Origin of the sequence: Deinococcus alpinitundrae (assembly GCF_009982895.1) — a bacterium.
Classification (GTDB): domain Bacteria; phylum Deinococcota; class Deinococci; order Deinococcales; family Deinococcaceae; genus Deinococcus; species Deinococcus alpinitundrae.
Map to the genome: position 1 here is coordinate 113,459 of NZ_WXZL01000010.1, position 56,702 is coordinate 170,160.

Annotated in this window: 51 protein-coding genes and 4 tRNA genes (2 of these 55 running past the window's edge); 30 read left to right on the top strand and 25 right to left on the bottom strand. The window is 65.5% G+C overall.

The window, feature by feature from the left end; translation table 11 throughout:
- Positions 1-32, bottom strand: the start of a protein-coding gene (locus GUI70_RS11325) for an alpha/beta fold hydrolase (protein ID WP_161882418.1). Its footprint begins 673 nt before the window's first position; 32 of the gene's 705 nt are visible here — the first part of the coding sequence; its start codon is at positions 30-32; the stop codon falls past the left edge of the window.
- Between the two features lie 234 nt (positions 33-266).
- Between GUI70_RS11325 and GUI70_RS11330 the strand changes: the two genes are divergently transcribed.
- From GUI70_RS11330 to GUI70_RS11345, 4 genes are all read left to right on the top strand, one after another.
- A complete protein-coding gene (locus GUI70_RS11330; RefSeq protein ID WP_161882419.1) occupies positions 267-956 on the top strand; it encodes a DUF4397 domain-containing protein in 690 nt (229 codons plus the stop codon).
- A 225-nt stretch (positions 957-1,181) separates the two neighbouring features.
- Positions 1,182-1,880, top strand: coding sequence for a DUF4397 domain-containing protein (locus GUI70_RS11335; protein ID WP_161882420.1), 699 nt, complete (start codon positions 1,182-1,184; stop codon positions 1,878-1,880).
- Between the two features lie 94 nt (positions 1,881-1,974).
- Positions 1,975-3,462 carry a molybdopterin-dependent oxidoreductase gene (locus tag GUI70_RS11340; protein ID WP_161882421.1) on the top strand — a complete coding sequence of 496 codons (1,488 nt, stop codon included), beginning with the start codon at positions 1,975-1,977 and terminating at the stop codon, positions 3,460-3,462.
- A gap of 198 nt (positions 3,463-3,660) precedes the next feature.
- The gene (locus GUI70_RS11345; protein WP_161882422.1) at positions 3,661-4,209 is read left to right on the top strand and encodes a hypothetical protein; all 549 of its coding nucleotides are present in this window, start codon (positions 3,661-3,663) and stop codon (positions 4,207-4,209) included.
- Between the two features lie 79 nt (positions 4,210-4,288).
- Here the strand turns inward: GUI70_RS11345 and GUI70_RS11350 are convergent, their stop codons facing one another.
- The 3 genes from GUI70_RS11350 to GUI70_RS11360 are packed head-to-tail and all read right to left on the bottom strand — an operon-like array spanning position 4,289 to position 7,038.
- Positions 4,289-5,326 carry a PIN/TRAM domain-containing protein gene (locus GUI70_RS11350; protein ID WP_161882423.1) on the bottom strand — a complete coding sequence of 346 codons (1,038 nt, stop codon included), beginning with the start codon at positions 5,324-5,326 and terminating at the stop codon, positions 4,289-4,291.
- Between the two features lie 12 nt (positions 5,327-5,338).
- Entirely contained in the window at positions 5,339-6,706 is a 1,368-nt protein-coding gene (gene radA / locus GUI70_RS11355; RefSeq protein ID WP_161882424.1) for a DNA repair protein RadA, read from the bottom strand.
- Complete coding sequence (locus GUI70_RS11360) at positions 6,706-7,038, bottom strand: DUF2087 domain-containing protein (RefSeq protein WP_161882425.1); 333 nt, start codon at positions 7,036-7,038, stop codon at positions 6,706-6,708. The genes radA and GUI70_RS11360 overlap by 1 nt, the downstream gene beginning before the upstream one ends.
- Before the next feature lie 475 nt (positions 7,039-7,513).
- Between GUI70_RS11360 and GUI70_RS11365 the strand changes: the two genes are divergently transcribed.
- Positions 7,514-9,043 carry a B12-binding domain-containing radical SAM protein gene (locus tag GUI70_RS11365; protein WP_161882426.1) on the top strand — a complete coding sequence of 510 codons (1,530 nt, stop codon included), beginning with the start codon at positions 7,514-7,516 and terminating at the stop codon, positions 9,041-9,043.
- Between the two features lie 61 nt (positions 9,044-9,104).
- Here GUI70_RS11365 and GUI70_RS11370 read toward each other — a convergent pair whose 3' ends face one another.
- Positions 9,105-9,776, bottom strand: coding sequence for a DUF1648 domain-containing protein (locus tag GUI70_RS11370; RefSeq protein WP_161882427.1), 672 nt, complete (start codon positions 9,774-9,776; stop codon positions 9,105-9,107).
- Positions 9,773-10,063 carry an autorepressor SdpR family transcription factor gene (locus GUI70_RS11375; RefSeq protein ID WP_161882428.1) on the bottom strand — a complete coding sequence of 97 codons (291 nt, stop codon included), beginning with the start codon at positions 10,061-10,063 and terminating at the stop codon, positions 9,773-9,775. Before GUI70_RS11375 ends, GUI70_RS11370 begins: the two co-directional genes overlap by 4 nt.
- Before the next feature lie 89 nt (positions 10,064-10,152).
- Here GUI70_RS11375 and GUI70_RS11380 point away from each other — a divergent pair, with 89 nt between their 5' ends.
- Positions 10,153-11,364, top strand: coding sequence for a cysteine desulfurase-like protein (locus GUI70_RS11380; RefSeq protein WP_161882429.1), 1,212 nt, complete (start codon positions 10,153-10,155; stop codon positions 11,362-11,364).
- Between the two features lie 68 nt (positions 11,365-11,432).
- Here the strand turns inward: GUI70_RS11380 and GUI70_RS11385 are convergent, their stop codons facing one another.
- A complete protein-coding gene (locus GUI70_RS11385) occupies positions 11,433-12,320 on the bottom strand; it encodes a transglutaminase-like domain-containing protein (RefSeq protein WP_161882430.1) in 888 nt (295 codons plus the stop codon).
- Between the two features lie 156 nt (positions 12,321-12,476).
- On the opposite strand from GUI70_RS11385, the gene GUI70_RS11390 reads away from it, so the two are divergent.
- From GUI70_RS11390 to GUI70_RS11400, 3 genes are all read left to right on the top strand, one after another.
- A complete protein-coding gene (locus GUI70_RS11390; RefSeq protein WP_161882431.1) occupies positions 12,477-14,510 on the top strand; it encodes a thioredoxin domain-containing protein in 2,034 nt (677 codons plus the stop codon).
- Positions 14,511-14,625: 115 nt separating this feature from the next.
- Positions 14,626-15,186, top strand: coding sequence for a hypothetical protein (locus GUI70_RS11395; protein WP_161882432.1), 561 nt, complete (start codon positions 14,626-14,628; stop codon positions 15,184-15,186).
- Positions 15,183-15,458 (top strand): hypothetical protein, encoded by a 276-nt coding sequence (locus GUI70_RS11400; protein WP_161882433.1) that lies wholly within the window; start codon positions 15,183-15,185, stop codon positions 15,456-15,458. The genes GUI70_RS11395 and GUI70_RS11400 overlap by 4 nt, the downstream gene beginning before the upstream one ends.
- A gap of 12 nt (positions 15,459-15,470) precedes the next feature.
- Here GUI70_RS11400 and GUI70_RS11405 read toward each other — a convergent pair whose 3' ends face one another.
- Genes GUI70_RS11405 through GUI70_RS11415 form a run of 3 tightly spaced genes read right to left on the bottom strand, consistent with a single transcriptional unit; the run spans position 15,471 to position 17,740 of the window.
- Positions 15,471-15,797: a Rieske 2Fe-2S domain-containing protein gene (locus GUI70_RS11405; protein WP_161882434.1), complete on the bottom strand. Its 327-nt coding sequence runs from the start codon at positions 15,795-15,797 to the stop codon at positions 15,471-15,473.
- Positions 15,798-15,846: 49 nt separating this feature from the next.
- Complete coding sequence (locus GUI70_RS11410; RefSeq protein WP_161882435.1) at positions 15,847-16,701, bottom strand: hypothetical protein; 855 nt, start codon at positions 16,699-16,701, stop codon at positions 15,847-15,849.
- 22 nt (positions 16,702-16,723) lie between these two features.
- Positions 16,724-17,740 carry a Gfo/Idh/MocA family protein gene (locus GUI70_RS11415; RefSeq protein WP_161882436.1) on the bottom strand — a complete coding sequence of 339 codons (1,017 nt, stop codon included), beginning with the start codon at positions 17,738-17,740 and terminating at the stop codon, positions 16,724-16,726.
- Between the two features lie 209 nt (positions 17,741-17,949).
- Between GUI70_RS11415 and GUI70_RS11420 the strand changes: the two genes are divergently transcribed.
- From GUI70_RS11420 to GUI70_RS11445, 6 genes are all read left to right on the top strand, one after another.
- Positions 17,950-18,789: a glycine-rich domain-containing protein gene (locus GUI70_RS11420; protein WP_161882437.1), complete on the top strand. Its 840-nt coding sequence runs from the start codon at positions 17,950-17,952 to the stop codon at positions 18,787-18,789.
- Between the two features lie 126 nt (positions 18,790-18,915).
- Positions 18,916-19,212: a YbaB/EbfC family nucleoid-associated protein gene (locus GUI70_RS11425; RefSeq protein ID WP_161882438.1), complete on the top strand. Its 297-nt coding sequence runs from the start codon at positions 18,916-18,918 to the stop codon at positions 19,210-19,212.
- A gap of 22 nt (positions 19,213-19,234) precedes the next feature.
- Entirely contained in the window at positions 19,235-19,831 is a 597-nt protein-coding gene (gene recR / locus GUI70_RS11430; protein ID WP_161882439.1) for a recombination mediator RecR, read from the top strand.
- Between the two features lie 103 nt (positions 19,832-19,934).
- Positions 19,935-20,282, top strand: a complete 348-nt coding sequence (locus GUI70_RS11435) for a roadblock/LC7 domain-containing protein (protein ID WP_161882440.1) — start codon at positions 19,935-19,937, stop codon at positions 20,280-20,282.
- Positions 20,279-20,626 (top strand): roadblock/LC7 domain-containing protein, encoded by a 348-nt coding sequence (locus GUI70_RS11440; protein ID WP_161882441.1) that lies wholly within the window; start codon positions 20,279-20,281, stop codon positions 20,624-20,626. Before GUI70_RS11435 ends, GUI70_RS11440 begins: the two co-directional genes overlap by 4 nt.
- Entirely contained in the window at positions 20,616-20,960 is a 345-nt protein-coding gene (locus tag GUI70_RS11445; RefSeq protein ID WP_161882442.1) for a roadblock/LC7 domain-containing protein, read from the top strand. The genes GUI70_RS11440 and GUI70_RS11445 overlap by 11 nt, the downstream gene beginning before the upstream one ends.
- Positions 20,961-21,039: 79 nt before the next feature.
- On the opposite strand, the gene GUI70_RS11450 is transcribed toward GUI70_RS11445, so the two are convergent.
- A complete protein-coding gene (locus GUI70_RS11450) occupies positions 21,040-22,926 on the bottom strand; it encodes an ABC transporter ATP-binding protein (protein WP_161882443.1) in 1,887 nt (628 codons plus the stop codon).
- A complete protein-coding gene (locus GUI70_RS11455) occupies positions 22,923-24,854 on the bottom strand; it encodes an ABC transporter ATP-binding protein (RefSeq protein ID WP_161882444.1) in 1,932 nt (643 codons plus the stop codon). Before GUI70_RS11455 ends, GUI70_RS11450 begins: the two co-directional genes overlap by 4 nt.
- Before the next feature lie 371 nt (positions 24,855-25,225).
- On the opposite strand from GUI70_RS11455, the gene GUI70_RS11460 reads away from it, so the two are divergent.
- The 7 genes from GUI70_RS11460 (at position 25,226) to rpoC (ending at position 35,684) form a co-directional block, all read left to right on the top strand.
- Positions 25,226-25,302 (top strand) — tRNA-Thr (locus tag GUI70_RS11460).
- A gap of 89 nt (positions 25,303-25,391) precedes the next feature.
- Positions 25,392-25,477, top strand: a tRNA-Tyr gene (locus GUI70_RS11465).
- Positions 25,478-25,480: 3 nt separating this feature from the next.
- Positions 25,481-25,553, top strand: a tRNA-Gly gene (locus GUI70_RS11470).
- A 5-nt stretch (positions 25,554-25,558) separates the two neighbouring features.
- Positions 25,559-25,633 (top strand) — tRNA-Thr (locus GUI70_RS11475).
- A 112-nt stretch (positions 25,634-25,745) separates the two neighbouring features.
- Positions 25,746-26,963: an elongation factor Tu gene (gene tuf, locus GUI70_RS11480; RefSeq protein WP_161882445.1), complete on the top strand. Its 1,218-nt coding sequence runs from the start codon at positions 25,746-25,748 to the stop codon at positions 26,961-26,963.
- A gap of 539 nt (positions 26,964-27,502) precedes the next feature.
- On the top strand, positions 27,503-30,946 hold the full coding sequence (gene rpoB, locus GUI70_RS11485; protein WP_161882446.1) for a DNA-directed RNA polymerase subunit beta: 3,444 nt from the start codon (positions 27,503-27,505) through the stop codon (positions 30,944-30,946).
- Positions 30,947-31,064: 118 nt separating this feature from the next.
- Positions 31,065-35,684: a DNA-directed RNA polymerase subunit beta' gene (gene rpoC, locus GUI70_RS11490; RefSeq protein WP_161882447.1), complete on the top strand. Its 4,620-nt coding sequence runs from the start codon at positions 31,065-31,067 to the stop codon at positions 35,682-35,684.
- A 76-nt stretch (positions 35,685-35,760) separates the two neighbouring features.
- Here rpoC and GUI70_RS11495 read toward each other — a convergent pair whose 3' ends face one another.
- Positions 35,761-36,273: a DUF2721 domain-containing protein gene (locus tag GUI70_RS11495; RefSeq protein WP_202630462.1), complete on the bottom strand. Its 513-nt coding sequence runs from the start codon at positions 36,271-36,273 to the stop codon at positions 35,761-35,763.
- 26 nt (positions 36,274-36,299) lie between these two features.
- Positions 36,300-37,445: an acyl-CoA dehydrogenase family protein gene (locus GUI70_RS11500; RefSeq protein WP_161882449.1), complete on the bottom strand. Its 1,146-nt coding sequence runs from the start codon at positions 37,443-37,445 to the stop codon at positions 36,300-36,302.
- Between the two features lie 286 nt (positions 37,446-37,731).
- On the opposite strand from GUI70_RS11500, the gene GUI70_RS11505 reads away from it, so the two are divergent.
- Entirely contained in the window at positions 37,732-38,208 is a 477-nt protein-coding gene (locus GUI70_RS11505; RefSeq protein WP_161882450.1) for a hypothetical protein, read from the top strand.
- Positions 38,205-39,830: a long-chain-fatty-acid--CoA ligase gene (locus tag GUI70_RS11510; protein ID WP_161882451.1), complete on the top strand. Its 1,626-nt coding sequence runs from the start codon at positions 38,205-38,207 to the stop codon at positions 39,828-39,830. Before GUI70_RS11505 ends, GUI70_RS11510 begins: the two co-directional genes overlap by 4 nt.
- A 7-nt stretch (positions 39,831-39,837) precedes the next feature.
- On the opposite strand, the gene GUI70_RS11515 is transcribed toward GUI70_RS11510, so the two are convergent.
- Positions 39,838-40,317 carry a hypothetical protein gene (locus tag GUI70_RS11515; protein ID WP_161882452.1) on the bottom strand — a complete coding sequence of 160 codons (480 nt, stop codon included), beginning with the start codon at positions 40,315-40,317 and terminating at the stop codon, positions 39,838-39,840.
- A 124-nt stretch (positions 40,318-40,441) separates the two neighbouring features.
- Here GUI70_RS11515 and GUI70_RS11520 point away from each other — a divergent pair, with 124 nt between their 5' ends.
- From GUI70_RS11520 to GUI70_RS11530, 3 genes are all read left to right on the top strand, one after another.
- Positions 40,442-41,893: an MBL fold metallo-hydrolase RNA specificity domain-containing protein gene (locus tag GUI70_RS11520; RefSeq protein ID WP_161882453.1), complete on the top strand. Its 1,452-nt coding sequence runs from the start codon at positions 40,442-40,444 to the stop codon at positions 41,891-41,893.
- Positions 41,894-41,942: 49 nt separating this feature from the next.
- The gene (locus tag GUI70_RS11525) at positions 41,943-42,248 is read left to right on the top strand and encodes a hypothetical protein (protein ID WP_161882454.1); all 306 of its coding nucleotides are present in this window, start codon (positions 41,943-41,945) and stop codon (positions 42,246-42,248) included.
- A 152-nt stretch (positions 42,249-42,400) separates the two neighbouring features.
- Complete coding sequence (locus GUI70_RS11530; protein WP_161882455.1) at positions 42,401-42,736, top strand: FKBP-type peptidyl-prolyl cis-trans isomerase; 336 nt, start codon at positions 42,401-42,403, stop codon at positions 42,734-42,736.
- A gap of 73 nt (positions 42,737-42,809) precedes the next feature.
- Here the strand turns inward: GUI70_RS11530 and GUI70_RS11535 are convergent, their stop codons facing one another.
- The 10 genes from GUI70_RS11535 to GUI70_RS11580 form a co-directional block, all read right to left on the bottom strand.
- Complete coding sequence (locus tag GUI70_RS11535) at positions 42,810-43,076, bottom strand: hypothetical protein (protein ID WP_202630463.1); 267 nt, start codon at positions 43,074-43,076, stop codon at positions 42,810-42,812.
- A gap of 52 nt (positions 43,077-43,128) precedes the next feature.
- Positions 43,129-44,400, bottom strand: coding sequence for a DUF4388 domain-containing protein (locus tag GUI70_RS11540; RefSeq protein WP_161882456.1), 1,272 nt, complete (start codon positions 44,398-44,400; stop codon positions 43,129-43,131).
- A 246-nt stretch (positions 44,401-44,646) separates the two neighbouring features.
- Positions 44,647-46,008, bottom strand: a complete 1,362-nt coding sequence (locus tag GUI70_RS11545) for a sensor histidine kinase (RefSeq protein ID WP_306468296.1) — start codon at positions 46,006-46,008, stop codon at positions 44,647-44,649.
- Positions 46,009-46,080: 72 nt separating this feature from the next.
- The gene (locus GUI70_RS11550; protein WP_161882457.1) at positions 46,081-46,740 is read right to left on the bottom strand and encodes a response regulator transcription factor; all 660 of its coding nucleotides are present in this window, start codon (positions 46,738-46,740) and stop codon (positions 46,081-46,083) included.
- Positions 46,741-46,758: 18 nt separating this feature from the next.
- Positions 46,759-47,178: a hypothetical protein gene (locus GUI70_RS11555; protein WP_161882458.1), complete on the bottom strand. Its 420-nt coding sequence runs from the start codon at positions 47,176-47,178 to the stop codon at positions 46,759-46,761.
- A gap of 229 nt (positions 47,179-47,407) precedes the next feature.
- Complete coding sequence (locus GUI70_RS11560; RefSeq protein WP_161882459.1) at positions 47,408-49,258, bottom strand: ABC transporter ATP-binding protein; 1,851 nt, start codon at positions 49,256-49,258, stop codon at positions 47,408-47,410.
- Positions 49,255-51,093 (bottom strand): ABC transporter ATP-binding protein, encoded by a 1,839-nt coding sequence (locus tag GUI70_RS11565; protein ID WP_202630464.1) that lies wholly within the window; start codon positions 51,091-51,093, stop codon positions 49,255-49,257. Before GUI70_RS11565 ends, GUI70_RS11560 begins: the two co-directional genes overlap by 4 nt.
- 70 nt (positions 51,094-51,163) lie before the next feature.
- Positions 51,164-51,586 (bottom strand): hypothetical protein, encoded by a 423-nt coding sequence (locus tag GUI70_RS11570; protein ID WP_161882460.1) that lies wholly within the window; start codon positions 51,584-51,586, stop codon positions 51,164-51,166.
- Positions 51,587-51,795: 209 nt separating this feature from the next.
- The gene (locus GUI70_RS11575) at positions 51,796-52,665 is read right to left on the bottom strand and encodes a metalloenzyme domain protein (RefSeq protein WP_161882461.1); all 870 of its coding nucleotides are present in this window, start codon (positions 52,663-52,665) and stop codon (positions 51,796-51,798) included.
- 16 nt (positions 52,666-52,681) lie between these two features.
- Complete coding sequence (locus GUI70_RS11580; RefSeq protein ID WP_161882462.1) at positions 52,682-52,867, bottom strand: hypothetical protein; 186 nt, start codon at positions 52,865-52,867, stop codon at positions 52,682-52,684.
- A gap of 117 nt (positions 52,868-52,984) precedes the next feature.
- Here GUI70_RS11580 and GUI70_RS11585 point away from each other — a divergent pair, with 117 nt between their 5' ends.
- The 3 genes in view from GUI70_RS11585 to GUI70_RS11595 are tightly spaced (each overlapping or abutting the next) and all read left to right on the top strand, a layout consistent with a single transcriptional unit that may run on beyond the window.
- Entirely contained in the window at positions 52,985-54,550 is a 1,566-nt protein-coding gene (locus GUI70_RS11585) for a phytoene desaturase family protein (RefSeq protein ID WP_161882463.1), read from the top strand.
- Positions 54,547-56,058 (top strand): carotenoid biosynthesis protein, encoded by a 1,512-nt coding sequence (locus GUI70_RS25000; RefSeq protein WP_161882464.1) that lies wholly within the window; start codon positions 54,547-54,549, stop codon positions 56,056-56,058. The genes GUI70_RS11585 and GUI70_RS25000 overlap by 4 nt, the downstream gene beginning before the upstream one ends.
- On the top strand, positions 56,042-56,702 hold the 5' portion of the coding sequence (locus tag GUI70_RS11595; protein WP_161882465.1) for a lysophospholipid acyltransferase family protein. It continues 20 nt past the right edge of the window; 661 of the gene's 681 nt are visible here — the first part of the coding sequence; the start codon lies at positions 56,042-56,044; the stop codon falls past the right edge of the window. Before GUI70_RS25000 ends, GUI70_RS11595 begins: the two co-directional genes overlap by 17 nt.

Here is a 56,702-nt window from a genome sequence, read left to right on the forward strand (position 1 = left end):
GCCAGCAGCCAGGGGCGATTTGAAGTGGTCATGCCCACAGCATGGTCTGCGGAGCGCCGCTCTACATGAAGCTTGCCTAAATATCAGACTGCATCAAGACAGACAACTGCAGTACATCACTTCAAAGTACAAAGAGTGCAGAGCGTTAAAAGACCGGGTGTTTCGACCAAACCGTAGGAAGAAGGTGGCTTTTCTATTCGTCCAGCCAGATTACATCTGACTGCCGGATTTTCTTTTGCTTCCATTCCCCAATTCAAGGAGAAATCATGACCAGCTTCAACAAGTCCGCACTGATCGCCGCTGCCCTGATGCTCAGCGTGTCGGCAGGTGCCCAGGCCAACGATGCCTACGTCCGCATCGTTCACGCCGTGGCCGACGCTCCCGCTGTGGACGTGTACGTGGACGGCACCAAGACCGTCTCGAACGCGCCCTTCAAGGCCGTGACCCCTTACGGCAACGTGCCTGCCGGAAGCCACGATGTCAAGATCACGGCGGCAGGCAGCGCCAGCACGGTGGTCTTCGAGGGTAAGGTCGACCTCAAGGCAGGCACCTACTACACTGTCGCGGCGGTGGGCTACCTCGCCAACCTCAAGCCCAAGATCTTCACGATGGACGCCCTCAACACCGATCCGGGCCAGGCCCAGGTCAACGTCTACCACCTCGCGCCCGACGGCCCCCGCGTGCAGGCCCTGGTGGTCGACATGAACAACACCGCGCTGCTGCCCAAGGGCCTGTCCTACGGCAACATGGGCACGCTGATGGTCGCGCCGATGGCCGTCAACCTCAACATCGTGCCGTTCGGCGCGACCACCCCGGTGGTCAAGAACGTCACGGGCCTGAGCATCGCGGGCGGCAAGACCTACAGCCTGTTCGCCCTGGGCACCCTGGCCGGCAAGAGCTTCGACGTCGTGGCCACCGAAGACAAGCTGGAGATGGGCAGCATGGGCAGCAAGTAAGCTTTCCGTAACAGCCTGAGCGCAGGCAAAAGCGGGACCCGGCAGACAGAGACTTGATTTCGGTACTGCCGGGTTCCGCTTTTGCCTGCACCGCTTCCCTTTCTAAAGTTTTGCTCAAGTTCCGCAACGGCCCGCCCAACATCCGAAGATCCCTTCTACGGCATACAACCCACTGAAGCCCGAGCAGCGCGGCCCACCTGCGCCCAACTCCAAAGGAGCACCACCATGATCAAGTCCAAGACGACCGCCCTGATCGCCGCCGCCCTCACCCTCAGCGTGTCCGCCTCCGCCCAGAGCATGAACATGAAAAGCGCCTATGTGCGCGTCGTTCATGCCGTTTCGGATGCGCCCGCCGTGGACGTCTACGTGGACGGCACCCGCACCGTCGCCAATGCGCCTTTCAAAGCTGTGACTCCTTACGGCGAGGTGCCTGCCGGGATGCACAAGGTCATGATCACGGCGGCAGGCAATATGAAGGCCGTCGTCTTCAGCGGCAGCGTGAACCTCAAGCCCGGCGTGTACTACACGGTGGCGGCCTCGGGCTACCTCAAGAAAGTCACCCCGATCATCTTCTACACCAGCGGCCTCAACAAGAACAAGGCCAAGGCCGAGATCACTGTCTACCACCTGGCTCCCGACGCTCCCCCAGTGCAGGCGCTGGCCGTCGACATGATGAAGGCCCCGCTGCTCAAGGGCGGCCTCAAGTACGGCTACGACCGCACCCTGCTGGTCAACCCCATGGGCGTCAACCTCGACATCGTGCCCTACGGCAAGATGGCCCCGGTGGTCAAGAACGTCTCGGGCATCAGCGTGGCAGGCGGCAAGACCTACAGCTTGTTCGCGGTGGGCACCCTCAAGAACAACAACTTCGATATCATCGTGACCGAGGACAAGCTGGAGATGGGCAGCATGGGCAAGAAGTAAGCCGACCCCATTTTCAACGGAAGCGGGCGCGCGGCTGGTGGGCTGCGCGCCCCTTCCCTGTTTCGTTTGACACGTTCCGTCAAGGAGAGGCCGCATGACAAGCACTGCCCGACCGTCCAGACCACCCCGGCACCCGGCAGGCCCATTCGGGTGGCGCTTGCTGCGGGCCTGGATCGCCGCCGTGCTGCTGAGCGCCACCGGCTACGCAGCGCTCGTCTGGGCCAGCTGGGCGTATCCTCCGATCACCCTTTACGGCACGCTGACGCAACTGCTGGGCACGCCTGCCATTTTCCAGCTCCTGCACCGGCTGCTGGGCCTGGGCCAGGACGCCAAACTGCTGGCCTTCAGCGGCGTGGCCGTGCTGTGGCTGGGCGGCCTGAGTCTGCTCGGCACGCTGGAGCGGCCCTTGATCGCCGGAATCTCGCTGGCGATCCTGTGCATCCTGGGGCTGGGGGCACTCGGCTGGTGGCTGCCCATCGTCTACGGCCTGGTGTTCTGGGCGCTGCTGGAAGGCGTCAACCGGCTGCTGGCCCCGGCACCTGCCGGTGCAAAGCCCGCGGCGACCCACCCCGACCCGACCCGGCGCACCACCACGCTGGGCCTGGCCACCGGAGGACTGCTGGCGGCAGGTGGCGGCCTCACCGCCCTGTTCAAATCGGGCAATGCCGCGACGACCACCGACGCCCTGCTGCCCGGCGACCCACTGCCGTTCGGCGTCACCCCGGTCGAGCAGTTTTACTACGTCTCCAAGAACCTCGAAGCCTTCGATCCGCGCCTGAGTGCCGAGAAGTGGACACTGACGGTGGGCGGCCTGGTCCAGCGCCCGCGCACCTTCAGCCTGAGTGACCTTCAGCAGTTCGCGCCCGTCACCAGCGAGCGCACCCTCTCGTGCATCTCCAACCCGGTGGGCGGCCCGCTGATCTCCAACGGCGTCTGGAGCGGCTTCCGGCTCTCGGCGTTGCTGGGCGAGGTCGGCATGCAAAAGGAGGCCCGCTTCGTGCTGTGGGAGGCGGCCGACGGCTACACCGAGTCGCTGCCGCTGGGCGAGGCGCTCGACCCCGAAATATTGATGGTGACGCAGCTCAACGGCTCTCCGCTCAACGCCAGGCACGGCTTTCCGCTGCGGGTCCTGATTCCGGGCCGCTACGGCATGAAGCAGCCGAGGTGGATCACCAAACTCACTCTCAGCGCCGAGGACCAGCCGGGCTACTGGGTCAAGCGCGACTGGTCGAGGACGGCGCGCGTCGAGCTGATGAGCCGTATCGATCAGCCGCCAGAGATCGATCCTGGTGTCAAGGCGGGCGTGCCCACCTTCATCCGGGGCGTGGCCTTCTACAGCCAGCTGATCACCAAAGTCGAGGTCAGCACCGACGGCGAGCAGACTTGGCGCGAGGCCGAGCTGGTGAGGCCCCGCAGCAGGTATGCCTGGACCCCCTGGCAGCTGGCCTGGACCCCGGCGGCAGGGAGCCACATGCTGTCGGTGCGGGCCTTCTCGGGCGAGGTCGGGCAGAAGACGGCCCAGAAGGATGCCCTGCCGGAGGGCGCGACAGGACACCATACATTCGAGGTCCAAGCCAGTTGAGCGGGTCGGTTCTCCCCACATGTTCAAGGCCGAATGAAGATCTACAGGAGTTTAAGTTGATTTCCATATGGCGTCGTCAGAAATAAATGGACTTCCATTCAACAACCAGGATTGATCATCACAACACATGCCAGTTCCGTAACCTCAGTTGATGTCTTTCTCATCTGTGCCTGACAGGCCCACCGCAAACTGTAATCCATGAAGCATCTTATATTTCCCACGGTGGCCCAGGCTGACGCCTTCGTTCAAGATTTGCAGTCGCAGAACCTGATTCAGCCCGACATGGGTCAGGCATCGTTCAACCGCCAGTCGAGCATGAGCACTTCGGCAACCGACACTACGCCTCTGCTCGGCACCACTGACCCCGGCTACACCGACGGTGGTACCGCCGAGGACGCCGGCGAGGGCGCGGTCAAGGGCACTGGCGTCGGTCTGGTTGCAGGCGCGATTGCCGGTGTGGTCGCCACGGCCACCACTGTCGCGACCGGTGGACTGGCCCTGCCAGTCATCCTAGGCATGGCGGCACTGGGTTCGGGCGTCGGCGCGGGTGTGGGAGCCATCGGCGGCGCGGCGGGCGTGGACGAGACTGGCGGCGCAGGCAGCAACTACAACCTCAACGATGAGCACTACGACCGCATCAATGAGACCGTCAACAACGGCGGGCGCGCCATCGCCGTCGAGGACTCGGTACCGATGGCCGCCGTGCAGGCAGCGGCGGAGCGCCACGGCGGGCAGATCGTCGGCTGAAGACAGCTGAATAGTCAAAGGGCGACTCCACTCCGGAGTCGCCCTTTGACTTGTCTTGCTCGTGCTGAAACGGGCGCGCTCAGGCCGAGGCCGACTCCTCGCTGCCGTCCTTGTCGGGCTTTGCAAAGATCATGCGGCCCACATTGGTCTGCACATTGTTGACGACCACCACGCGGGCGGGGCGACCCCTGAGTTTCTGGCCGTCCTCGACGACGATCATGGTGCCGTCGTCGAGGTACGCCACACCCTGCCCGGCCTGCTGACCGCCCTTGGTCACGGTGACGGTCAGCACGTCGCCCGGCTGAAGCTGCGGGCGCAGGGCCACCGCCGCCTCGTTCAGGCTCAGCACCGTCAGGCCGTGCAGCTTGGCAATTTTGCTGAGGTTGGAATCGTTGGTCATGAGTCTCGCCCCGGTTTCGCGGGCCAGGCGCACCAGTTTATCGTCCACGGTGCTCAGGTCGGCAGTGTCCCAGTCCTCGACGCGCAGGAGAGTCACCTGGCGCAGCTCTTCGAGCACGTTCAGGCCACGCTTGCCGCGCGTACGCTTCTGGGTGTCGCCGTGGTCGGCCAGCAGTTGCAACTCGCGCAGCACGAAGCCGGGCACGATCAGTTCGCCCTCGATAAACCCGGCGCGGGCCAGATCGACGATGCGACCGTCGATGATCACATTGCTGTCGAGCAGCTTGCCGCCCTGCTTCTTGCGCGGCGCGGGGCCGAACCCGCTAAAGGCGTCAGCGTTCCGCACCGCGAAGGTGACAAAAAAGGCCGCCAGCACTCCGGTGATGATCACATTCCACCACCATCGGTAGACCGGCACGCCACCGAGCAGATTGCTGAGCAGCACGCTGACCAACAGGGCGATGACCAGCCCAAAGGTCGCCGCCGTGACCGTGCGCGGCGAAACTCCGGCGTACCAGGCTTGGATCCGCTCAGCGGTGCCGACCCAGCGGCGCTCGATGCGGGAAGCGATCAGGAAGGCGGCCAGCATCCCGGCCAGCATCAGTGACAGGGTATTGGTGAGCTGGGCGCTGGGCGAGGCCGCCGGAGGCAGCCAACGGCCCAGCGCCCAGCCGAATAACAGCCCCACCAGCAGGGTCAACGTGCGAACAGCAGACATTCAATCTCCAGTCTACACGCCGCGCTGCGCTCCGGCGGTCTGCCACACCACGCCGAGTGCGTCCTCAACGCTGCGCACGCCGCCGCCCTTACGCTCACCTTCCAGACCCGGGGGCACCACCAGGCGGTCGTAGCCGGTGCGGCGGGCTTCCTCGGCGCGGCGCTGCTGGCCGGTCACGGCGCGCACCTCTCCGGCCAAGCCGACCTCGCCGAACACCGCCACATCGCCGGGCAGCGCCTTGCCGACGACTGCCGAATACACCGCGATGGCAATGGCCAGGTCCAGGCCTGGGTCGAGCACCTTGAGGCCGCCCGCCAGGTTGACGTAAATGTCCAGCCCGCCCAGGTTGAGGTCAAGGCGGCGCTCCAGCACAGCCAGGACCACATCCACCCGGCGCGGATCGAGGCCCACGACGACCCGGCGCGGGTTGGGGTAGGGCGTCTTGGCTGCCAGCGCCTGCACTTCCAGCAGCATCGGGCGGTGGCCGTCGAGGGTGGCAGCGACCACGCTGCCCGGCACGCCGACCGGGCGCTCGGCCAGAAACGCCGCCGAGGGGTTGTCCACCGCGATCAGCCCCTCGGCGCGCATCTCGAAGACGCCGAGTTCACCCGCCTGCCCGAAGCGGTTCTTGACCGACCGCAGCAGCCGGTACTGGCCCACCGATTCCAGAAACACGGTGGTGTCCACGATGTGCTCCATCACCTTCGGCCCGGCCACCGTGCCTTCCTTGGTGACGTGGCCGACCAGCACCGTGGCCGTGCCGGATTCCTTGGCCGCACGGGTCAGCAAGCTGGTGGCCTCGCGCACCTGGGCCACGCCGCCCGACGCGCCGTCCCCCTCGATCTGCACCGTCTGGATGCTGTCCACGATGCACAGCGCGGGTTTGTGTTCCTGCATCAGGGCCGCGATGTGCTCGGCGCGCGTGTCGCGGGTCAGCTGGATGTCGGAAGTGACGCCCAACCGGTCGGCGCGAAGGCGGATCTGTTCGAGCGATTCCTCGCCCGCCACATACAGCACGGTGCGGCCAGAGAGCGAGAGCTGATGCGCCACCTGAAGCAGCAAGGTGGATTTGCCGATGCCGGGTTCGCCGCCGATCAATGTGACGCCGCCCGCCACCAAGCCGCCGCCCAGCACCCGGTCGAGTTCGGGCATTCCGCTGGCGAGCCGGGGTTCCTCGCGGCGCCCGACGCTGATCAGACCGGTCAGCTTGCCGCCGGTGACGCCGCCGTAGGCCCCGCCGATGGCCTTGCCCTTGCTGCTCAGGGCGGGGGTCTCCTCCTCGAAGCTGTTCCAGGCCTGGCAGTTGGGGCAGCGGCCCAGCGGTCCCGACGCCTGGTAGCCGCACGACTGGCAAACGTACTTGGTCTGAACGCGGGCCATTATTTGAGCGGTGGCTTGTGCAGCGCCGCCTCGGCCTGCGGGGTGGGCAGGGTGGCCGAGCCGGTGGGACGGCTCCCGGCCTTCCAGAACTGCTCGCCGTCGGTCATCAGGTAATCGCCCTCGACCAGTTCGCGGCGCAGCACCGACACGTCTTCCAGGGTGGTGTGGTCGTGCAGGAAGGTGTCGAGATCGGCGGCGGTGTAGAGGTGGCCGCCGTCGAGCTGGGCGGAGAGGTGGCTGAGCACGGCGAGCTGATGGGCACGGCGGCGGTCGCTGGGCCAGGTGGTCACGCGCCCATGCTCGTCTTGAAAGGCGGCAATACTTTTCGTCATGCCCCGGATGCTAGCGGGTTTGGCCCCAGGAAACTGGAAGTTGGATGGCCGGAAAGAAAGCGGTGCGCTTCGCTTTCTGACCCAGTCCGCCACGCCCGCAACCCGTTGCACAGCACGGAGGCGAGAAAAAACAAAACGCACCCTGCCTTCCAACTCTCCTGGCCGGGCAGGTCTTCGCCGCAAAGGCCACGCCTTGACCGCCCCACACCACGCTCTGGAACGCCGCCGCAAGCAGCCAAATGAAATGCCGGAAGCTCCATCCCGAGCGGAGCGACCTCCTTCCACTCCCCACCGGGGAGGGGGCTGGGGGAGAGGGACGACCGCAAAAGCCTGAAAGCCGAAGCCACTTGACCTTTCCACCCAGCGCACAAAACAAAGCTGGCCCCCACTCTCCTAGGCCCGCAGCCGCTAAGATGCAAAGCTGCGGTGCGCGCGAGTGACTTAGATCTTCCGGCACCCTCACCCCGGAGGAGTTTTGAGCTACTGGCGTACCCAAATCAAACCGCTGCTGGACGCCGAGACCGGCACCATGTTCAAACAGGCCCCCATCCGCGTGTCGCTGGTGTTTCCTAACCGCTACTCGGTGGGCATGGCGAGCTTAGGCTTTCAGGTCATCTACCGGATGTTCAACAACGAGGAAGGCGTGGCCTGCGAGCGGGCCTTTTTGCCCGACGACGTGGAGCAGTTTGAGAAGCAAAATCAGTCACTGCCTACTGTGGAGAGCGGCAAAGACGCGGGCGACTGCGAACTGTTCGCCATGAGCGTGAGCTTCGAACTCGATCTGACCAACATCATCCGCACGCTCGATCTGGCCGGACTGCGGCCCCTGCGCAGCGAGCGTAACGACACCGACGCCATCGTGATGATCGGCGGCCCGCTGACGAGTTCCAACCCGTATCCGCTGACTCCCTTTGCCGATCTGATCGTGATCGGCGACGGCGAACAAATCGTGCCGATGGTGAGCGAGGCGCTACGGGCCTCTGATACCCGTGAGGATTTCTACGACCTCGTTGACGGCATGCCGGGCATCTTTCTTCCGGCAAGGCATACCGTCGAGCCGAACTGGGCCACCGCGCCCAAGGAGCTGCTGCCCGCCTACTCACAGATCGTGACCCCGCACAGCGAACTCTCCAACATGTTCCTGATCGAGGCGCAGCGCGGCTGCCCACGCCCCTGCACCTTCTGCCTGGCGCGCACCATGTACGGCCCCAACCGCAACAACGGCGGCGACGAGTTGCTCGCCCACATTCCCGACTGGGCGCAGAAGGTGGGGCTGGTGGGCGCGGCGCTCTCCGACTTTCCGCACACCAAGTATGTGGGGCGCACCCTCACCGAGCGCGGCGTCAAGCTGGGCGTCAGCAGCATTCGCGCCGATACGGTGGACGAGGAACTGGCCGAGATTCTGAAGGCAGGTGGCCTGCGCACCTTCACGGTGGCTTCCGACGCGCCGTCCGAGCGCCTGCGCCGCTGGTTGAAGAAGGGCATCACCACCGAGGACCTGCTCAAGACCGCCCAGATCAGCCGCGACCTGAAGTTCTCGGGCCTCAAGGTCTACATGATGATCGGGCTGGGGCCGGAGAACGACGAGGACATCTCCGAGCTGATCTCATTTACCAAGGAACTTGCCCAAGTCAACCGCATCGCGCTGGGTATCTCGCCATTCGTGCCCAAGCGGCACACACCGCACTTTCAGGACTCGTTCGCGGGCGTCAAGGTCATCGAGGCGCGGCTCAAGCGCATCCAGAAGGAACTGCGCACCACCGCCGAGCTTCGCAACGTGTCGGCCAAGTGGGCCTGGGTCGAATCCGTGATTGCACGCGGCGGGCCGGAGATCGGCATGGCGGCCTATCAGATCTACCGCAACGAGAGTATCGGGGCCTGGAAAAAGGCGCTGGAAGAGGTGGGTTGGAGCGACGAGTTCGAGGCCAACGAGAGCCGCATCGAGCTTCCGGCAGGCCAGATCGTGCGCGGCGCAAGCGGACAACACGAGGGGCTGGCGGTCTAGCCTTCAGCAAAAGGAAAAGGCGCGGCGTTCCATTAGAGGAGCCGCGCCCTTTGCTGACCGCCTACCCTCGAACGCTGCGAACCGGCTCCGGGGCGGGATCTTGCCGATAATCCAGATAAGACAGGTAGGTCAGCCAGCCGATGCCGCCGAAGAGGGTCAGCACAAACCCCAGCGGCATCAGCCACGGAAGCAGCCACGCGCTGGGAACGAGCAGGCCGACGATCAGACTCAGCAGCCCGAAGCACACCAGAAACACCCCGCCCCGGCGCTGGCTTTTGTGCCAGGCCCGCTTGCTCAGAAAGGTCCAGGGGGTGCGGAAGCCCACCCATGGACTCGGCTGCACTTTACCCATCACATTGCCGAGCAGCACAAAGACTAGGCCCATTCCCAGCAAGACAGCGCGTTCAGGGGTCCAGTCCAGCGCGTACTGGGCGGTGATACATAGGCCCAGCAGGCTCAGGCCCAGCCGCACCACCCGCATGATCTCCGTGTTTTTTGGCATGCGGGACTGCAAGGCGATCAGCAGCAGCGAGACCGCCAGCAAGATCAGCGGTACCAGCGCCAGCGCCTCGAAGCGCCCGCCATACCGGTCTATTTCGCCCTGAACGTTCCAGTGGACCGGCAGGGTTTCGGGAATGCGGTTCCAGGTCCAGACGATCAACGCGGCGTTGACGGCCAGCACCAGCAAAGTCGACCCTTCCTGTTTGACCGAGATGATGGCATGTTCATTCATGGTCTGCTCTCCCCTTTCAAGTGAGTGTCCGGCTCGCCGAACAGGCCCAGCAGTCCTATCAGCACGTCCTGAAACACGGTGGTATTGAGCCGGTAGAGCACCGTCGTGCCGCGCTTCTCGGTCTGCACCAGATCGGCGGCCTTCAGCACCGCGAAGTGGCCGCTGAGGGTACTTTTGGTGAGCGGAAACAGCTCGGCCAGCTCGCCCGCCGTGCGCTCGCCGCCGCGCAACTCGCGCAGAATCTCGCGGCGGGTGGGGTCGGCCAGCGCTTTGAAGACTTCATTCACTGTGTCTCCTATTTTGTTATTTCGCCAACTAACGAAATAATAAACATTCATCCAACACCTGTCAAGCCCAGGAGGACTATCCTGAAGGCATGACCCTGACTTCTCCGCTCAGCCTGGAGCAAATCCGCCAGCAGTTTCCGCCGCTCCAGCACGGCTTGATCTACTTCGACAACGCGGCGGGCGGCCTGCTGCCCACGCGCAGCATCACGGCCATCACCGACCACCTGATGCGCTACGGCGCGACCAACTCCACGCCTGGGCACGCCGCCGGAGCCGAGATCATGGCGCTGAAAGTGCGGGCGCGGGAAGCCACCGCCGCCTTCATCAACGCCGCACCGGGCGAGGTGGCGCTGGCGCAGAGCAGCACCGCGCTGAACTTCCGGCTGGCCGCCGCCTTCGCGCGGCTGTGGGGCGAGGGCGACGAGATCGTTATTTCCGAATTGGAGCACGAGGCCAACGCCAGCCCCTGGCGCGAGCTGGAACGGGTGGGCGTGAAGGTGAACATCTGGCGCACGCAGGGCGACATGACGCTGGCAGTCAGCGACCTGGAAGCGCTCCTGACCCCGCGCACCCGGCTGGTAGCAGTGACGGCGGCCAGCAACGCGCTGGGTATCACGGTGGACATTCCCGCCGTCAGCCGGGCCGTTCACGCCGCAGGCGGCTGGCTGATGGTGGACGCCGTTCACGCCGCGCCGCACACCCTGATCGACGTGCAGGCCTGGGGCTGCGACTTCCTGTGTTTCAGCCCCTACAAAGTCTGGGCACCGCACCTGGGGGCGCTGTACGTGCGCGGCGAGCTGCTGGCGGGCCTGCCGGTGCCCAAGCTGGAATTCGTGGCCGAGGACGATATCACCAAGTTGGAGCACGGCACGCCGCAGTACGAACTGCTGGCCGGATGGCTGGGCACGCTCGAGTATCTGGCCGAGCTGGGCGGTCAGCAGACGTTCAGCCGCGCCGCGCTGGAGGCCGCTTATGAGCGCATTCACGCGCTGGAAGCACCTTTGCTCGCGCAGATGCTTAGCGGCTTGCAGGGCACCGATGGTGTCAGCGTCTACGGCCCCGAGACCACCGAACAGCGGGTCGGCACGCTGGGCTTCCGGGTGGCGGGCGAGTCGCCGCTGACAACCGCCGAGCGCCTGATGCGCTCGGGCGTCAGCGTGGCGGCGGGGCACTTCTACGCCGTGATGCCGGTCAAGCGCCTGAATCTCTATCCCGACGGCGTGGTGCGGGTCAGCCTGGCGCATTACACCTCGGCGGCGGACGTGGACGCCCTGCTGGCGGCGGTGAAGTCAGGCCGCTGACTCTCGGTGAAGGGCAATGGGGACCAGGCCGTTCGGTTGCCTGGTCCCCATTGCCCTTCCGCTCCGCGCTATTCCCAGGCCTCGCCCAGCACCTCGTCGGGCAACCGCTCGTCCAGCGGTACCTGATCGGCCCAGACCTTCATATCGGTGAGGCGGGCCGCGCCGAAGGTGGTGGTGAAGGCCACGTCGGCGGCGTCGCGCCCGGTGGCGATCAGGATGCGGCCGATCCGGGGGTGGTTGTGGCGGGCGTCGAAGTTGCGCCACTCGCCGCCCAAGTAGGCCTGAAACCAGGCGTGGAAGTCCATCGGCACGCCGTCGGGCGGAATGCCGATGTCGCCCAGATAGCCGCAGACGTAGCGCGCCGGAATGTTGAGCGCCCGGCAAAACGCCACACCCATGTGCGCAAAATCGCGGCAGACCGCCTTGCCCGAGGCGTAGGCCTGCTGGGCGGTAGTGGTGGAGTTGCTGCCCACCCCGTAGATGCACGAGCCGTAGAGGTGATCGCTGATGGCCTGCACCTGTGCCCAGCCGCCCTGAATGTGCCCGAAGCGCTCCCAGGCCTCGGCGGCCAGCAAATCGGAATCGACGTAGCGGCTGGGCAAGAGGAAGCGCAGCGTGTCGTCGGGCAATTCTTCGACCGGGGTCTTGGGCAGCTCGGGAGACTGCGGATCGGGCAGGCCCGACACGTCCACCAGCAAGTCGTGGCTGACCACCAGATTGCCGGGCTGGGCCAGCATGCGCCACACCACGTTGCCGTGGGCATCGTCGTAGCGGTACAGATGGGTCACGCCGCTGCGCGGGGTCACGGCGCGGCGGGCCTCGATGATGTGCTGGCTGGGGCGCTCGGTGGGTTCGACGACAAACAGCATCGGGGTCGGAAACGGCACTTCGAAGGTGAGCGAGAAGCCTACGCGGACGCGGATCAGGTCGGTCATGGACAAAGCGGGCGCAGACATGACTTATCTTTTCACAGATTGCCCAGATCGCAAGGCGCAGCGGCCTGGGACCCTGCCGTGAGGCGCAACCTGGGCCGCCGTCGCCGAACAATTCGCAGCAGCCCCCGACTTCGGTTTCCGTGTGGCCCGCCCCGCGTGTTTGATTTACCCTGAGGCATGAACCGACTTGCCCACGAATCCAGCCCGTACCTGCGCCAGCACCAGGACAACCCGGTGGACTGGTATCCCTGGGGCGAGGAAGCCTTCGCCGCCGCCCGTGAGCGGGATGTGCCGCTGCTGCTGAGCGTGGGCTACTCGACTTGCCACTGGTGCCACGTGATGGCGCACGAGAGCTTCGAGAACGCGCAGGTGGCCGGGTTCATGAACGCCCATTTCGTGAACGTCAAGATTGACCGTGAGGAGCGCCCCGACGTGGACGGCGTGTACATGAGCGCGGTGCAGGCCATGACCGGGTCGGGCGGCTGGCCGATGACGGTGTTCGCCCTGCCCAACGGCGAGCCGTTTTATGCCGGCACCTACTTTCCGCCGACCGACCGCCAGGGCCTGCCAAGCTTTGCCCGGGTGCTGAGTAGCCTGGCCCAGACCTGGCAGACCGAGCGCGAGAAGGTGCTGGGCAATGCGGAGGCCATCACCGCGCACCTCAGAGAGCAGACGCCGCAGGAAAGCGAGTCCGACCCGCTGCCGCAGGACTTTCTGGAGCGCGGCGTCGAGAACCTCAGCCGCGTCTACGATGCCCGCTTCGGCGGCTTCGGTCACGCACCCAAATTCCCGGCCCCCACCACCCTCAGCTTTCTGCTGACCCAGCCGCAGGGACAGCAGATGGCGCTCACGACCCTGCACAAGATGGGCCGGGGCGGCATTTACGACCAGCTCGGCGGCGGCTGGCACCGCTACAGCGTGGACGAGAGATGGCTGGTGCCGCACTTCGAGAAGATGCTCTACGACAACGCCCAGCTCGCCCGGACGCTGCTGGGGGCATATCAGATCAGCCAGGACACCGATCTGCTGCGGCTGGCCCGCGAGACGCTGGCTTACCTAGAGCGCGAGATGCTCAGCCCGGAAGGCGGCTTCTACAGCGCCCAGGACGCCGACCAGGAAGGCATCGAGGGCAAGTTCTTCGTGTGGACGCTGCAGGAACTGGCGCTGCTGGGTGAGGACGCCGAACTGGCGCAGCAGGCTTTCGGCGTGACGCCTGAGGGCAACTTCATGGACCCCCACCACCCCGAGTTCGGGCGGCGCAGCGTGCTGAGCATGCCGCAGCCGCGGCCCGATCTGGCTGCCGGGTTGGACCTGGAGGAAGACGAACTGCGCGGGCGGCTGGAGCGGGCCAGAACCCTCCTGTTCGAGGAGCGCCGGAAGCGCACACATCCCGGCACCGACGACAAGGTGCTGACCTCCTGGAACGGGCTGGCGCTGGCCGCCTTCGCCGACGCCGCCCGCATCACCGGCGAGCCGCACTACCTCGACATCGCCAATCGCAATGCCGACTTCGTGCGGGCCAGCCTGAGCGACCCGGACGGCGGGCTATTGCACACCTTCCACGGCGGCGTGGCCAGGGTGCGCGGTTTAATCGAAGACCAGGCGCTCTACGGGCTGGGGCTGGTTGCTCTGTATCAGGCGGGCGGCGATCTGGCGCACCTGCACTGGGCGCGTGAACTGTGGCAGCGCTGCGCCGGGCAGTACTGGAACGAGGAGGCAGGCCTCTTCTACTCGACGGGTGGCCCCGCCGAGGTGCTGCTGACCCGCCAGGCCCAGGCCTTCGACTCTGCCGTGCTGAGTGACAACGCCGCCGCCGCGCTGCTGGGGCTGTGGATGTCGCGCTACTTCCTGGAAGAGAGGGAAGGCGAGCGGCTGGCCCGGCGCACGGTGCAGACCTTCCAGCGCGAGATGCTCTCGGCCGCCTCCGGCTTCGGCGGGCTGTGGCAGGTGGCCGCCTTCCTGGCCGCCCCACACACCGAGGTCGCCCTGCTGGGCACGCCGCCGCAGCGCGCTGAGCTGGCTGCCGAACTCGCCCGCCACTTCCTGCCGTTCACGGCGATCGCCCCCGCCGAGGTGGGCGGCGGGCTGGACGTGCTGGAGCAGCGCGGCGGCGCGGGCGTGGCCTATGTGTGCGTGAACCGGGCCTGCGAACTGCCCACCCTGGACCCGGCGGTGCTGGCCGGGCAACTCGAGCGCCTCGGTCTGGGTTAATCGGTCGGGGCTGACCTGGCCGGGCGGGCCATCCTCAAGGAAGCCAGAAGCGCTCCTCAGCCGCCGTCCACGCCCGAAGCCCAGACTGAACTCATCTCACGCCAGGAGGCTCCCCATGACCAAGCAGGGCGATCCGCACAACGATCTGAGCACGCCGCACGATCCCAAGGACGACCACGAGTCGCACTACACCACCGCGCCTGCCGAGGACCGGGTGGGCACCCAGGACCGGGGCATCGGCGGCATCCAGAACCAGGACGACCACCTCTCCGGTGAGGGCGCGCAGACCTTCAAGGGCCTCAATGCCCTGGTGACGCGCGATCCCGACGCCTTCGAGCACGCGCCGCAGGACCCGGCCTACGCGGGCGCGGACACCCCAGTAGGCAGTCTGGGCGGAATGCCGCCTGCCGTGAGCATGCCCGGTGAGCTGTCTGGCGGTGTGGCCAGCGTCGCCACCACCGGACTGCTGCCGGGCGGCAACACCGGCGGGGTCATGCTACCCGATCCCTTCCTGGCCCGCGACATCGACCCCAACCCGGCCTACACCCCGCCCAGCGAGCAGCGCAGCACCCATCCCAACGAGGGCACAGCAGATTTACCCGCAGGTGCACCCAGCGAGGGGTACCTCAAGGGCAACCTCAACGACACCGTCAGCACCGACAAGGACGGGTCGTGACCGACCCCGCAGACCTGAATGGCAGCGCTCTACCGACGCCGGACAATGCAGGGGACGTCCCGGCCAACAGCGGCAGCGACCTGCCCACCAACGAGGCGATGGGCGGTCTCAGCAGCAGCGTGGGGGGCATGAGCCGGGCACCGAGGGTCAACGATGCCATCGTGGACGAGACCGGCGGTACGGGCGCAGCAGGCCTCAGCCGCGACCCCGGCGACGCGGCAGGCGCGCCAGTCCATCAGGTGTCGGGCAAGAAGACAGACGAAGTGCCGTAGCCATCTAGTTAATTAGAGCGGGAGCACGTACACCTGCCCGCCGTCCACTTCGGTCCTGAACATCTTGACCGGCTTGACGGCGGGCAGCGTCTTGGCCTTGCCGGTGGCGAGTTCGAACTTGGCTCCGTGCTTCTCGCAGGTGATCCGGCCGTTGTCCACGTCACCGCCGAGCAGCGGGAAGTCCTTGTGGGTGCAGTTGTTCTTGAGGGCGTGATACTGCCCCTCATAGTTGACGACCACCACCGACTGACCACCCACACTCACCTCGGTCTGGCTGCCTTCGGGAAGTTCCGCCGCCGCGCCCACCAGGACGCGCTCAAGTTGCGCTTGCTCACTCATGCCCGGCAGTCTAGCGAACCGGGGGCGCTACCACCGGAGGCCCGCAGCATCAGACGCCGCAGCCGGTTTCCAGCACTTTCTTGAGACCTCTCGCGGGCATCCAGGTCCAGGCGTCGAGCGTCACGCCCTCGTAGTACGAATCGGATGTGACGATTTCCATCTGGCCGTCGCCGTTGAGGTCGGCCACGCCTTCCAGGCTGTAGCGGAGGTTGAGGCGCGGCGCATCGATGTCGGTGGACGCCTTGAGCACCACATCCGCGCCGAGCACGGTCGTCTTGACCTGACCGCTGACGACCGACCTCAGCAGCAGCAGCGAGAAGTCGCCCGCCGAGGCGTTGACCGCCGGCACTGGGCGCGGCAGGGCCGACCCCACCGATTCCGCGAAGTGGCTCGCCTCGATGATCACCTCGTCCTTACCGTCGCCGTCCAGATCGGCGCGCACGATCCGCTGAAGCTCGACCGCCGGGTTCTTCAGGCCGCGCCGCTGCAACTCGGCCCTGACGACAGCCCGGTAGGTTGGGTTGCTGTTTGGCAACAGAACCACCGGGCGCGGGCGGGCCTGAAGGTCGGCGCGGGTGGCGATCAGGGTCTGCTGGGCCACCCGGCGGGGCGCGAGGGCCACGCCGAAGTAATCGGGACAGGGCGAGTCGTACGACACCGGGGAGCCGCCCACCGCGCCCACGCCCGGGCCGCTCAACCCCCGAACCGTGTAGGGGGTGTCGGCCTTGACCTTCGGCACCGCATCCGGCGGCGAGAGCCAGCGCGGGTTGTCCCAGACGCCCAGCAGGGCCGCGCCATCGTCTTGATCGAAGATCACCAGCACCGGAGCGGTGCCCGTAGCGGCGGCCTGGGCAGCGGGTGTCAGAAGGCTGAAGGCGGCCAGCAGCAGACCCTTGAAATTCACGGCTCAGCCTGGCTTGCGCGCGTCACAGCGCCACCCGCTTGCCTTCCCGCGCCGAGGCGAACAGGGCGTCGAGCACGCGGGCCTGCTTCACGGCGTCGCCCGGTGGGTAGCGCAGCGCCTCCTCGCCGCGCGCCGCGCGCTGGAAGTGCGTCACCATCCGGGCGTAGCCGTTGCTGGGCGCAAACTGCTCCTCCTGTCCGTTGAGGCGCAGGGTCAGGGTCAGCTGCCTGAATGCGCTGTTGGACTCGAACGGCTGCTCCATTTCCAGGCTGCCCGCCGTGCCGTGAAGCACCACGCGCGGCGTACCCACCCAGTCGAAGGCGCAGTTCACGCTCGCCAGCGCGCCACTGTCATTCGGGCCCGGGTAGTCCAGCGCTGCCGAGAAGCCCACGTCCACCCCACGCTCTGGGCCGCCTGCCGACCAGCGGGCCTGGGCCTGCACCCCCTGCGGTTCACCCAGCAGCAGCCGCATCAGGTTGATGGGATAGCAGCCCACGTCGAACAGCGCGCCGCCGCCCATCTCGGGCAGCCAGCGAAAGTCGTCAGGATTGCTGAGCGCAAAGCCGTAGCTGCCCTGGTAACTGCGGATGGTGCCGAGTTCGCCACCCTGCACGATCTGGCGCAACCGCTCCACATGCGGCTGAAAGCGGTAAGCGAAGGCTTCCAGCGACACCCGCCCCGTCTCGGCGGCCACGTCCGCGAACTGCTGGGCCTCGCGGGCGTCGAGGCTCAGCGGCTTCTCGGTCAGGACATGCTTGCCCGCCCGCATGGCGGCGGCGCTCCAGGGCAGGTGCAGGTGGTTGGGCAGCGGGTTGTACACCGCGTCGATATCGGCGTCCACCACATCCTGATAGCGGCCGACTTCGGGAATCTGCCACTCTTCGGCAAAGCGGCGGGCGTGTTCGGAAGCGGGGTCGCGCACCCCGACAATGGCCACCGTGCCACCGCTCTCACGAATTGCCGGGATCAGGGCGCGGGCGATGCGGGCCGCGCCGAACAGGCCCCAGCGCAGGCTGGGGGCAGAAGCTGAATCGGTCATGGGCTGAGTCTAGAGGAATGAAACGAGCGCAGGCGACTTGACTCGCGGCGGCTCAACTTCTTGAGTCTAGCAACCCAGCGACCTGACGGTGCTGTGACCAAGCCCAAGGCAGGCTTGGGGCTCAGCTGACAGAGCGCTGAAGCGGCGGGCCGACCATCAGGTCAGGAACGAACTTCGCCCACACGACCACCCACCGCCGGAGGCCCCGCATGACCGCGTTCAGCATTCAGACCGCCGCTCAGCTGCAAACGACTCAGCCGGAACCCACCTTCCCGAGCATTCCCAGCGTCGAGACCCTCACCGAGCGGCTGCTGGCCTACGACTTCCCGAGTGGATTCGCCGATCGCCTGGCTGGGGAGGAAGGCTGGACGCTGGCCTTTGCCCTGGCGGTGCTGCGCGAGTACCGCCGCTTCGTGGTGCTGGCCGCCACCGCCGGTCAGAGCGTGACGCCGAGCCGGGCCGTGGACGCCGCCTGGCACCTGCACCTGACCTACACCCGCGATTACTGGCTGCGCCTGACACCGCTTCTGCCCGCCACACTGCACCACGACCCTTCTGCTGGGCTGGCCGACGACTCTGCCCACTTTGCCCGGCAGTACCAGGAGACACTCACGCTCTACCGCGCCCGCTTCGGTGAGCCGGATTCACTGATCTGGCCCGCTGCAGCCAGCCCTGAGCCGCAGCACACCCGCACCAGCCGTCGCCACTTTCCAGCTTGGCTGACGCTGCTGACCCTCTGGATTCTGGGCGGCGCGGCCCTCTTCAGGTTCGGCAGTTGGGCGGTGCTGGGCCTGATCGGGCTGGGTTTCGTCCTGCTGCTCGCCCGGCGCGCCCGTCAGTCGGCTGGGCGGCCCAGGTCCACTTCATCTTCTTCCGGCGACGACAGCGGCTTTCTCAGCTTCTCAGGCTTTCTGGCCGGCTTCGACGGCGGCAGCAGTTGTGACTCCGGCAGCAGTGACAGCAGCAGCGGTTGCAGCAGTGATGGCGGCGGGGGCGACGGGGGCGGCTCGGGGTGTGGCTCGGGCTGCGGGGGCGGTTGCGGCAGCTGAGGGGCAAACCCGGTCTCCAACCGTGAACGGCAGCGCCAAAGCGGTGAGCGCGGCGGGGTAAACTGAGCGCAACGGTGGGCAGGTCAGCGCACTTGGTCCCACGCCCTTCTAAGGAGACAGACAACCATGGACATGCGAAAGCTGATGAAGCAGATGCAGCAGGCCCAGAGCGCCGCCAGCAAGATTCAGGACGAACTCGCCGCCCAGACGGTGGAGGGCAGCGCCAGCGGACTGGTCACGGTGACGGCCAACGGTCACGGTAAGGTGCAGAGCCTCAAGATCAAACCCGAAGCGGTTGATCCGGACGATGTGGAAGCGCTCGAAGACCTGATTCTGGTGGCGATTCAGGAAGCGACCAATAAGGCCGACGAGTTGCAGCGGCAGGCGACCCAGGCCCTGGGCTTGCCGGGCGGCATGTTCTGAGCTGCTCGCCGCCGGAGACGCCGTGAAATACCCGCCCAGCTTGATCGCCCTGATCCGCGAACTCTCGCGCCTGCCGGGCATCGGTCCCAAGAGCGCCCAGCGCCTGGCCTTCCACCTCTTCGAACAGCCCAGAGAAGATGTCGAGCGCCTGGCCGGGGTGCTGCTCGACGCCAAACGCGAGCTGCACACCTGCCCGATCTGCTTTAACATCACCGACGCCGACGTGTGCGACGTGTGCGCCGATCCGGCCAGGATGCAGAACCTGATCTGCGTGGTGGAAGAACCCGGCGACGTGATCGCCATTGAAAAGAGCGGCGAGTACAACGGCCTCTACCACGTGCTGCACGGCGTCATCAGCCCAATGAACGGCGTGGGGCCGGACAAGTTGCAGCTCAAACCCCTGCTGCCCCGGCTCCAGGACGGCATGGAAGTGATTTTGGCCACCGGCACCACCGTCGAGGGGGAGGCCACCGCCATGTATATCCAGCGCCTCATCGAGCCGCTGGGCGTCATGGTGTCGCGCATCGCCTACGGCCTGCCGGTGGGCGGCGCACTCGAATACGCCGACGAGGTCACACTGGGCCGGGCACTCAGCGGACGCCAGCGCGTCACTAGGTAGCCGTGATTGCGGTGCAGTCCACCCCCCGACGGGCCGGTTTTTTCACACCAAGAGCCGGTTCGGTGACGTTCAGGTGAGAGAGAAACGAGTATGATGAGACACGATGCTTGCTGCCCTTAAACAATTGGTCACGGATGTGGACGGTGCCTGGGCCGCCGCCCTCGGCGGTCTCGACGGCCTGCTGGTCGACGGTCACAGCGAGGCCGACGTCGACCTGACCCTGCTGGTCGCCGAACACGCCGGACTGCTGCGCGCCGCCAAACAAGCCTATGAGCAGACCTTGTCCGGCGGTACGCCGAGCGAGTGGTTCCTGCGCGGCGAAACCCTCAGCGCCTACCTGCTGCCGATTCAGGACTTCTTCCTGCTGCTGATTCTCGACGGCCACGGCAATCTGGGTCAGGCGCGGGTCTACGGTGAGCAGACCCTCAGGCAACTGGAGACCTACTTATGAGCGCGCATCTGGGCGAGGTCATCGATCTGCCGGGCGTGGAAGGCGCGGTGCTCAGCAGCGCCGACGGCCTGAACCTGGAGAGCTACGGCCACTACACCGAGCTGCTGGCCGCCGAACTGGCCGCGCTGCGGGCCACCTTCGAGCGGGCCGCGCGTCAGAGCGGTCTGGGGCAGATGTCGCGGGTGTCGATCACCGCCGAGACGCTGGAAATCGTGGCCGTCACGGCAGGGCCTTACCTGGCGGCGGCGGCGCTGACGCGCGGCATCGACACCCGCGCCGCCCAGCAGGCGCTGGCCCGCCTGGCGCTGAACCTGTCGCTGCCGGGAGCCAACAATGCCCGCTGAGCCGCCGCGCCCCGAAGAGCTGATGGACCGCATTCTGGATACCAAGGGCGTGCGCTTTGCCGCCCTGATCGGTGCCGACGGCCAGGTGCTCACCAGCGCGGGCAGCGCTCCACCCGACGCCGGGTTCGTGCAGGCAGCGCGCGCCGTGGCCCAGAGCCTGAGCGCCACCGCAGGCGGCTCACCCCTCAAGGACCTGCTAATGGACTTTGCCGACGGCCCGGTGCTGCTGACCCCCACCGCTCAGCCGGATCATCTGCTAGTGGTGGGATTCAGCGATGTCGGCGATCTAGGCCGGGTGCGTTTCGCGGTCAAGCGGGACATCGGGAAACTCTAGTCACGCTGACCCAAAACAGAACGTGAGCGGGGGCCACAAGATGGGCCCCCGCTCATGTTTTTTTCGTGCAGCTCCCGGCTCAGTCCGCCGCGTCGCCCTGGGCATACTGAAGGCGGTGTAGCCGGGCATAGTAGCCGTTTTGCACCAGCAATTCGCGGTGGCTGCCTTCCTCGACGACCTGCCCCCGGCGCATCACGATGATGCGGTCACAGTGCTCGATGGTGCTCAGGCGGTGGGCGATGATGATACTGGTCCGCCCGTGCATGACTTTTTCCAGCGCATCCTGAATCCGCATCTCGGTTTCGGTGTCCACGCTGGCGGTGGCTTCATCGAGCACCAGCAGAATGTCGGGGTTCTGAATCAGGGCGCGCGCGAAAGCCAGCAACTGCTTTTGCCCGGTCGAAAGGGTCGCGCCGCGCTCCCTGACCTCGGTGTTGTAGCCCTCCGGCAGCTCCATGATGAACTCGTGGACGCCCACGTACTTGCACGCTTGAATGACCCGCTCATGGGGAATGTTGGGGTCACCGAGGGTCAGGTTGGTTTCCATCGTTCCGGCAAACAGAAAGACGTCCTGCAACACCACGCCGATGTGGCGGCGCAGATCGTACTGGGCCAGATCTTTCACATCAACGCCGTCCACGTCCACCGAACCGCGCTGCACGTCGTAGAAGCGGCTGACCAGCGAGGTGATGCTGGTCTTGCCCGCACCCGTCGCGCCGACCAGGGCCACGCTCTCGCCGGGGCGGATATGCAGATCGATGCCGCGCAGGGTCCAGCGCGGGTCGTCGTCGGGGGTGTCGGCAGTCACGGCGGGGTCGTAGGAAAACCAGACCTTGTTGAGATCGACGCGGCCCTCGAACGGCGAGAGGGTCTTCGCGCCCGGCTTGTCCTGAATGGTGACCGGCTCGTCGAGCACCCCGAAGATGCGCTCGGCGGAGGCCATCGCTGCCTGCAGGTTGTTCATCACGTCGGCCAGGTCCTGAATCGGCTGAAACAATTGGCCCACGAAGCTGTTGAAGGCGACCAGCGTGCCCAGGGTGACGCCGCTGGCGGCCAGGAAGGCGTCGGGGTTGCCCACGCCCGCCTTGATCAGGATGCTGCGCCCGGCAAACCACAAAACCAGGGCGCTCGCCACCGCACCCAGCACGCTGACGGTCGGCTGAAACAGCGAAAACCAGCTCACCGAGTTGATGGTGGCGTCGAGCAGCCGCCGGTTGGAGCGGTCAAAATCCTGGGCGTTGTGGTTCTCGCGGCCAAACAACTGCACCGTCAGCATCCCGGTGATGTTCTCGTTGAGCTTGGTGTTGACGATGGCCTGCTGAATACGGGTGTTGCGAAAGGCGTAGCGGATCTTGGTCCGGAAGAAGGCCGAGGCGTAGAACAAAATCGGCAGCACCAGAAAGCTGATGATCGCCAGCGGCCACGACACGCTGAGCATGATGACCACGTAGGCGATGATCAGGAACGTACTGGTGATCAAGCTGACCAGCCCTGCCGTAATGAACTGGTTGATGGCGTCCACGTCCGAGGTGACGCGGGTAATCAGGCGGCCCACCGGGTTGGCGTCGAAGAAAGCCAGCGGCAAGCGCTGCAACTTGGTGAAGATGTCGCTGCGGATGTCGTAGAGGACCTTCTGGCCCAGCAAGCTGATGACGTAGGTGGCCAGGTAGCGCAGCAGGAAATCGAGCACCCGCAGGCCCAGAAACAGCAGGGCCGCTCTGAGCAGCACCTGATACAGGGCTTGCCGTGTGGCGAGATCGCTGCCCGCCGTCAGGACGTTCGGCCCCAGCGCGTGATCGATGGCGTAGCGCTGAATCAGGCCGTAGAGCGGCGCGGCCACCGAGAACAGCAAGGTGGCGATCAGGCCCAGCACCGCCAGGGTGCGGTAGGGCCGCAGGTAATTCAGAATCCGGCGGGTCAGCCCCGCGTCGAACTCTTTGAGAAAGGCCTCGTCGGGCTGGGTCATGCGTTCACCTTGGTCTTGGCGGGGCCAGTTGGATCAGGGTTCTCTGTGGGCACGGCCTTGGTGAGCTGAGCCTCGTCCTCGCCGCTGAGGTCGCCTTCCAGACGCTGCTGGCGGTCGAGTTCGGCGTAGCGGCCGTCCAGGGCCAGCAACTCGTCGTGGCTGCCTTGTTCGACGATGGTGCCGCGCTCCATCACGATGATGTGGTCGGCGTGGCGCAACGTACTCACCCGGTGGCCGATCAGGAGCACGGTGCGGCCTTCTTGCACCTGACGCAGCCCGCTGAGAATGCGGCTTTCTGTCTCGGTGTCCACCGCACTCATGGCGTCGTCGAGCACCAGAATGCGCGGCTCACGGGCCACAGCGCGGGCCAGGGCGGTGCGCTGGCGCTGGCCGCCCGACAGGGTCACGCCGCGCTCGCCCAGCGTGGTGTCGTAGCCCTGCGCAAAGCGTTCGATCTCCCCGGCCAGGCCCGCGATCTCGGCGGCGGCGCGTACCCGGTTCATATCGGGCTGGCGATCATCCGGCGGCGGGGCCTTGGACTTCAGCACACTGATGCGGGTCGCGGTGGGCGCGTAGGTGGCGTTGTCCAACCCAAAGGCCACGTTGGCGGCAATCGTGTCGGAGAAGAGGAACGGCTCCTGCGGCACCACCGCCACGTTCTCGCGCAGCACCTTCAGCGGCATCCGGCGCACATCGTAGCCGTCGACCCGCACCGTACCGGAACTGGCGTCCATCAAGCGGGTCACCAGGTTGCCCAGCACCGTCTTTCCGCTGCCAGTCGGCCCGGTGATGCCCAGCGTCTGACCAGCGGGAATCTTCAGCGAGACGTCTCTGAGCACCTGCTGACCGTCGAAATTGAGGCTGACCTTGTCGAACTCGATCTCACCGCGCAGCGTCTTGATGCTGACGTCGGTGCGCCCGTCGTCCTTGATCATCGGCTGGGCCACGAACAGCTCCTGCAAGCGTCCCCACGATGCCGAGCCGCGCTGAAGCATGTTGGTGATCATGCCGATGCTGAGCATGGGCCAGGCCAGCCGGTCGAGCACCAGCGCGAACTGGGTGAACTGTCCCAGTGTCAGCGGGCTGTTCGGCACCAGACCGAGGATCATCCGCCCGCCGTAGATCAGCACCGTCACGTAAGCCAGGCCCATCAGCAGGCTCATCGAGGCCTGCAGCGGGCCTTCCACGGTGGTCAGACGCAGTGCCCGGCGAATCAGTTCGGCGTTCATGGTCTTGTACTCGCCGATCTCGCGGTCCTCGATCGCGTAACCCTTGACCACCCGCGCGCCCGAAAAGTTCTCCTGGGCCTTGGCGGCGATCACGCTGTTTTGCTCCTGCATCGCCACGTAACGGGCGCTGATCAGCCGCGCCAGCACGAACAGGGTACCGATGATCACCGGGAAGATCAGCAGCACGGCCAGGGTCAGTTGCCACGACAAGCTGAAAAACCAGAAGAAGCTGACCACGAAGCTGGCGACCACGCTGGCGACCTGCCAGCTGCCGAAGCCGATCATCTCGCGGACTGCCGAGAGGTCGCCGGTGAGGCGGTTCATCAAATCGCCGGTGCGGGCGCGGTCGAAATAGTACTTGTCGAGGGTCGAGAGGTGGCCGAACAGGTCGCGCCGCACCTCGTATTCGATCTGGCGGCTGGCGTAGACGATCTGGCGGCGCACCATCACCATCAGCGCGCCGGAGAACACCACCGAGACGACTGCCAGCAGCGCGTAGAGTGCCACCTGCCCCGCCGAGATGCCCTGGCCGGGCAGCGCGCCCGTCGCCGTGGCGCGGGTCAGGCCGTCGATAATCAGGCGGGTGAAGTAGGCGGGGAGCGTCACGGCCCAGCTCGCGCCGAACACCGCCAGGGTGCCGACGAAAAACTGGCGCTGGTGCAATTTGAGGTAGGGCCACAGGGTAGACAGGGTATTCAAGAGCGACCTCAGCAGATGAAAAGTCAGAAGACGAGAGCGTGCCTGAAATGGCACATTCTCAGCGCCACAGCGGGCGGGAAGCAGGCAAAGAGCCTAGCAAGCGGCTCAGTCTACGCCCGCAGCCCACCGGGCAACTAAGCCATTTAGCGCAGTTGGCTTGAGTCGACGTTCAGACTTCAGCATGCGCCGGGCAATCTCCTTTCTGCTCCAGATTTCCCCAGCCGCCCCGAATTCGCCGCCCGCGCGGCTTGACACTCCTTTACAGGCGGTGCTAGTATCTCCAACCGGAAGTGAGACGGGCGGCACCCTTGCTGCTGCGGACGAGCAACCGCGCTCAGCGGACCTCTTGACTGAAGGAAAGCGAAAGAGGTGCCACCCTAGCTCAATCTGGTAGAGCACCCGATTTGTAATCGGAAGGTTAGGAGTTCGATTCTCCTGGGTGGCTCCAAGCCCGATTCAAAAGACCGGGAAGTGAGGCCAGCGTGCCGAGAGGCGAAGTGCTGACCGAAGCGAAGAACGCATCTGGGAAACGTGTTTGGGTAGGTGGCCGAGTGGTTAAAGGCGACAGACTGTAAATCTGTTCACGTACGTGTACGGTGGTTCGAATCCACCCCTGCCCACCACCTGCGGGAGTAGCTCAGCTGGTAGAGCGTCAGCTTCCCAAGCTGAATGTCGCGAGTTCGAGTCTCGTTTCCCGCTTTTGTGCTCTTGTAGCTCAGTGGTAGAGCACTCCCTTGGTAAGGGAGAGGTCGTCAGTTCAATCCTGACCAAGAGCTCCAACATGAATGACACGGCCCGCCACTTCACTCGAAAGAGCTTAGCTGCGGGCCGCATTCACATGAACCCCGCCCGGTCCGCACAGCGGCCAGCGGCAGCACGGAGGAAACGATTATGGCAAAAGGAACGTTCGAGCGCACCAAGCCCCACGTCAACATCGGCACCATCGGTCACGTTGATCACGGCAAAACCACCCTGACCGCCGCCATCACTTACACCGCCGCCTCGATCGACGCCAGCATCGAGACCATGCGTTACGACCAGATCGACAAGGCCCCCGAGGAAAAGGCGCGCGGTATCACCATCAACACCGCCCACGTCGAGTACTCCACCGCCGCCCGGCACTACTCGCACGTCGATTGCCCCGGCCACGCCGACTACGTCAAGAACATGATCACCGGTGCGGCCCAGATGGACGGCGCGATTCTGGTCGTGTCGAGTGCGGACGGCCCGATGCCCCAGACCCGCGAGCACATCCTGCTCGCCAAGCAGGTCGGCGTCCCGCACATCGTCGTGTTCATGAACAAGGTCGACATGGTCGACGACGAAGAGCTCCTCGAGCTCGTCGAGATGGAAGTCCGCGAGTTGCTGGGCCGCTACGATTTCCCCGGTGACGACGTACCGGTGGTCAAGGGGAGCGCCTTGCGTGCGCTGGAGGCCCTGACCACCACGCCCAAGATGGCGCGCGGCACCGACAAGTGGGTCGACAATGTCTGGGAGCTGCTCGACGCCGTCGATGCCTACATCCCCACCCCTGAGCGCGACACCGACAAGGCCTTCCTGATGCCCGTCGAGGACGTCTTCACCATCACCGGACGCGGCACCGTCGCCACTGGGCGTGTCGAGCGCGGCATCGTCAAGGTCCAAGATGACGTCGAGATCATCGGTCTGCGCGACCTGCGCAAGACCACCGTCACCGGCATCGAAATGCACCGCAAGCTGCTCGACTCCGGCATGGCCGGTGACAACGTGGGCGTGCTGCTGCGCGGCGTCGCTCGCGACGACGTGGAGCGTGGCCAGGTGCTGGCCAAGCCCGGCAGCATCAAGCCGCACACCAAGTTCGAGGCCAGCGTCTACGTGCTGTCCAAGGACGAGGGTGGCCGTCACAGCGCGTTCTTCGGTGGCTACCGTCCCCAGTTCTACTTCCGCACAACGGACGTGACCGGCGTGGTGGAGTTGTCCGAGGGCGTGGAAATGGTGATGCCCGGCGACAACGTGACCTTTACCGTCGACCTGATCAAGCCCATCGCCATGGAAGAGGGTCTGCGCTTCGCCATCCGCGAGGGTGGCCGCACTGTCGGCGCGGGCGTCGTCACCAAGATCGTGGAGTAAAGCGCGTTCAACCTCTCTTGAATGCCCACAGGCAGGCCACTGGTCCTGCCTGTTTTCTTGTCGTGCCGGAATCTTCGCTGCGTTCTGGCACGATTCTTGCAGAGAACCGCTGCCCCGTCGCTGCTGACCTGCCTTTAAACAAGGCGGCGCGACAACAGGTGCGACCCGGGCAGCTCGGTCCAGCAGGAAAAATTCGCTGAACATCAACAGCTTTTCTACTGGCCTGCCGCACTCGCCTCAATTTGAACTGAGCTTACATATTGACCGAGCTTAGACTGACGGCATCTGGCCGACTCGGCAGTCCTTGACATTTCTAGCTCTCTAGCGTAGACTTTGAGGTCGCTGGCCATGATGGGCTGGTTTGAGGAGTCGTTTGCGTCAGCCCGTACTCCACAACTGAGCAGGTCGATGAACCGGAGAGGGGCGCTTGCCCGTCTCCCCTGCGCCGTGTCTGGACTTGGCACAAGTCAGGCCGCGCGGGACGCCACTGCACCTGGGACCGTAGATCCGCAGCGCAGCATTCAAGACATGAGGTCGGCATGACAGCACGCATCGAGCGGTTCGGCGAGATTCAAGAAGTGATTAAGTTGCCTGCCTTGACGGAAGTGCAGGTTAATTCGTTCAAAACGTTTTTGCAAGACGGCACCCCCATCGGTGAGCGCGCCAACGCAGGCCTTCAGGGCGCATTCCGCGAGGTGTTCCCGATTGACGAGACCGAGAAGGGCCGCTCGACCGGCCTGGTGCTCGATTACCTGGAATACCGCCTCGGCGACCCGGTGTACACGCCCGAAGAGTGCCGCGAGAAAGACCTGACCTATCAAGCGCCCCTGTATGCCAAGCTGCAACTCATCCATAAGGACAGCGGCCTGATCAAGGAAGACCAGGTGTTCCTGGGCGATTTGCCCCTGATGACCGGCGACGGCTCATTCGTCATCAACGGCGCGGATCGCGTGGTCATCTCGCAGATTCACCGCAGCCCTGGCGTGTACTTCACGACCAACTACAAGGGCCTCAAGAAGTACTACACGGCGGCCATCATCCCGATGCCCAAGCGCGGTCCCTGGATCGAGCTGGAATTCGCGGGCGGCGTCCTGGAAATGAAGGTCAACAAGCGCAAGTTCCCGGTGGCGATGCTGCTGCGCGTGCTCGGTTACGACGACGCCAGCTTGAAGGCGCTGTTTACCGAGTTCGAGCCGAACCTGGAACTGCCCGAAGACAAGACCGCTGGCATGGGCGCAGACGAGGCCCTGCTGCGCCTGTTCACCGTGCTGCGTCCCGGCGACCCACCCAAGCGCGACAAGGCCACCCAGTACCTCTACGGCCTGCTGGCCGATCCCAAGCGCTACGACCTGGGCGAGCCGGGCCGCTTCAAGATGAACACCAAGCTGGGCATTCACCGCGACGACCGCACGCTGCTCAACTTCGTGGACGGCAAGTTCACCGACGCGGGCCTGATCGACACCATCCGCTACCTGATGGCGCTGACCAATGGTCTGTCCGACACCACCGTGGGCGCGGACGCCGACGGCGTGGCGATTACCGTACCCGTTGGTCCCGACGACATCGACCACCTGGGCAACCGCCGGGTGCGCACCGTGGGCGAACTGCTGGCCGACCAGCTGCGGGTCGGTCTGGGCCGCATGGCGCGCGGTGTGCGCGAGCGCATGCTGCTCGGCAACCCCGACGCGGCGACCCCCACCAAGCTGGTCAACAACCGCCCCATCGTGGCGGCCATGCGCGAGTTCTTCGGCCGCAGCCAGCTCAGCCAGTTCAAGGACCAGACCAATCCCTTGTCGGACTTGCGCCACAAGCGCCGCATCTCCGCGCTGGGGCCGGGCGGGCTGACCCGCGAGCGCGCCGGTTTCGACGTGCGCGACGTGCACCGCACCCACTACGGGCGCATCTGCCCGATCGAGACGCCGGAAGGGGCCAACATCGGCCTGATCTCCAGCTTGTCGAGCTACGCCAAGGTCAATCCGCTGGGCTTTATCGAAGCGCCTTACCGCCGCGTCGAGAAGGGCCGCGTCACCGACGACGTGCAGTACATGACAGCCGACATTGAGGACCGCTACGCGATTGCCCAGGCCAACACGCGCCTGAACGCCGACGGCACCTTCGCCGAGGAGCGGGTGCTGTGCCGCAAGAAGGGTGATCCGAACTTCTACGAGCACGAAGACGTGCAGTACATGGACGTTTCGCCCAAGCAGATCGTCTCTATCAACACCTCGCTGATTCCCTTCCTGGAGCACGACGACGCCAACCGCGCCTTGATGGGATCGAACATGCAGTCGCAGGCCGTGCCGCTGATCCGCGCCGAAAGTCCCGCCGTGGGTACCGGCGTCGAAGAGCGCGTCATCACCGATTCCGGCACCAGCGTCGTGAGCGACGTGACCGGCAAGGTGACCTATGTAGACGCCCGCAACATTCAGATCACGCTGTCTGAAGATGCTCCGGCCATCGGGTACGTGACCGGCAACGTCCGCACCTTCGAGCTGGTCCGCTTTACCCGCAGCAACCAGGGCACCAACCTCGACCAGCACCCCACCGTGGCCACTGGCGACGCTGTGGTGGCCGGACAGGTCATCGCCGACGGCCCTGCTTCCGAAATGGGAAGACTGGCACTAGGCCAGAACATCACCATCGCCATCATGCCCTTTGACGGCTTCAACTTCGAGGACGCCATCTGTATCTCCGAGGGCCTGATCCGCAAGGACTTCTACACCTCGGTGCACATCGAGAAAGACGAAGTGGAAGCCCGCGACACCAAGCTGGGGCCGGAGAAGATCACCCGCGACATTCCCGGCCTGAGTGAGGCCGCCCTGCGCGACCTCGACGAGGACGGCATCGTGCGCGTCGGCGCGGAGGTCAAGCCTGGCGACATCCTGGTCGGCAAGACCTCGTTCAAGGGCGAATCGGAACCCACCCCGGAAGAGCGGCTCCTGCGTTCGATCTTCGGCGAGAAGGCCCGTGAAGTGAAGGACACCTCGCTGCGCGTGCAGTCGGGCCAGGGCGGCGTGGTCGTCAAGACCGTGCGCTTCCGCAGAGGCGACGAGGGCGTGGACCTCAAGCCGGGCGTGCGCGAAGTGGTACGCGTCTACGTGGCCCAGAAGCGTCAGCTGCAGGTAGGCGATAAGGTCGCCAACCGCCACGGCAACAAGGGCGTCGTCAGTAAGATTCTGCCCCCCGAGGACATGCCTTACCTGGAAGACGGCACCCCCGTCGATCTGGTGTTCAATCCTCTCGGCGTGCCCTCGCGCATGAACCTGGGCCAGATTCTGGAAACCCACCTGGGCGAAGTGGCCCGCCTCACCAACCAGAAGTTCGTGACCCCGGTATTCGACTCGGCCACCGAGATCGCCATCAAGGAAATGCTGGAAGTCGCCGCTGCCGAGCGCTTGCAGGACCGCAAGGACGACGGCTTCGACTTCGACAAGCGCGAGCAGGAAGTGCTGGACCGCGCCGGGAAGCTCGGCGTGATCGCCCAGCCCTCGGGCGACTACCAGCAGGCCCAGATGCAGCTCGCCCGCACCGGCAAGAGCATCCTGTTCGACGGGCGCAGCGGCGAGGCCATTAGCGGCCCCGTCGTGGTCGGCACCATGTACGTGATGAAGCTCTACCACATGGTGGAAGACAAGCTGCACGCCCGCTCGACCGGCCCCTACAGCCTGATCACCCAGCAGCCGCTGGGCGGCAAGGCGCAGTTCGGCGGCCAGCGCTTCGGCGAGATGGAAGTCTGGGCGCTGGAAGCCTACGGTGCGGCGCATACCCTCCAGGAAATGCTGACCATCAAGTCCGACGACATCGACGGACGCGACGCCGCCTACCAGAGCATCGTCAAGGGCGACGAAGTGTCGGGCAGCACCATCCCCGAGTCGTTCAAGGTGCTGGTCAAGGAGCTTCACTCGCTGGGTCTGGACGTGGAAGTACTTGACAGCTACGACAAGAACGTGGACATCTTCGAAGGCATGCTGCCCAAGCGGTAGTCATAGTTCCCGCTGCCGCTGACTGGGCCTCTCCCCTCTTCGGGAAATCAGTCGGCGGTGGCGAGTGCCTCCCGGTGTTCCAGCTCCACCAAGCCCCTTTTCTCAAGGAGCCACTGCTTTGAAAGATTTCAGCAAAGTCAAGATTGCCATCGCCAGCCCCGCCAAGATTCGCGAGTGGAGCTTCGGCGAGGTCGAAAAACCCGAAACCATCAACTACCGCACCCTCAAGCCCGAGCGTGAGGGGCTGTTCGACGAGCGCATCTTCGGGCCGATCAAGGACTACGAGTGCGCCTGCGGCAAGTACAAGCGCCAGCGCTACGAGGGTAAGGTCTGCGAGCGCTGCGGCGTGGAAGTCACCTCCAGCAAGGTGCGGCGCTACCGCATGGGTCACATCGACCTGGCCACGCCCGCCGCGCACATCTGGTATGTCAAGGACAGCCCCAGCAAGATCGGCACCCTGCTCGATCTGACGGCGGCGCAGCTCGAAAAGGTGCTGTACTTTTCCAGCTACCTGGTTACCGACGCCCGCAACGCCCAGAAAGATGGTCGCCCCCTCAAGCGCGGCGAGCTGCTGAGTGACGACGAGTACCGCGAGCTTCGCAACGGCCGCCAGGAAACCTACACCCTCCAGGGCGGCATCGACGCGGCCATCCGCGACGGCGAGTATGTGACGCGCGGGCAGACGCTGGGCGGCAATGTGGTCGCCAAGATGGACGGCCTGGCGCAGTACCGCTTCCCGCGCCGCGCCGAGATCGCCTACTCGGAAGTGGCCGAGGCCGCGCTGCCGATTGCCAGTGAGATGCTGGTCGATCAGGAAACCTTCCGGGCCGGTGAAATCCTGGGCGAACTCGAACAGGACGTTCAGATCGTCTCCCCGGTGAACGCCACCGCCTTCCTGCTCGATCTGGGCGAGGACTCGGTCATGGTCGAGCTGCGCGAGGCCGCCGAGGTGAGCGAGGCCAGCGAGGACGAGAGCGAAACCCAGACCCTCAAGCCCGGCGCGCTGATCTCGCGCATCTACATTCCGCAGGGCATGGACGTGCAGGTGGCCCACGGCGAGATCGTGGAAACCGGAGCCGTGCTGGCCCGCGCCGAGACGGGCGCGAGGCTGCGCGTCAGCCGCGACAGCAAGCTGAGCGCCGTGTCGCTGCCCAAGAAGGGCGACGCCAAGGTCACGGTCCACTGGACCCGCACCGCCGAGTATCCGGTCAACCCCACCATGCACGTGCTGGTCGGCGACGGCAGCCCGGTCAAGAAGGGCCAGAAGGTCGTCGGCGCGATCGACAAGGAAGAGGAGATCATCGCCGAGGCCGACGGCGTCATCACCCTGCACGCTCCGGCCAGCATCATCGTCAGCAAGGCCAAGGTCTACACCTACACCGACGAGCCGTTGGTTGTTAACCTCGACCGCGTCGAACCCGGTGACGAACTGGCCGACTCGGGCAACCTCAAGAGCGAGATTTCCGGGCGCATCGAGATTGATCTGGTGCGCAAGCAGGTGAGGGTCATCGAGTCCTACGATTTCGAGGCCAAGATGGGCGCGGAGTCGGTCAAGGAACTGCTCGACGACCTCGATTTGCCGGTCCTGGAAGCCGAACTCGGCGAGATGATGAAGGACAACAGCCGCCACAAGCGTGCCAAGGCCCGCAAACGTCTGGAAGTGACCCGCAGCTTCATTGCCAGCGGCAACCACCCCTCGTGGATGATCATGGCCACCGTGCCGGTGATGCCGCCCGATCTGCGCCCGATGGTGCAGGTGGACGGCGGACGCTTCGCCACGTCTGATCTCAACGACCTCTACCGCCGCCTGATCAACCGCAACAACCGCCTCAAGAAGCTGATGGGCCAGGGCGCGCCCGACATGATCATCCGCAACGAGAAGCGCATGCTTCAGGAAGCGGTGGACGCGCTGATCGACAACGGACGGCGCGGTAGCCCCGTCACCAACCCCGGCTCCGACCGGGCGCTGCGCTCGCTGACCGATCTGCTCGGCGGCAAGCAGGGACGCTTCCGCCAGAACCTGCTCGGCAAGCGCGTGGACTACTCGGGCCGCTCGGTCATCGTGGTCGGCCCGCAGCTCAAGCTGCACCAGTGCGGGGTGCCCAAGCGCATGGCGCTCGAACTCTTCAAGCCCTTCTTGTTCAAGGTGCTGGAAGAAAAGGGGGAAGTCACCAACATCAAGCAGGCCCGCAAGATGCTGGAGCGCTACCGCGACACCCGCGATTCGGTCTGGGACGCCCTGGAAGAGGTCATCGAGGACAAGGTTGTGCTGCTCAACCGCGCCCCGACCCTGCACCGACTGGGCATTCAGGCCTTCGAGCCAATCCTGGTGGAAGGCCAGAGCATTCAGCTTCACCCGCTGGTCTGCGAGGCGTTCAACGCCGACTTCGACGGCGACCAGATGGCGATTCACGTCCCGCTGTCGGCCCAGGCCCAGGCCGAAGCCCGCATCCAGATGCTCTCGTCGCACAACCTGCTCTCGCCCGCCAACGGTGAGCCGAACGTCAAGCCCAGCCGCGACATGATCCTCGGCATCTTCACCCTGACCCAGCTGCGCAAGGACAACCTCGGCATGGGGACGGCCTTCAGCAGCGAGCAGGACGTGTTGGACGCACTAGACAGCGGCAAGGTGGCCCTCAACAGCCACGTGACCCTGAACGGCGCACCCATCACGCCCGGCCTGGTCAAGTACCAGTTCTCCAGCCCCGACGAGGCGATTCTGGCCGTCGAGCGCGGCGGCATCGACTACCAGGACCACGTGCGCATTCAGCTCAACGGCGTCTTGTACGACACCTCCGCCGGACGCGTGATGTTCCGCCGGATCGTGCAGGAGGCGCTGGGCACCCAGGGCCACCTGATCGATCAGCTGGTCAACCTGCATACCGCCTACGAGAAAGACTCGCTACGCGACATGATCATGACCTGCTTTAAGCAGCTCGGCGTGGAAGCCACCGCCAAACTGCTCGACGCCCTCAAGGACAGCGGCTTCAAGCTCTCGACGACCTCGGGCATCACCATCGGCATCGACGACATCGTGATTCCCCCGGCCAAGGACGCCATCCTGGCCGACGCCGATCTCAAGCTGCGCGAAATCGAGCAGAACTACGAGTTCGGCTTCATGACCGAAGAAGAGCGCTACAAGCAGGTCGTCACGCTCTGGAACGACACCACCGACGAAGTCAAGAACGAGGTCTTCAAGAACTTCGAGGCCAACTACCCGTTCAACCCGTTGTGGATCATGTCGCAATCGGGCGCGCGCGGCAATCCGCAGCAGATTCGTCAGCTCGCCGGAATGCGCGGCCTGATGGCCCGCCCCGACGGCAGCACCATCGAGGTGCCGATCAAGGCCAGCTTCCGCGAGGGCCTGACGGTGCTGGAATACTTCATCAGCACCCACGGCGCGCGTAAGGGCGGCGCGGACACAGCGCTCAGAACCGCCGACTCCGGCTACCTGACCCGCAAGCTGGTCGATGTGGCGCACGAAGTCGTGGTGCGCGACGTGGACTGCGGTTCGTCCGACTACACCCACATCCCGCTGGGCCACGTCGACGAGCGCAGCGGCGAGTGGCGCGCGCGCAAGGCCTCGGAAATCGAGACCAGCATCTACGGGCGCACCCTGACGGCGGACGTGGACGTGGACGGCACCGTCATTGCCGAGGGCCACATGCTCAGCCTCGAAGACGTCAAGCTGATCACCAAGCACGCCAAGGCCGTGGGCGAGGTCTACGTCCGCACGCCGCTGAACTGCAAGGTCAAGGCGGGCGTGTGCCAGAAGTGCTACGGCTACGACCTGTCACAGGCCAAGCCGGTCAGCATGGGCGAAGCGGTGGGCGTGGTGGCGGCCGAGAGCATCGGCGAACCCGGCACGCAGCTCACCATGCGCACCTTCCACACCGGCGGTGTGGCGGGGGGCGGCGACATCACCATGGGTCTGCCGCGCGTGATCGAGCTGTTCGAGGGCCGCAAGCCCAAGTCACAGGCCGTGGTCGCCGACCGCGACGGCGTCATCCGCATCGAGGAAGAAGAAGAGCGCTACCTGATCCGCATCGACGCCGACGACGAGCAGTACAGCTCCAAGACGGCCACCAAGATCGGCAAGGCGCTGCGCATGATTGTCAAGGACGGCGACCGGGTGGAAGCCGGGCAGCCGATCACGCGCGGAGCCATCAACCCGCACGATCTGCTGATGTACAAGGACACCGACGCTGCCCAGCGTTACCTGGTGGAAGAAGTGCAGCGCGTCTACCGCTCGCAGGGCGTGAAGGTTCACGACAAGCACATCGAGGTGATCGTGCGCCAGATGCTGCGCTACGTCGAGATCGTGGACGGCGGCGACACCACCTTGCTCGAAGGCCAGACCGTCGAGCGCTGGGAAGTCGACGCGGCCAACGCGGCGCTGGCCGACGACAAGACCCAGAGCTCCTGGAAGCCCGTGCTCCTGGGCATCACCAAGAGCAGCCTGACCACCAAGTCGTGGCTCTCGGCGGCCAGCTTCCAGCACACCACCCACGTGCTGACCGAGGCCAGCATGAAGGGCCAGGTCGATGAGCTGATCGGCCTCAAGGAAAACGTCATCCTGGGCAAGCTGATTCCGGCAGGCACGGGTCTGGACATCGTCCGCAACATGCAGGTGGCCGACGACCGCACGCTGGAGAAGTACGGCGAGGACGTGGAGCCGGTGTCTTCTCCGCGCCCCGAGTCGTTCAACTACCCGGTGCAGCCCGGCGCGACCGACTGAACCTAAACTGAGCTGTGAATTGCCCCCGCCCTGAGAATGGGTGGGGGTTTTTTCATGGCTCTTTTTAATCGAGGGTTCAGCGGCTGGAAGGTTCGTCGCCCAGCAGTCCCGCGTAATACTTTCCCAGCGCTTCCAGAAAGCGCATCTCCTCGCGGGTGGTCAGGGCCGACAACCCGGATTCGATGCTGAGCAGCACCGCGCCGTAAGCCAGCGCCGCTGCGCCCGCAATCGCGAGCATCACCGGCCCCAGCGCCGCAGCGCGGCCCAGCAGTGACGCTGCCCCTATCCAGATGCTGCTCAACACCAGCAGCGAGACGGCCAGGTACAGACTCTGCATGGCCCGCTGCAAAAAGCGGGTGCGGCGGCTGAGGCGCGGCAACTGCCCCAGAATCATGCGTTTTTCCTGCTTGGCGAGTGCTTCCTGCTGGCCTTCGGGCGTCACCAGGACTTTGAAGCGGGCGGTCAGCATTCGGACCCGGTCGGTGGCGCGGCCCAGCCGGGAACTCGTACTCAGCAGCAGGGTGCCCGCGCCGGAAATCAGGACAGCAGGCGTGATCATGGCGCTCAGTACGGTGATGGCCGCGTCCATCACGCCAGTCTAGCGGCCCAGACCCATTACTTCTCCCGCAGCAGGTCCCCGGCGATGATCAGCTTCTGAATCTCGGAGGTCCCCTCGTAGATTCTGAGGAGTCGCTGGTCGCGGTAGAAGCGCTCGAACGGCGCGTCTTTCATGTAGCCGACGCCGCCCGCCACCTGCACCGCTTTATCGGCCACGCGGGAGAGCGCCTCGGTGGCGTGGTACTTGGCGACACTTGCCATGCGGCGCACGTCCTGGCCCTGGTCGACCATCCAGGCGACTTTCTGCCACAGCACTCGCGAGGTCTGGATGTCCACTTCCATCTCGGCCAGCATGAACTGCACCGCCTGGAAGGTGCTGATCGAGGCACCGAACTGCTCGCGGCCCTGCGCGTGGGCGACGCTCAGGTCGAGCAGGCGCTGCATGGCCCCGGTGCTGCGGGCAGCAATGCCGACCCGGCCATTGGTCAGGATGCCCAGCGCCTCGCGGTAGCCTAGGTCGAGCGGCCCCAGCAGGTTCTCGGCGGGCACCTCGGCGTTGTCGAAGATCACTTCCGCCGACAAGGCTCCCTTCTGGCCCATCTTCTCGTCGATCTTGCCCACGCTGACGCCCGGCATGGTCGGCTCGACCAGAAAAGCGCTCATGCCCTTGCTGCCCTTGGTGGGGTCGGTGATGGCGATGACAGTCAGCAGCCCGGCAATAGGCGCATTCGAGATGTAGTGCTTGGTGCCGTTGAGGATGTAAGTGTCGCTCCGCAACTCAGCTTTGGTGCGGATGTTGGCCGCGTCGGAACCGCTGCTCGGCTCGGTGATGGCAAAGCCCGCGATGCACTCGCCCGTCGCCATACGCGGCAGATACTTCTGCTTTTGCTCGGGCGTGCCCAGCTTGACCAGCCCCGAGGTGCCGATGCTGGCGTGTGCCGAGACCATGCCGCCAAAGCCCATGTGCCCCTGGCCCAGGGCCTCGTACACGGCGCAGCGGCCCAGCATCCCCAGACCCACCCCACCGTACTCCTCGGGAATCGACAGCCCGAACAGCCCCAGATCGGCAGCCTGCCGGATCAGCTCGGGCGGCACCTGGTTGGTGGCCTCGATCTCGTGAGCGCGGGCCTCGACATCGTTGAGGGCAAAGTTGCGGATATGGGTCTGCATCTCGCGCAGATCGGCGGGCAGAGTAAAGTCCATGGGCAAACCTCCAGAGCGAAGCTCTCGACAAAGCGGAAATAGGAGCGGGTCTCAGCCGCGTTGTATCACCTCGGCCAGCCCGGCGCAGCAGATTGCACAGTAAGGCGCACGGCTCGGCAGTTCTTCAGCGGCCAGCGCGCACTTTTCACATTTGACCTCGGGGGAGTGGGGAGATTAGACTCAGCCCAAATTCCCTCGCTGCATTTGTGCCGCCACTGTCTGCCAGTGGCCGCTTCGTTTCCGACGATTCGCGTTTCCCGTTTCCCAAAAGGAGTTGGTCGCTGCCTTGCCTGCCCTGCCCGCGCTCTCTTTGCCGCCCAGCTTGCGCCACCCGGCCATGATCCCGGCGGTGCTGCGCCGCCCGCACGCCGCGCCCGAGCAGTTTCAGGCACTGACCGGGTTGAGTCCCGCCGAATTCGGAGTGTTGGTGCGCCGCAGCCTGCCGCTCTACCGGCTCAGCGAGGCCGCCCGGCTGGGGCAGCGGCCCCGCCGACGTGCGGTGGGCGCGGGGCGCAAGTTCGAGCACCCCTTCGCCGAGCGCCTGGCGGTGCAACTGGTGCTGCGCCACGCCCGCCCCACCCAGAAACTGCTCGCGCGCATCACCGGCTTTACCGAAAGCACCCTCAGCCGCGACGCCCGCCGCCTGGCCCCGCTGCTGCCCGCCCCGCCCGCCCCCAATCCACCGCTTGCCCTGCCCCCCCTGCGCTCGGTCCGCGAACTGCTGGGCCTGCTGCTGCTTTGTGCTCTCCCGGAGGTTTCATGACCCCTTACTGGCCCGCCAAAATGCCCCGCACCCTAACCTTGCCGCAGACCTCGCTGGCTCAGAATTTGCAGTTCAGCGCCCTCAAGTACCCGGACAAGACCGCCGTGTCGTTCTACGGCCAGTCCACCAGCTACGCCGAGCTGTTTGACCGCTCGCGCCGATTGGCCTCGCACCTGAGCGCCCAGGGCGTCGGCAAAGGCGACCGGGTGCTGCTGTGGATGCAGAACTCGCCGCAGTGGGCGGTGGCCGCGCACGCCGTCTGGGTACTGGGGGCGGTGGTGGTGCCGCTCTCACCGATGTTGCAGGCCCGCGAACTGGCCTTCTTCCTTCAGGACGCCGGGATCCGGGTGGGCGTGCTGGGCGCGGAACTCTACGACCGGGCGCGGGAGGCCGGGCTGGGTCACGCAGTCGTCGCCAACCTTGCAGAAGGTATGCAAGGCAATGCCGAGTTTCCCGCCGGGCTGGACGTGCCGGTGACGCTGCGAGAAGGCGACACCGCCCTCGAGGACGCCCTGAAGGCCGAACCCGCCGAACTGGTGCAGATCGACCCCGAGGACCTGTGCGTGATGCCCTACACCAGCGGCACCACCGGGCGGCCCAAGGGCTGCATGCACCCGCACCGCAGCGCCCAGGCCAACGTTACGGGCGCGGGCGTGTGGGTCGCCACCAGCATGGAAGACGTGTACCTGGCGACCCTGCCGTTTTTTCACGTCACCGGGTTTATCAACAGTCTGGTGGCCCCGCTCTCGGGCGGCGGCAAGATCGTCATCATGGCCCGCTGGGATCGTGAACTGGCCCAGCAGCTCATCAAGCGCGAGGGCGTCACCATCTGGACCAACACCGCCACCATGGTCATCGATCTGCTGGCCAATCCGCAGTTCGACGCGGCCAACCTGGCGAGCATCCGCAGCATGACCGGCGGCGGCGCGTCACTGCCCGCAGCGGTGGGCCAGCGCCTGGAAGACCAGACCGGCATCACCTTTCTGGAAGGTTACGGTTTGTCGGAGACGATGGCCCAGAGCCACAGCACGCCCAAATCACACCCCAAGTTTCAGTGCCTGGGCATTCCCCTGTTCAACGTGGACGCCCGCGTTGTGGACCTCGACAGCGGCGCAGAATTGCCCAGCGGCGAGATCGGCGAGATCGTCATCAGCGGTCCGCAGGTGATGCAGGGCTACTGGAACCGCCCCGAGGAAAATGCCAAGGCGTTCAGCGACATCGGCGGCGTGCGCTTCTTTCACAGCGGCGATCTGGGCTACCAGGACGAGGAGGGGTTTTTCTTCTTCACCGACCGCTTAAAGCGGATGGTGAACGTATCGGGCCTGAAGGTCTGGCCTGCCGAGGTCGAGAACGTGCTGCACGGCCACCCGGCCATTCAGGAGGCCTGTGTCATCGCCCTGCCGGACGAGCGCAGCGGCGAACGTGCCCGCGCCCTGGTGGTGCTGCGGGCCGGAGCGCAGACCACTCCCCAGGAGATCGAAGCCTGGGCGAGAACCCAGATGGCCGCCTACAAGGTGCCGCGCGATTACCAGTTCGTCGAGGCACTGCCGCGTGGACCCACCGGTAAGGTCGCCTGGCGCCCTCTCCAGGAAGCAGCCCGCGCCGAGATGGCCGCCGGTTGAAGCTGATCTATTTGCCGTGGCTCTTTTTCCAGTCGCCGACAAAGTCGCCCAGCGCCGAGTCGAGGACCGACAGGGCCTTGGCCTGTCCAGTGCCTTTCTTGAAGCTGCCGTAGCGGCCCACCGTCCACAGGTCCACCGTGTCGAAAGGGCCGTCGGTCTTGAGCCAGCCCGACAGATCGACCGAGTACACGTCGCCCGCATCGGTGGTGTCGAAGCTGAAAAAGAGATTGATCTGCTTGTTGGTGGCCGTGCCCTTGGGCTGGCACGGCGCGTCGTTGACCTTGATGCCTGCCGCGTCCAGTTTGTCGAACATGGCATCCACGATGATGCCGATCACGTCGTCGTTGCTCTTGCCGCCCTCGGTGAAGTCGGCATTGATGCACACCGAGGTAAACGGCTTGAGATTGGCGGCGATCTGATCGGCGAAGGCGGTGCCCGGCAGCAACAGGCTGAGCAGGGGCAGTAGGAAGCGCACGGAGTGTTTCATCGTCCTTTCACCTTGAGGCTTAGCGCGGTAGCGGTAAAGAGCAGACTTTCCTGAGCGAATGCTTAACATTCTCTCATCTGCTGGCTTCTCCTCTGCTCAGCCAGTCCGGCGGATAGACTCGCGCATGAACTTACAAAGTCTGGGTGCTGCGGGCACCGTCACCGGCAGTTGCCATCTGCTCACGCTGGGCGGCCAACTGGTGATGGTGGATTACGGGCTGTTTCAGGGAGACGAGGCACTTGAAGGCCGCAACCGCGAGGCGTTTCCCTTCGGTCCCGGCGACCTTTCGGCGGTGCTGCTGACCCACGCCCACCTCGATCACGTGGGCAGGCTACCGCTGCTGGTGCGCCGGGGCTTTTCGGGGCCAATCTACTGCACCCCGCCGACCCTCAAGCTGGCCGAGACGATCTTGCTCGACAGCGCCCGACTTCAGGTGGAAGCTTATAAGCAGGACGTTCGCAAGGCCCGCCGCATGAACCGCGAGGGCGAGGTGCCGCAGCCGCTCTATGACGAGGACGATGTGCACCGCACGCTGGCGCTGATGCGGCCCGCGCTGGAATTTGGGCAGACCCTGACGGTGGGCCGCATCAAGGTGCGGGCCGAGCGGGCCGGGCACATCCTTGGCAGCGCTTACCTAATTCTGGATTCTCCTGAGGGCCGGCTGATCTGCTCGGGCGACCTAGGCAACCGTGAGAGCGGCCTCCAGCGGGACTTCACGCTGCCGCCGGAAGCCGACGCGGTGATTGTCGAAACCACCTATGCCAACCGCACCCACCGGCCACTGGAGCAAACGCTGGCCGAGTTCAAGACCGTGCTGAACAGCAGCGTGCGGCTCGGCGGCAAAATTCTGATTCCGAGCTTTGCCATCGAGCGGGCACAGGCCATGCTGTTCTACCTCAAAACGCTGATGGACGCCGGAGAGGTGCCGCGCGTGCCAATCTTCCTCGATTCACCGATGGCGGCGCGGGCCACCCACGAGTATTTCGAGTTCGGAAATGAATTGATCGGTCCGGTGCGCGAGGCCCTCAGCAGCGGGGGCGATCCATTCAAGCCCAGCGGCCTGCACGTCGTGACCAGCAGCAGCGAGTCGCAGCGCCTCAACCGCTACGACGGCGCGGCCATCATCATCGCGGGCAACGGCATGCTGTCGGGCGGGCGCATTCAGCACCACCTCAAGCACCAGCTCTGGAAGCCCTCGACCAGCTTGGTCATCGTCAGTTACCAGTCGCCCAGCAGTCTGGGTGGGCAGATCGTGGCCGGGGCCGGGCAGGTGCAGGTGCTGGGCGAGGACGTAGCGGTGCGCGCGCAGGTGCACACCATCGGCGGCTTCTCGGCCCACGCCGATCAGGACGACCTGCTGAGCTGGCTCGACTCGACGGGGCGAGCGCATATCTGGCTCACGCACGGCGAGGTCAGCGTGATGGACGAGTTTCTGCCCGTCCTCGAAGGCCGGGGCCGCACCGCCGACCGGGTGCCCAGTCGCGGCTCGGTTGACCTGACGCAGACCCATTTTCCAGGCGGCAGACCGCCGGGCGAACGAGGTGGGGCGCGGGCAGTGGTGGGGCAGGCGGAGTAGATCAGGTCGAGTCGGCCCAGCACTCAGGATTGACCTTCAAAGTAGAGAGATGTCTGATCTCGAACGCGAACTGCTCTACCGCCTGCTGGAGACGGGCGAGGGCACCAACACCCTAAGCGTGGGTGACGTGCCGCCCAGTTTTCCTTTGAGCTTGCCTGCAGATGTCCGTCTGCTGGGAAGCCGCGAGCAATCGTTTCCGCAGTCCACAGAAGCGGCGGGGCTGCCTTTTCGACGCTCGAACCATGTCCGTGTGCTGCTTGATTCGGCGCTGCCGGTGGCCGACTTCATTGCCCAGATGCGTGACAGTCTCGGCAATGACTGGGAAACGTCCGGGTGGCCGTCCACGCTGCATTAGGTTTTTTGCCCGCTGAGGCGCAGGATACCCTGAGCGTTTACAGCCCGGCGCTCGAAAAGAGACCTGTCGTGCGGGCGTTGAAGCGCGCGAATGGTGTTTTGCTCAAGACCAACCGAATGAGATCAGGCCCGGTTTTTGTTAGTCTGCGTTCCATGACCCAATCCTCAGAACTCAAAGTTGAGAAGTACCACCAGGGCCAGGGCGCGCCTGCCAGGAAGGGCCAGATGGTCAAGGTGCATTACACCGGCACGCTGGAAAACGGCACCAAGTTTGACAGCAGCCGTGACCGGGGCGAGCCGATCGAGTTTCAGCTCGGCGCGGGCCAGGTTATTCAGGGCTGGGACGACGGCATCTCGCAGATGAACGTCGGTGACAAGGCCAAGCTGACCATTCCGCCCAGCCTGGGCTACGGCGCACGCGGCGCAGGTGGGGTCATTCCGCCGAACGCCACATTGATTTTCGATGTGGAACTCGTCGACGCCCGATGAGCTGAACCCAATAATCAAAAGCGCCGGATCCCCATGTGGGTCCGGCGCTTTTTTGGTCTGGCGATAGAGCCTTCTACCCTTCCGCTTCAGTCGTGTCGGGCGACCGTGGATAGTCGCGTGGAATCTCGGGGTCGGCGGGCGCGGTCCAGCCTTCCGGCATCTCAGCGTCGGTCAAATTACCCTCACCGCCCGCATCGTTCTCAAAGCCGCTGCCGGGGTTGCCCGGCGAATCCTGAATCACGCCCCGGTTCTGGTTGGGCGTCTTGGTGGCGCTCTCCGAATCGGTGGCACGCGGCCTGATCTCGGCGTCGAGTTGCTCGTCACTGGTATGTCCGGTCATCTGGGCATTGCAGCACACGCTGGCCCCGGCGCAGGTGTGACGGTAATGAAGATCAGAGCTGGAGTTGGCCCGCCGCCGCCTTGAGCTTGTAGCGGGCCATCGCTAGATTGGCCTGCTCCTTACGCAGCACCACGTACAAAAACAGCGTGGTGCCGGGCAGCACATACAGCAGGTGGTACTGCTGTTCGAGCGTCATCATCATGTCCTCGATCTGTCCCTTGATACCCAGCAATTCCATCGAGCGCCGCTGGGCGCGCACGACCTCGGTGGTGCCTGCTCCGGCCAGTTCCAGATCGATGCCCGACCCCACCATATCGAGCGCCATACCGCTGCTGTAATCGACCAGTGCGGCGGCCACGGCCCCGTCGATCGACAGGATATCGCCCACCAGAATGTCTCGACTGTTGGGCTTGCTCAGCAGCTTCTTCTCGATTTCCTTGCTCGGAACCGATACCGAGTTCTGGATGATGTACAACTCCATCTCGTCGTCGCCGATTTCTTCGGCCACCGTCAGCGCGTCAGTGACCCCAACGACCGGCGGCAGGCCGAAGGCGTCCTCGCTGAAGAGAAACTCGTCGCTGGTGTCCTCGTAAATCGTGTTGTTAGCAATCCCCGGCAAAGGCGCGTTCAGCGACGCCTCGTCCTTTTTCACCATCGCGTCCATGATCAGTGACGAGAGCGGTAGCAGCGGCGCGTTTCTGTGGTTGTGATAGGAGCGCTCGACGGCAATCGAGATGTTGTCCCAGGTCAGGATCTCGATGGCGGCCTCCTTATCCGACAAGTTCAGCGGATGCACGTAGGCGCTGACAAATTTGCCCTGATGCAGATGAATGCGCCCCCAGCGCTCCGCTGCCGAGACGTGAATCGAGACGCTCTTGGATTCCCACTCCATCATCTGCAAAAAGCTCGAGAGCATCAGCCCCTGCAACTTGCCGTTGACCAGCCCGACCATTTCCTTCTCGATTTCCCGGCTGACCTCCGGCGAACTGCCCGGTGCGATCATCGGCAGGCTGCCGAAGCGCTCGGACACCGCCTGAAACGCCGCTTCCGGCTGGTCGGAGAGCAGCAAGAAGAAGGTGCGCGGCCAGTTGCGCTTGGCATGGTCGAGCAGCGTGGTCAGGTCACCCTCGATGGCGGCCGGGTCGAGCACGATCAGGTCCGGCGGGAAACTCTCGTAGGCGCTGATCACCGCTGCGACGCTGAAGGTGGTTTCGATGCGCCACTTGGACGCTTCCCGGCTGTAGCGCCGCAGGTCCTGTTCGAGTTGGGGGGCATGCTGGGAGAGCAGCAGCAAGAATTTCTTGGTTTCAACGCGGGTCAGCATTCAGGCGGCACCTCCTTTCAAAGCGGTGCGGACAAACAGGATGAACGAAGTAACAGAACGAATCGGGCAAGCAACCGCGTGGGCGTGCAGACCCACTCACGGCACACGCCAAACAACCGGGGAACGACGGAGCCACTTGTAAAACCGAGTATAAGGAACATCCCTTACACCCTGATTACATCTCGGCAAAGCTTAAGAAAGCCGTGAAAATGGCCGCGCCGCCCTATACACCCGGTCAGTGGATCTTCAGGCGGTGGCAGATTGCAGTGCTGAGACGCCCACGTCACTGACAGCCTCGTCGTCGCCAAGTTCGGGGCCGGGCAGGAACAAGCAGAATTCCGCGCCGCCGCCCGGGTGATTGCCGCCGGTGAGCGTGCCACCGTGCGCCTCGGTGATCTGACGCGAGACGCTGAGGCCCAGGCCGCTGCTGCCTGCGCCGCTGACGAACGGCTCGAAGATGCGCTCGCCGAGGTTGCCGGGCAAACCGGGGCCGGAATCGCGCACGGTGAAGCGCACCTGCTCGGGCGTTTCGCTGAGATTGATCTCGACCCAGCCGTCCGGCCCCGCTGCCCGCCGGGCATTGGCGAGCAGGTTGCGCAGCGCCTGGGTCAGCCGGTCGGGGTCGCACAGGACCATGCCGCTCCAATCGCCGCCGAAGGTGGTGCCCGAAACCAGCCGGTCCAGGCGGCCCTGCAAGGTGAGCGCCGGGATGAAGTGCCAGGCCAGTTTCATTTCGAGCTGGCCGCGCGCGAGCTGCATCAGGTCCTGGGTGGTGAAGGTCAGTTCGTCGGCGACGAGTGCGGCGCGAATCACGCCCGCGTCGCCGGTGCGCTGGCTGGCCTGGGTTAGAGAAGCCCGCAGCACCGTCAGCGGCGCGCCGAGTTCGTGCACGATCTGGCCCAAGAGCTGCTTTTCGCGGGCCTGCTGGGTGTCGATGCGCGAGAGCAGGCGGTTGATAGCCGTCAGCAGGCGGTAGACCTCATCTTGCTGGCGGGGCAGCGGCAGCGCCGTGACCGGCTGGGCCGGGTCAATCCGGTCAGCCAGCGAGGCTGCCTGCTTGAGACCGCCCAGGGCGCTGCGGCCCAGCAACCAGCCGAGCAGCAGCATCAACGCTGGAGTCAGAATCAGCGCAGTCCACAGCAGCCGCCAGGCACTTTGACGGGCCTGGATCAGCGCGTCTTCCGGCAGGCCCACCCAGATAAAGCTCTTGCCGTCGCCGTAGCCGCTCAGCTTGCGGGTGGCGGTCCGTACTGGCAGATCCTGAATCGGCACCTCGGTGCGGCCCGCGAAGGGAAACGGGGAATCCTGGTAGATCTTGACGCCTGCGTTGGCGTAGGTCACGGTGCCGCCGCCGTCCACGATCATGGTGTAGCCGCCGCTGGGCGTAAACGGCTTGCCCAGGCCGCTGCTGCCGCTGCCGAAGGCCCCGGCCAGGCTGTCGGCGCGCTCATCTAGCCGAGCCTGAAACTGGGTGTCGAGGTCGCTGAGCAGCTTGGCGGTGATCAGGGTGCTGACCAGCCCCACCACCATCAGGGCCAGCAGGGTATACAGCAGCGCCAGCCGGAAGCGCAGGGTCTGCATGAAACGCAGGCGGGCCAAGTCGGTCACACGCAAAGTGTAGAGCCCTCAGATGAGACGAGCGTCACAATCACTTCCGGAACGGGTCGCCCGGCACCGAATTTACGCTTGCAGGACGTAGCCGACGTTACGGATGGTGCGGACCCGCAAAGTGCTGCCCACCGTTTCGAGTTTCTTGCGGAGCTGCGAGATGCGCACCTCCACGCTGTTGGAGTTGGGGGTTTCCCAGCCGTAGAGGTGCGATTCGATGTCGGCGCGCGAGAAGACCCTCTCTGGCGTGCGCATCATCAGCTCCAGAATGCGCGATTCGTGCTCGGTGAGGTTGACGTGCTGCTCGTCGGCCGTCAGCGTCAGGCTGCTGGTCGAGAGAGAAGTGTTGCCCAGGTTGACGCTGCCGCCCGAAGCGGTGCGCCGGAGGAGGGCTGTGATGCGGGCATCGAGTTCCGGCATGGCGAACGGCTTGGTGAGGTAGTCGTCGGCCCCGGCGTTGAGGCCCGCCACCCGCTCCTGCACATGGCTGCGGGCCGACAAGACCAGCACCGGGGTCGAGCTGTACTGCCTGAGCGACTGCACCAGATCCAAGCCGTTGCCATCTGGCAAATTGAGATCGAGCAAGATGAGCTGGGCGCTGTGGGTCCCCAGCCAGTTCTGGGCCTCGGCCAGCGTCGCGGCGTGAAACACCTGGTAATCGGCACTCAGGTAATCGCGCAGCAGCGGCCCCAGGTGGGGATCATCTTCGACGATCAGAATCTGTGAGAGCATCGGCACTCCTCCTCGGGTCTACTTTTTGGGCTCGGACTTGAGGTCTTTTTCGGGCGCGATCTTCAGGCCCGGCAGGGTGACATTCTGCCCGGCTCCCTGCACCGACAAATTCAGCTTGAAGCTGCCCAGAAACTTGCTGAGCGTGACATTATCGGCGCTGCCAGGCGTGTCAAGACCCAGCTGGCCATTCCTGAGCACGCCGTCGTAGCGCGCGGCCAGTCCGCTGTAGGCCGACTTCTCGCTGCCGTCGCGGGCAAACAGCACGACCACCGGGCCGCTGTAATCGGTTACGAGCTGCAAATTGAGTTTACTGCCGCTGAGTTCGCCGTAGCCCAGCTTGGTCTGGAGATCACGGTCCCAGACAATGACTTGCAGCGCGCCAGCACTGGTCTGGAGCAGCAAGGTCACAAGGAGGGTGGGCAGCACAAAGCGTTTCATCATCATTACTGTACCGGAAGTTCGCCTGACGGCTGGAGGAGGTGAGGCGGGTCATGCCCGCGCCGGAAAAGCCTTCACCGACTCTAGCGAACGAACCTGACGCCGCGATGACAGCGGGCGCAAGCCGGAAGGGCACAGAACCGAGCGCCAACCGCCGCAGCCCTGTGCTGGCCGGTTCTGAGCGCTCCCGAAAGGAAACGGTCAGCCGTGAACCTCTTTGCCGTTCAGCTTACCCTGCCACTTCCTCGCCGTCCCAGAGGGCGCGCATCTGCGGGCTGCGGGCCAGCAACTCACCGAGTCGGCCCTGATCCGCGACGTGTCCCTCGTCGAGCACGATGATCCGGTCGGCGCGCAGCAGAGCGGCCCGGCGGTGCGAGACGACCAGGCAGGTGGCGTTGGGCAGTTCGGTGGACAGACCCAGCCAGAGCTGGCGCTCGGTCTCGGCGTCCAGGGCGCTCGACACGTCGTCGAAAACCAGCAGGTCGGCGTTCTGGGCCAGCATCCGGGCCACCGCTGCGCGCTGGACCTGTCCACCCGAGAGCTTGACCCCGCGCGCCCCGACCTGGGTCGAGAGGCCCTGCGGCAACTCGCTGAGGTCCTGCTGCATCACCGCCAGCCGCAAAGCGCGCTCCAGCGCCTCGCCCGCGGCACTCTGGCCCATCAAGACGTTTTCCTCCAGAGTGTCGCTGAACAGTTGCGGCAACTGGGCGGTGTAGGCGCTGCGCGGCGGCACGAAGAACGAGGCGAGGTCGGTGACCTGCTCGCCGTTCCAGACGACCTCTCCCCCGCTGTGCGGAAGCAGGCCCAGCAAAGCGCGCAGCAGGGTGCTTTTGCCGCTGCCGATGCGCCCGGTGACGACCACGAACTCGCCGCGCGTGAGGCGGAACGATGCCTCGATGAGGCCACGCCCGCTGTCGTGCACGGCGCTGAGGCCGCGCACCTCCAGGGTCTCGAACGCCGTGGCCCCGGCCCGGGTGGGCAATTCGGGAAGCTGGCCGTTCAGATACAGCTCGTGGTGGGCGACGACTTCGGGCATGGGCGCGTCTTGCAACAGGCGCTGCATCCGCTCGAAGCTGACTCCGGTGCGGCGGTGACGGGCGATCATGTCGCCGAAGTAACCCATGCTGCCGGTCAGACGCGGCAGCAGCGCGAAGAACAGCACGAAGTCGCCGACATTCATGCGCCCGCGCAGAATCAGGTTCGCGCCGAGCAGCAGCACCGCGCCCACCGCCAGATTGATCATGTTGGTGTTGACACCCTTGATCAGCTCGGTGAGCAGCACGTCTTTCAGGGCCGCCGCCTTGCGGGTCTCGCCCAGCCGTGCGAGGTGCGCCACCATCTGCCCCTCGTGGGCCGAGAGCTTGACGGCGCTGACGGCCCCGAAGGTCTCGCCCAGAAAATCGGTGACGCGGGCCGTGGCCTGCCGCATCCGGCGGCGGTAGCTGCGAATCTGCGGAGACAAGCGCTGCACGAACAACACCACTAGCAGAAGCGGCGCGCAGACGACCAGGGTGATGGTGGGATCGACCCGCCACATCAAGGTGATGGCGACGACGCTGTAGATCAAGAATCCCCCGGCATCCACCCAGACCTCGGTGTAGGCGGCCACATCGTCCACATCGTCACGAAAGCGGCTGACCGCCTCGGCGGGGGTGTCAGGCAGCCGCCGCGAGCCGCGGGACAGCAGCAGCCAACCCAACAGGTTGCGTCTCAGCAGGGCATCGAGGGTAAACCACAGCCGGAACCAGGCCCGCACGGCGAAGTAGAAGACCCCAAAGCGGGCGAAGCGGGTCACGGCGAAGCCCACCACCGCAATCCAGGCCGCCGTGATCGCCACTTGCCGAATGCTGCCCGGCGCACCTGCCGCGCCTGCCGCCCCGGCGGTCTGAAGCTCGCCCAGGTGCGCGAAGATCCGCGAGACGAAGTAGCTGAAAAAGGCGGGCAGGGCGTGAAAGCCGCTCCAGGCCAGCACGTTGAGCACAAACAGCCGGGGCCGGTAGGCGAACAGGCGGCGCATCAAGGGGAAGGTGGGCACCTCGGAGGGGGACTGCTTTGTGGGCGTCTGGGGCGCGGCGGTCATGCGAGCACCTCCCGGATGTCGTCTTCCAGGGCGTCGATCTCGCCCTCATCCGACCCGCCGAGCTGTCCGGCCCGCAGCAGCCGGGAGTAGTGGCTGCCCGTGTCGGCGGCCAGGGCCTCGCGCGCGCCGTATTCCAGCACCCGACCCGCACCCAGCACCAGAATGTCGTCGGCACGGGCCACGGTGTCGAGGCGGTGGGCAATCACAATAGCGCTGCGGCCCGACAGCAAGCGGTTCATGGCGGCGGTCAGGCGGGCCTCGGTGGCCGGATCGAGGCGGCTGCTCGGCTCGTCGAGAATAATCAGGCCCGGATCACGCAGCATCACGCGGGCAAAGGCCAGGAGTTGTGCCTCGCCCGCCGACAGGCTGCCCGCCGGGAGGCTGGTGCCCAGGCCCTCGGGCAGCTCCTCGGCCCAGTCGAGCAGGCCCACCTCGGTCAGGGCTGAGCGCACCCGCTCGTCGGAAATCCCGGGATCGAAGAACGTCAGGTTGTCGCGCACCGACGCCTGAAAGAGCTGCACATCCTGGGTCACGACGGCCACCCGGCTGCGCAGCGAGGTCAGATCGGCCTCCAGGGTCGACACGCCGCCCAGCCGCAGCGCACCGGAAGTGGGGTCATAGAGCCGCGAGACCAGCCGGGTCAGGGTGGATTTTCCGCTGCCAGTGCGGCCCAGCAGGCCCAGGGTGCGGCCCGCCGCCAGCTGGAAAGTGAGCTGGCTCAGCACGCGGGCGCTGGGATCGTCCTCTCCCTCGTAGGCGAACGACACGTCGTCGAAGTCCAGCGAGAGTGCACCTGCCGGGAGGAGCCGCGTTCCGGAGGGCAACTGGGAGGTCAGACTCAGGATCTCGCCGACCCGCAGCAAGCTGGCCCCGGCCTTCTGCACGTCCTGAAGCTGCTGGGTGAGCTGGTCGATCGGTTCTTCGACCATGCTCATGTACTGGTAGAGCAGCAGGGCCGTGCCCACCGTGATGGTTCCGGCGGCATAGAGGCCAACCGCCGCGCCGATGACACCCACGTAGCCGAAGGTGAACATCAGCATGCTGAACTGCCAGACCGCCGTGCGCTCGACGCCTGCGGTCATCAATTGCCGGAAGAAGCTGCCCTGCACGCCCAGAAACTTGCGCAGGGTATAGGCGCCGCCGCCCAGCGACCGCACATCGTCGAGGCCCGAGAGCCGCTCCTCGATAAAGCCGAACAATTTGGCGCTGCCCTCGCGCTCCAACCGGGTGGGTTCGATGCCCCGACGGCGCACCCGGTTCATGCCCAGCAGGGTCAGGGCGACGAATGCCAGCACGCCCGCGCCCAGCCAGGCGTTCTCGCGGAAGAACATGACCACGCTGCCGGTAAGGAGCAGCGCCGCGCCGAAGACCCGCACGGCGAACTGCGAGAAGAAGTTGCTGAGTGCTGTCACGTCGCCGTCAATGCGCTCGATCATCTCGCCGGGGGTGCGCTCCTTGTGGTATTTCATGTCGAGGCCGAGCAGGTGGGCGGTCAGATCGGTTCTGAGGCGGTTGGTCGCGCTCCAACCGACCACCGCGCCCAGGTAGGTCGCGCCCGCCGAGAGCAGTTGCACGATCAGCGCCACGCCGATATACATCAGCGAGAGCCGGGTGAGGGTGCCCAGCGCGCCCAACCCCTCTCCCCCGGCGGTGAGCGCGGCGGTGGACGTATCCACGAAGCGGGCGATCAAGAGCGGCAGGGTCAGGGTCAGCAAGGTGCTGCCGATCAGCAGCGCGGCCAGCAGCAGCACGCGCGGCCACATCGGCAGCAGGTAGGTGCCCAGCACCTTGAGGGCCGGGGTGGAAGAGGGCAGCGGGGCAGCGGGCGCAGACATAGCTCCAGACTAAGCTGGGGGCGTGAAGGGCGCATCCGTCATCTGGCGGAGGACCGCAGCCTGCCGGAAATCAGCGAATGCCCTCAGCCACGCCGTCGATCATCAGTTGCTCGTTGAGGTTCTGCTTGTTTTTCCAGAGGATCACACCCTGCACCGCGCCCTTCTCGACGATCTCGGCTTGCAGGAGTGCGCCGCTCGGCAGATACAGGCCCAGCACCCCGGTGGACTTGCCAGCGATCTTGATTCCGGCCAGGCGCGTCTTAAGCGACACGCTGCCGTATTTCAGGATCAGGTAGCCCTGAGCGTCGATCTTATCGAACACGACATTAAACCGAACATGCTTGCTGACGTCTTCCTTTTGAATGGCCTGCCAAGTCTTGGCCCCGGCAGGCACGCTCTGGGCCTGGGCCGGGCATAGCAGCAACGTGAGGACGGCGGCACACAGCACGCTCCACGGCCAGCGGGTCTTGAGGAGGGTCGCCTGCTTTGTCATAGTCATTCTCCCGCGAGAAACCTTCGTTTTGGTAGGCAACAGGTCGTCGCCACGAACAACTCGGACAGGATGCGCCTGCCGCGCTTAAGCTGTTGTGCGCAACCCTGACCAGCTGGAGTCTGCTTCACCTCTGCGATTTTGGTTTGCCGAGTCTAATGGCCCGACTCTTGCAGGCTTCTTTCAGTGACACTTTTCGCTCTCTGCGGTGCTCAGGGCAGTCCGAACCAGCCCGTCAGCTGTTCGCCCGCCTGAACGATGTCTCCGGGACTTCCCAGGGCCACGCCGCTTCCCGCGAACGGTACCCGCGCGGTGGTGTGCGCCTTGATGTTCAGGTTCTCGAAGTTGCCGTGATCGCTGCTGATGACGAGCCGCCCGCCTGCGTCGAGCATCCCGGTGAGCAGGGCGTCCAGGTGGCGCAGGTAGCGCTTCCCCGCCGTCAGCAGTTCCGGCGCCGCAGCGGGTCTGCCCTCGTGCCCCAGCACGTCGCTGAGCCACAGATCGAGCACCAGCAGATCGGCACGCTCGGCGGCGCGGGCCACGCTCTGCCCCACCCGGCGCAGATCGTCCAGATTGTGCGTGGCGGCCCAGGGCGCAGCGTGGCTCAGGCCCAGGGTGGGCGACACGCCCGGCAGCCCCGGCGGATTGAGCGGCAATCCGGCGGCCAGAAACGAAAAGGGAAAGCAGCCGTAGCGGGGCCTGCGGGCATGCGCGGCAAAGTAGCCGGGTGGGTAGAAGTTGAGCAGCGCCGCCTTGAGACCCGCGCGGGTCAGCCGCACCGGCAGCGACGATTCGCGCAGCAGGGCCTGCAGGGTGGGGCCGGGATGCGGGCCGAAGTGCTCGCCTGCTTGTTTGCCCGTCGCACCCTTGCCCATCAGGCGCACGGCGTTTTGCCCGGTCAGCCAGCAGCTCTGGCCGGTGCCGGACTGCGGCAGGCCCGGCACGCCCAGCGTGGCGTCGAGCGCCAGCCCGGCGTCGATCAGCGGACGCAGGGCTGGTAAGTCCTGCTCCCACACCGAACCCGGCGGCGCGTCTGCGGGGTGACCCACGCCGTCGAGGGCCAGCCAGATGACGCCGCTCATGTGGGCAGTCTAGACACTATTTTTTCTGCCAGCTCCAGGCCCGCACAGCGTCCACCGCAAACCAGACGGCCAGCACGCCCAGCACCCCGGCGGCGACCCAGCTGTGGCCCTGGGCAAAATAGACGGCAACACCAGCGCAGATGAGCGCCAACAGCACGCTGAAGAGCAGCACATACTTGGTGGGAACACGGCGTCCGAACATGCCCCCACGGTAACAGCGGGCCTCTGGCGAAACTCTGACGCGCCCAAGGGGCCTGGGCGCAACGGCAAGCCTTGTGACGGTCACCCAGCCCTGCCCCCGCCAGCATAGGCTGTAGACATGACTGGACTCAGGCAAGCAGACTACGACGTGCTGGTAATGGGCGCGGGCCACAACGCCCTGGTGACGGCAGCCTACGCAGCGCAGGCGGGCCTCAAGGTGGGCGTCTTCGAACGGCGGCACATCGTCGGCGGAGCGGTCAGCACCGAGGAACTCGTGCCCGGCTACCGCTTCGACTACGGCGGCAGTGCCCACATCCTGATCCGGATGACCAAGGTGGTGCAGGAACTGGAGCTGAACCGCTACGGCCTGCACTACCTGGAAGTGGATCCGATGTTTCAGGCCTCGGACGGCGAGACGCCCTGGTTCATGTACCGCGACGCCGAGCGCACCATTGACGAACTCAACGAGAAGTTTCCCGGCCAAGGGGACGCCTACCGCAAATTTCTGAGCGACTGGACCCCCTTTGCCGACGCGGTGGCCGATCTGTTCAACTCCGCGCCGGGACCGCTGGAACTCGGCAAGATGCTCATCAACAGCGGCAAGGGCCGCGACATGAGTCAGCAGCTGGCCGCCATCTTGCGCCCTTACGGCGACGTGGCCCGCGAGACCTTCAGCGAGGAGCGGGTGCGTGCGCCACTCACCTGGATGGCTGCCCAGAGTGGCCCGCCACCGTCGGACCCGCTGAGCGCGCCCTTCTTGTTGTGGCACCCGCTCTATCACCAGGGCGGCGTAGCGAGGCCCAAGGGCGGCAGCGGCGGCCTGACCAAAGCGCTTAAGTTGGCGATCGAGGAAAACGGCGGCGACGTGTTCGTCAATGCGCCGATCAAGCGGATTCTGGTCGAGAACGGCAAGGCGACGGGTATCGAACTGGAAGACGGCACCCGCTACACGGGCCGCTCGGTGGTGGCAGGCAGCCATATTCTGACCACCGCCGCCGCCCTGCCGGACGAGTACGTGCCGGAAGCGGCCAAAAAGGTCCGTGTCGGCAACGGCTTCGGGATGATTCTGCGCCTGGCCCTGAGCGGCAAGGTCAAGTACCGCAACCACACCGAGCCGGATTCGCGGGTGGCGCTGGGGCTGCTGATCAAGAACGAGCGCCAGCTGATGAAGGCCTACGGCGAGTATCTGGCCGGCGAACCCACCACCGACCCGCCGATCATCGCCATGAGCTTTTCCGCCGTGGACGACGCCCTGGCTCCCCCCGGCTGCGACGTGCTATGGCTGTGGGCGCAGTATTACCCGTATGAGCTGGCCTCCGGAACATGGGAAAGCCGGGTGGCCGAGGCCCGAGACAACATCCTGACCGCCTTCGAGCACTACGCCCCCGGCACCCGCGACATGATTGTGGGCGAACTCGTTCAGACGCCGCAGTGGCTGGAGAGCAACCTGGGGCTGCACCGGGGCAACGTGATGCACCTGGAAATGAGCTTCGACCAGATGTTCTCGTTCCGGCCCTGGATGCAGGCCAGCCAGTACAAATGGCCGGGCGTCAAGGGGCTGTACCTGACCGGCGCGAGTACCCACCCCGGCGGCGGCATCATGGGCGCATCGGGCCGCAACGCCGCGCGGGTGCTGATTCACGACATGATGAGGCGCAGGGTCTGGGGGCTGGGCCTGCCGTGACCTACTTGCAGTACCACCTCGTGTTTATCGTGCCGCTGCTGCTGGCGCTGGCGCTGCTGACCTGGGCGCAGACCCGCCGGGGGCAATCCGTGGCAGGCCAGTTCCGGCCTGAAAACAAGTGGGCCTGGACCACATTCCTTCTGTTTCCGCTGATTCCGCTGATCTACACGACGCCCTGGGACAACTATCTGGTGTTCAAGGGCGTCTGGAACTATCCACCGGAGCGGGTGCTGGGCCGCCTGCTGTATGTGCCCTACGAGGAATACGCCTTCTTCCTGTTGCAAACGCTGATCACTGGGCTGTGGCTGTACCTGCTGCTGCGCCGGGCCGGTGCGTCGCAGGTGTCGCCGCGCCCCTGGCTGACCCGCTGGGCCGCCGCCGGGCTGTGGCTGGGCGTGGCGTTTGCGGGCGCGCTGATGCTGCGCTTCGAAACGACTTTCTATCTGGGTCTGATTCTGGCCTGGGCCGCGCCGGTGCTCTCCGGGCTGTCGGCCTTCGGCGGCGATCTGGTCATGGGCAGGCCGCGCACCTTCTGGTGGGCCACGCTGCCGCCCACGCTTTACCTGTGGGCCACCGACCTCTACGCCATCCACGCGGGCATCTGGAGCATCTCGCCGCGCTACACCCTGGGTTGGAATCTCTTCGGGGTGCTGCCCGCCGAGGAAATGATCTTCTTCCTGATCACCAACCTGCTGATCGCCACCGGGCTGCTGGCCTTCCTCCACCCGGTCGCGCTGGAGCGGGTCAATGTGCTGAAACGGGTGTTCCGGCCCTGGCAGGGCTTGTTGCTGCTCTACGCCCTGCTCAAGGTTCCGGTGCCGCTGTGGCCGGACGGCTTTCCGCTGCTCGGCACGCTCAGCACGGCAGCCCTCTTTCTGGCGGGCCTGGTCTGGGCCTGGGAGAAGGTCGGCGCGCGGTCTCTGCTGCTGGCGGTGCTGGCCTTCGGCGTGGGGCTGGGAGTGGAAGTGCTGGGCAGCCGCACCGGCTTTCCGTTTGGCGGCTACAGCTACGCGGGTGCGCCGGGCCTGACCCTGCTGAGCGTGCCGCTGCTGGTGCCGCTGGGCTGGTTTGCCATGACATTATCGGCGGCGCTGCTCACGCGGGGCCGCGCCTGGCTGGCGGGGCTGCTGCTGATCGCCTGGGACATCGGGCTGGAGCCACTGATGACCGCCCAGGGGTTCTGGACCTGGAGTGACGCTGGGGCGCTGTGGGCCGGAGCGCCGATTCAGAATTTTCTGGGCTGGTGGGCGGTGGGGACCGGGCTGGTGTGGGCCTTCGGAAAAATCGCGCCGGAACTTTATCAAGCCGCACCGAACAATCGGCTTCCCGCTGATTTTCGCCTCGCCTACCTGATTGAGGCGGCCTTCTTGCCGTTCGGCCTGCTGCTGCTGGGTCTGCCGGGAGCGGCGCTGTTCACCGCGCTGGCGATGGGCGCGGCGGTGTGGTCGGTGTTCAGGAGCGGCCTGGCGATGCGGCCCCGGATAGGTCAACGTGACCGGCAGGTTTGAGTTCAAGCGAGCTGACTTTTTCGAGTGGACACTCAGAAGCACCATTCGCCGCCAGATCAGAGGCGGACTGCGCGGCGTGTGGGTGCGCGGCGAGTTGCCCGCAGGCGCGGCGGTGCTGGCTCCCTCGCACCAATCGTGGTGGGACGGGTACGTGCTGAGGGAAATAGCTTGGCAACTCGGGCAACCCTTCGGCGTGCTGATGAGCGAGCGCCAGCTCACGACCTTTCCCTTTCTGCGCTTGGTCGGGGCCATCGGTGCCCACGAGCTGCGGCCCGCGCTGAGACTGCTTCAGGCCGGAAGCTGGGTGGTCGTATTTCCCGAAGGGAGCATGGAAACGCCCGGTCCGGTGCGGCGCACCCAACCCGGCGCGGCCTGGCTGGCCCGAGCGTCGGGCGCGGCGCTGGTTCCAGTGGCCCTGCGGGTGGTGCTGCGCGGGCAAACCCGGCCTGAGGCGTACCTGCGGTTCGGGCAGGCAGTCACGGGACCGGAGTTGGCTAGGGCGTTGCAAGCTGAGCTGGACCTGCTGGATGCCGAATTGCTGGGCAGCGACCCAGAGCAGCCGCTAGCGGGCTACCTGCGCTTCACGGGCGGGCCGAGCTTGCACGACGGTCAGCCGGACCTGGCCGTCCGCTGGCTGGCCCACC

Excerpts from the sequence above, each read along its gene's own strand:
- GUI70_RS11555 (WP_161882458.1), bottom strand. The coding sequence starts at position 47,178 with ATGAAACGCTTTGTGCTGCCCACCCTCCTTGTGACCTTGCTGCTCCAG.
- GUI70_RS11525 (WP_161882454.1), top strand. The coding sequence starts at position 41,943 with ATGTCTGATCTCGAACGCGAACTGCTCTACCGCCTGCTGGAGACGGGC.
- GUI70_RS11450 (WP_161882443.1), bottom strand. The coding sequence starts at position 22,926 with ATGACCCAGCCCGACGAGGCCTTTCTCAAAGAGTTCGACGCGGGGCTG.
- GUI70_RS11540 (WP_161882456.1), bottom strand. The coding sequence starts at position 44,400 with ATGCTGACCCGCGTTGAAACCAAGAAATTCTTGCTGCTGCTCTCCCAG.
- GUI70_RS11415 (WP_161882436.1), bottom strand. The coding sequence starts at position 17,740 with ATGACCGATTCAGCTTCTGCCCCCAGCCTGCGCTGGGGCCTGTTCGGC.
- GUI70_RS11575 (WP_161882461.1), bottom strand. The coding sequence starts at position 52,665 with ATGAGCGGCGTCATCTGGCTGGCCCTCGACGGCGTGGGTCACCCCGCA.
- GUI70_RS11500 (WP_161882449.1), bottom strand. The coding sequence starts at position 37,445 with ATGGACTTTACTCTGCCCGCCGATCTGCGCGAGATGCAGACCCATATC.
- GUI70_RS11515 (WP_161882452.1), bottom strand. The coding sequence starts at position 40,317 with ATGAAACACTCCGTGCGCTTCCTACTGCCCCTGCTCAGCCTGTTGCTG.
- GUI70_RS11585 (WP_161882463.1), top strand. The coding sequence starts at position 52,985 with ATGACTGGACTCAGGCAAGCAGACTACGACGTGCTGGTAATGGGCGCG.
- GUI70_RS11570 (WP_161882460.1), bottom strand. The coding sequence starts at position 51,586 with ATGACAAAGCAGGCGACCCTCCTCAAGACCCGCTGGCCGTGGAGCGTG.
- GUI70_RS11370 (WP_161882427.1), bottom strand. The coding sequence starts at position 9,776 with ATGAATGAACATGCCATCATCTCGGTCAAACAGGAAGGGTCGACTTTG.
- radA (WP_161882424.1), bottom strand. The coding sequence starts at position 6,706 with ATGGCCCGCGTTCAGACCAAGTACGTTTGCCAGTCGTGCGGCTACCAG.
- GUI70_RS11530 (WP_161882455.1), top strand. The coding sequence starts at position 42,401 with ATGACCCAATCCTCAGAACTCAAAGTTGAGAAGTACCACCAGGGCCAG.
- GUI70_RS11395 (WP_161882432.1), top strand. The coding sequence starts at position 14,626 with ATGACCAAGCAGGGCGATCCGCACAACGATCTGAGCACGCCGCACGAT.
- GUI70_RS11385 (WP_161882430.1), bottom strand. The coding sequence starts at position 12,320 with ATGTCTGCGCCCGCTTTGTCCATGACCGACCTGATCCGCGTCCGCGTA.
- GUI70_RS11390 (WP_161882431.1), top strand. The coding sequence starts at position 12,477 with ATGAACCGACTTGCCCACGAATCCAGCCCGTACCTGCGCCAGCACCAG.
- GUI70_RS11350 (WP_161882423.1), bottom strand. The coding sequence starts at position 5,326 with ATGTCTGCTGTTCGCACGTTGACCCTGCTGGTGGGGCTGTTATTCGGC.
- GUI70_RS11420 (WP_161882437.1), top strand. The coding sequence starts at position 17,950 with ATGACCGCGTTCAGCATTCAGACCGCCGCTCAGCTGCAAACGACTCAG.
- GUI70_RS11520 (WP_161882453.1), top strand. The coding sequence starts at position 40,442 with ATGAACTTACAAAGTCTGGGTGCTGCGGGCACCGTCACCGGCAGTTGC.
- GUI70_RS11445 (WP_161882442.1), top strand. The coding sequence starts at position 20,616 with ATGCCCGCTGAGCCGCCGCGCCCCGAAGAGCTGATGGACCGCATTCTG.
- GUI70_RS11360 (WP_161882425.1), bottom strand. The coding sequence starts at position 7,038 with ATGACGAAAAGTATTGCCGCCTTTCAAGACGAGCATGGGCGCGTGACC.
- GUI70_RS11340 (WP_161882421.1), top strand. The coding sequence starts at position 1,975 with ATGACAAGCACTGCCCGACCGTCCAGACCACCCCGGCACCCGGCAGGC.
- rpoB (WP_161882446.1), top strand. The coding sequence starts at position 27,503 with ATGACAGCACGCATCGAGCGGTTCGGCGAGATTCAAGAAGTGATTAAG.
- GUI70_RS11560 (WP_161882459.1), bottom strand. The coding sequence starts at position 49,258 with ATGACCGCCGCGCCCCAGACGCCCACAAAGCAGTCCCCCTCCGAGGTG.
- GUI70_RS11335 (WP_161882420.1), top strand. The coding sequence starts at position 1,182 with ATGATCAAGTCCAAGACGACCGCCCTGATCGCCGCCGCCCTCACCCTC.
- GUI70_RS11440 (WP_161882441.1), top strand. The coding sequence starts at position 20,279 with ATGAGCGCGCATCTGGGCGAGGTCATCGATCTGCCGGGCGTGGAAGGC.
- GUI70_RS11510 (WP_161882451.1), top strand. The coding sequence starts at position 38,205 with ATGACCCCTTACTGGCCCGCCAAAATGCCCCGCACCCTAACCTTGCCG.
- GUI70_RS11380 (WP_161882429.1), top strand. The coding sequence starts at position 10,153 with ATGACCCTGACTTCTCCGCTCAGCCTGGAGCAAATCCGCCAGCAGTTT.
- GUI70_RS11330 (WP_161882419.1), top strand. The coding sequence starts at position 267 with ATGACCAGCTTCAACAAGTCCGCACTGATCGCCGCTGCCCTGATGCTC.
- GUI70_RS11425 (WP_161882438.1), top strand. The coding sequence starts at position 18,916 with ATGGACATGCGAAAGCTGATGAAGCAGATGCAGCAGGCCCAGAGCGCC.
- GUI70_RS11405 (WP_161882434.1), bottom strand. The coding sequence starts at position 15,797 with ATGAGTGAGCAAGCGCAACTTGAGCGCGTCCTGGTGGGCGCGGCGGCG.
- GUI70_RS11580 (WP_161882462.1), bottom strand. The coding sequence starts at position 52,867 with ATGTTCGGACGCCGTGTTCCCACCAAGTATGTGCTGCTCTTCAGCGTG.
- GUI70_RS11435 (WP_161882440.1), top strand. The coding sequence starts at position 19,935 with ATGCTTGCTGCCCTTAAACAATTGGTCACGGATGTGGACGGTGCCTGG.
- GUI70_RS11345 (WP_161882422.1), top strand. The coding sequence starts at position 3,661 with ATGAAGCATCTTATATTTCCCACGGTGGCCCAGGCTGACGCCTTCGTT.
- tuf (WP_161882445.1), top strand. The coding sequence starts at position 25,746 with ATGGCAAAAGGAACGTTCGAGCGCACCAAGCCCCACGTCAACATCGGC.
- GUI70_RS11550 (WP_161882457.1), bottom strand. The coding sequence starts at position 46,740 with ATGCTCTCACAGATTCTGATCGTCGAAGATGATCCCCACCTGGGGCCG.
- GUI70_RS11565 (WP_202630464.1), bottom strand. The coding sequence starts at position 51,093 with ATGTCTGCGCCCGCTGCCCCGCTGCCCTCTTCCACCCCGGCCCTCAAG.
- GUI70_RS11535 (WP_202630463.1), bottom strand. The coding sequence starts at position 43,076 with ATGACCGGACATACCAGTGACGAGCAACTCGACGCCGAGATCAGGCCG.
- GUI70_RS11495 (WP_202630462.1), bottom strand. The coding sequence starts at position 36,273 with ATGGACGCGGCCATCACCGTACTGAGCGCCATGATCACGCCTGCTGTC.